The organism is Streptomyces sp. NPDC001980, assembly GCF_040296885.1.
Lineage (GTDB): Bacteria > Actinomycetota > Actinomycetes > Streptomycetales > Streptomycetaceae > Streptomyces.
This window is the reverse complement of the sequence record NZ_JBEOYD010000021.1, coordinates 56352-114022: the sequence shown is the minus strand read 5'-3', so window position 1 is coordinate 114022 and position 57671 is coordinate 56352. Positions and strand designations below refer to the sequence as shown.

At 71.8% G+C, this 57671-nt stretch carries 45 protein-coding genes and 1 riboswitch (2 of these 46 cut by a window edge); of the genes, 28 read left to right on the top strand and 17 right to left on the bottom strand.

Going from position 1 to position 57671, the window contains the following annotated elements; all coding sequences use genetic code 11:
• On the bottom strand, window positions 1-127 hold the start of the coding sequence (locus ABT137_RS29230) for a class I SAM-dependent methyltransferase (protein ID WP_351714088.1). Its footprint begins 1064 nt before the window's first position; only the first 127 of its 1191 coding nucleotides appear in the window; it begins with the start codon at window positions 125-127; the stop codon falls past the left edge of the window.
• A 90-nt stretch (window positions 128-217) separates the two neighbouring features.
• Here ABT137_RS29230 and ABT137_RS29225 point away from each other — a divergent pair, with 90 nt between their 5' ends.
• The 5 genes from ABT137_RS29225 (at window position 218) to groL (ending at window position 5077) form a co-directional block, all read left to right on the top strand.
• Window positions 218-1111, top strand: coding sequence for a polysaccharide deacetylase family protein (locus ABT137_RS29225; protein WP_351714087.1), 894 nt, complete (start codon window positions 218-220; stop codon window positions 1109-1111).
• Window positions 1108-1911 carry a polysaccharide deacetylase family protein gene (locus ABT137_RS29220; protein ID WP_351714085.1) on the top strand — a complete coding sequence of 268 codons (804 nt, stop codon included), beginning with the start codon at window positions 1108-1110 and terminating at the stop codon, window positions 1909-1911. The genes ABT137_RS29225 and ABT137_RS29220 overlap by 4 nt, the downstream gene beginning before the upstream one ends.
• A gap of 135 nt (window positions 1912-2046) precedes the next feature.
• Complete coding sequence (locus ABT137_RS29215; RefSeq protein ID WP_351714084.1) at window positions 2047-2814, top strand: pirin family protein; 768 nt, start codon at window positions 2047-2049, stop codon at window positions 2812-2814.
• Between the two features lie 201 nt (window positions 2815-3015).
• The gene (gene groES, locus ABT137_RS29210) at window positions 3016-3324 is read left to right on the top strand and encodes a co-chaperone GroES (protein WP_004955293.1); all 309 of its coding nucleotides are present in this window, start codon (window positions 3016-3018) and stop codon (window positions 3322-3324) included.
• Between the two features lie 127 nt (window positions 3325-3451).
• Window positions 3452-5077, top strand: coding sequence for a chaperonin GroEL (gene groL / locus ABT137_RS29205; protein ID WP_351714082.1), 1626 nt, complete (start codon window positions 3452-3454; stop codon window positions 5075-5077).
• Between the two features lie 85 nt (window positions 5078-5162).
• Here groL and ABT137_RS29200 read toward each other — a convergent pair whose 3' ends face one another.
• The 3 genes from ABT137_RS29200 to ABT137_RS29190 form a co-directional block, all read right to left on the bottom strand.
• On the bottom strand, window positions 5163-5870 hold the full coding sequence (locus tag ABT137_RS29200; protein WP_351714080.1) for an ester cyclase: 708 nt from the start codon (window positions 5868-5870) through the stop codon (window positions 5163-5165).
• A gap of 95 nt (window positions 5871-5965) precedes the next feature.
• Window positions 5966-6739: an SDR family NAD(P)-dependent oxidoreductase gene (locus ABT137_RS29195; RefSeq protein ID WP_351714078.1), complete on the bottom strand. Its 774-nt coding sequence runs from the start codon at window positions 6737-6739 to the stop codon at window positions 5966-5968.
• A 97-nt stretch (window positions 6740-6836) separates the two neighbouring features.
• The gene (locus tag ABT137_RS29190) at window positions 6837-7505 is read right to left on the bottom strand and encodes an MOSC domain-containing protein (RefSeq protein WP_351714076.1); all 669 of its coding nucleotides are present in this window, start codon (window positions 7503-7505) and stop codon (window positions 6837-6839) included.
• 79 nt (window positions 7506-7584) lie between these two features.
• Between ABT137_RS29190 and ABT137_RS29185 the strand changes: the two genes are divergently transcribed.
• Entirely contained in the window at window positions 7585-8484 is a 900-nt protein-coding gene (locus tag ABT137_RS29185) for a LysR family transcriptional regulator (protein WP_351714074.1), read from the top strand.
• Between the two features lie 111 nt (window positions 8485-8595).
• Here ABT137_RS29185 and ABT137_RS29180 read toward each other — a convergent pair whose 3' ends face one another.
• Complete coding sequence (locus ABT137_RS29180; protein WP_351714072.1) at window positions 8596-8925, bottom strand: WhiB family transcriptional regulator; 330 nt, start codon at window positions 8923-8925, stop codon at window positions 8596-8598.
• 381 nt (window positions 8926-9306) lie between these two features.
• Here ABT137_RS29180 and ABT137_RS29175 point away from each other — a divergent pair, with 381 nt between their 5' ends.
• The 4 genes from ABT137_RS29175 to ABT137_RS29160 all read left to right on the top strand — a co-directional run bounded on the left by ABT137_RS29175 (window position 9307) and on the right by ABT137_RS29160 (window position 13728).
• Complete coding sequence (locus tag ABT137_RS29175) at window positions 9307-9918, top strand: response regulator transcription factor (RefSeq protein ID WP_003948568.1); 612 nt, start codon at window positions 9307-9309, stop codon at window positions 9916-9918.
• Window positions 9919-10195: 277 nt separating this feature from the next.
• Complete coding sequence (locus tag ABT137_RS29170; protein ID WP_089099378.1) at window positions 10196-10783, top strand: sigma-70 family RNA polymerase sigma factor; 588 nt, start codon at window positions 10196-10198, stop codon at window positions 10781-10783.
• Between the two features lie 201 nt (window positions 10784-10984).
• Window positions 10985-12487, top strand: a complete 1503-nt coding sequence (guaB, locus tag ABT137_RS29165) for an IMP dehydrogenase (protein ID WP_351714070.1) — start codon at window positions 10985-10987, stop codon at window positions 12485-12487.
• 116 nt (window positions 12488-12603) lie between these two features.
• Window positions 12604-13728, top strand: coding sequence for a GuaB3 family IMP dehydrogenase-related protein (locus tag ABT137_RS29160; RefSeq protein WP_351714067.1), 1125 nt, complete (start codon window positions 12604-12606; stop codon window positions 13726-13728).
• A gap of 399 nt (window positions 13729-14127) precedes the next feature.
• Here the strand turns inward: ABT137_RS29160 and ABT137_RS29155 are convergent, their stop codons facing one another.
• Window positions 14128-15336: a nucleotide sugar dehydrogenase gene (locus ABT137_RS29155; protein ID WP_351714065.1), complete on the bottom strand. Its 1209-nt coding sequence runs from the start codon at window positions 15334-15336 to the stop codon at window positions 14128-14130.
• A gap of 574 nt (window positions 15337-15910) precedes the next feature.
• Between ABT137_RS29155 and ABT137_RS29150 the strand changes: the two genes are divergently transcribed.
• Window positions 15911-17617 (top strand): glycerol-3-phosphate dehydrogenase/oxidase, encoded by a 1707-nt coding sequence (locus ABT137_RS29150; protein WP_351714063.1) that lies wholly within the window; start codon window positions 15911-15913, stop codon window positions 17615-17617.
• Window positions 17618-17894: 277 nt separating this feature from the next.
• On the opposite strand, the gene ABT137_RS29145 is transcribed toward ABT137_RS29150, so the two are convergent.
• The gene (locus ABT137_RS29145; RefSeq protein WP_351714061.1) at window positions 17895-18938 is read right to left on the bottom strand and encodes a serine hydrolase domain-containing protein; all 1044 of its coding nucleotides are present in this window, start codon (window positions 18936-18938) and stop codon (window positions 17895-17897) included.
• A 169-nt stretch (window positions 18939-19107) separates the two neighbouring features.
• On the opposite strand from ABT137_RS29145, the gene ABT137_RS29140 reads away from it, so the two are divergent.
• The 8 genes from ABT137_RS29140 to ABT137_RS29105 all read left to right on the top strand — a co-directional run bounded on the left by ABT137_RS29140 (window position 19108) and on the right by ABT137_RS29105 (window position 34549).
• Window positions 19108-21177, top strand: coding sequence for a serine/threonine-protein kinase (locus ABT137_RS29140; protein ID WP_351714134.1), 2070 nt, complete (start codon window positions 19108-19110; stop codon window positions 21175-21177).
• Between the two features lie 137 nt (window positions 21178-21314).
• Window positions 21315-24203 (top strand): serine/threonine kinase C-terminal domain-containing protein, encoded by a 2889-nt coding sequence (locus ABT137_RS29135; protein WP_351714059.1) that lies wholly within the window; start codon window positions 21315-21317, stop codon window positions 24201-24203.
• A gap of 222 nt (window positions 24204-24425) precedes the next feature.
• Window positions 24426-26180 (top strand): serine/threonine-protein kinase, encoded by a 1755-nt coding sequence (locus ABT137_RS29130; protein WP_351714133.1) that lies wholly within the window; start codon window positions 24426-24428, stop codon window positions 26178-26180.
• Window positions 26181-26283: 103 nt separating this feature from the next.
• Complete coding sequence (locus tag ABT137_RS29125) at window positions 26284-27894, top strand: serine/threonine-protein kinase (RefSeq protein ID WP_351714057.1); 1611 nt, start codon at window positions 26284-26286, stop codon at window positions 27892-27894.
• Window positions 27895-28599: 705 nt separating this feature from the next.
• Window positions 28600-29469: a serine/threonine-protein kinase gene (locus tag ABT137_RS29120; RefSeq protein WP_351714055.1), complete on the top strand. Its 870-nt coding sequence runs from the start codon at window positions 28600-28602 to the stop codon at window positions 29467-29469.
• Between the two features lie 137 nt (window positions 29470-29606).
• On the top strand, window positions 29607-31232 hold the full coding sequence (locus ABT137_RS29115) for a succinic semialdehyde dehydrogenase (RefSeq protein ID WP_351714053.1): 1626 nt from the start codon (window positions 29607-29609) through the stop codon (window positions 31230-31232).
• 108 nt (window positions 31233-31340) lie between these two features.
• The gene (locus tag ABT137_RS29110; RefSeq protein WP_351714051.1) at window positions 31341-33116 is read left to right on the top strand and encodes a GMC family oxidoreductase N-terminal domain-containing protein; all 1776 of its coding nucleotides are present in this window, start codon (window positions 31341-31343) and stop codon (window positions 33114-33116) included.
• Between the two features lie 290 nt (window positions 33117-33406).
• Window positions 33407-34549 carry a hypothetical protein gene (locus ABT137_RS29105; protein WP_351714049.1) on the top strand — a complete coding sequence of 381 codons (1143 nt, stop codon included), beginning with the start codon at window positions 33407-33409 and terminating at the stop codon, window positions 34547-34549.
• Window positions 34550-35182: 633 nt separating this feature from the next.
• Here ABT137_RS29105 and ABT137_RS29100 read toward each other — a convergent pair.
• Entirely contained in the window at window positions 35183-35464 is a 282-nt protein-coding gene (locus ABT137_RS29100; RefSeq protein WP_351714048.1) for a chorismate mutase, read from the bottom strand.
• 294 nt (window positions 35465-35758) lie between these two features.
• On the opposite strand from ABT137_RS29100, the gene guaA reads away from it, so the two are divergent.
• A complete protein-coding gene (gene guaA / locus ABT137_RS29095) occupies window positions 35759-37339 on the top strand; it encodes a glutamine-hydrolyzing GMP synthase (protein ID WP_351714046.1) in 1581 nt (526 codons plus the stop codon).
• A gap of 194 nt (window positions 37340-37533) precedes the next feature.
• Window positions 37534-38328, top strand: a complete 795-nt coding sequence (locus ABT137_RS29090; protein WP_351714044.1) for a class II aldolase/adducin family protein — start codon at window positions 37534-37536, stop codon at window positions 38326-38328.
• Window positions 38329-38577: 249 nt separating this feature from the next.
• Here ABT137_RS29090 and ABT137_RS29085 read toward each other — a convergent pair whose 3' ends face one another.
• Window positions 38578-39465 carry a DUF4429 domain-containing protein gene (locus tag ABT137_RS29085; RefSeq protein ID WP_351714042.1) on the bottom strand — a complete coding sequence of 296 codons (888 nt, stop codon included), beginning with the start codon at window positions 39463-39465 and terminating at the stop codon, window positions 38578-38580.
• A 188-nt stretch (window positions 39466-39653) separates the two neighbouring features.
• Here ABT137_RS29085 and ABT137_RS29080 point away from each other — a divergent pair, with 188 nt between their 5' ends.
• Window positions 39654-40931 carry a hypothetical protein gene (locus ABT137_RS29080; RefSeq protein WP_351714040.1) on the top strand — a complete coding sequence of 426 codons (1278 nt, stop codon included), beginning with the start codon at window positions 39654-39656 and terminating at the stop codon, window positions 40929-40931.
• 176 nt (window positions 40932-41107) lie between these two features.
• A complete protein-coding gene (locus tag ABT137_RS29075; RefSeq protein WP_351714038.1) occupies window positions 41108-41647 on the top strand; it encodes a DoxX family protein in 540 nt (179 codons plus the stop codon).
• A gap of 13 nt (window positions 41648-41660) precedes the next feature.
• Here ABT137_RS29075 and ABT137_RS29070 read toward each other — a convergent pair whose 3' ends face one another.
• Both ABT137_RS29070 and ABT137_RS29065 read right to left on the bottom strand, forming a co-directional pair.
• Window positions 41661-41870, bottom strand: a complete 210-nt coding sequence (locus ABT137_RS29070) for a hypothetical protein (protein ID WP_351714036.1) — start codon at window positions 41868-41870, stop codon at window positions 41661-41663.
• Window positions 41857-43281, bottom strand: a complete 1425-nt coding sequence (locus tag ABT137_RS29065; protein WP_351714034.1) for a PspC domain-containing protein — start codon at window positions 43279-43281, stop codon at window positions 41857-41859. The genes ABT137_RS29070 and ABT137_RS29065 overlap by 14 nt, the downstream gene beginning before the upstream one ends.
• Window positions 43282-43546: 265 nt before the next feature.
• Between ABT137_RS29065 and ABT137_RS29060 the strand changes: the two genes are divergently transcribed.
• Together ABT137_RS29060 and ABT137_RS29055 are read left to right on the top strand one after the other, a co-directional pair.
• Window positions 43547-44839 carry an ATP-binding protein gene (locus ABT137_RS29060; RefSeq protein WP_351714032.1) on the top strand — a complete coding sequence of 431 codons (1293 nt, stop codon included), beginning with the start codon at window positions 43547-43549 and terminating at the stop codon, window positions 44837-44839.
• Window positions 44836-45549: a LuxR C-terminal-related transcriptional regulator gene (locus tag ABT137_RS29055; protein WP_351714030.1), complete on the top strand. Its 714-nt coding sequence runs from the start codon at window positions 44836-44838 to the stop codon at window positions 45547-45549. The genes ABT137_RS29060 and ABT137_RS29055 overlap by 4 nt, the downstream gene beginning before the upstream one ends.
• A 64-nt stretch (window positions 45550-45613) precedes the next feature.
• Here ABT137_RS29055 and ABT137_RS29050 read toward each other — a convergent pair whose 3' ends face one another.
• On the bottom strand, window positions 45614-46672 hold the full coding sequence (locus tag ABT137_RS29050) for a C40 family peptidase (RefSeq protein ID WP_351714028.1): 1059 nt from the start codon (window positions 46670-46672) through the stop codon (window positions 45614-45616).
• Between the two features lie 458 nt (window positions 46673-47130).
• Between ABT137_RS29050 and ABT137_RS29045 the strand changes: the two genes are divergently transcribed.
• Window positions 47131-47484 (top strand): hypothetical protein, encoded by a 354-nt coding sequence (locus ABT137_RS29045; protein ID WP_351714026.1) that lies wholly within the window; start codon window positions 47131-47133, stop codon window positions 47482-47484.
• A 21-nt stretch (window positions 47485-47505) separates the two neighbouring features.
• Here ABT137_RS29045 and ABT137_RS29040 read toward each other — a convergent pair whose 3' ends face one another.
• Window positions 47506-48474 (bottom strand): tellurite resistance/C4-dicarboxylate transporter family protein, encoded by a 969-nt coding sequence (locus ABT137_RS29040; RefSeq protein WP_351714024.1) that lies wholly within the window; start codon window positions 48472-48474, stop codon window positions 47506-47508.
• A 209-nt stretch (window positions 48475-48683) separates the two neighbouring features.
• Entirely contained in the window at window positions 48684-49838 is a 1155-nt protein-coding gene (locus ABT137_RS29035; RefSeq protein WP_351714022.1) for a C40 family peptidase, read from the bottom strand.
• An 8-nt stretch (window positions 49839-49846) separates the two neighbouring features.
• A riboswitch (cyclic di-AMP (ydaO/yuaA leader) is annotated at window positions 49847-50020 on the bottom strand.
• Window positions 50021-50332: 312 nt separating this feature from the next.
• Here ABT137_RS29035 and pcrA point away from each other — a divergent pair.
• Window positions 50333-52831: a DNA helicase PcrA gene (pcrA, locus tag ABT137_RS29030; RefSeq protein WP_351714020.1), complete on the top strand. Its 2499-nt coding sequence runs from the start codon at window positions 50333-50335 to the stop codon at window positions 52829-52831.
• A gap of 86 nt (window positions 52832-52917) precedes the next feature.
• On the opposite strand, the gene ABT137_RS29025 is transcribed toward pcrA, so the two are convergent.
• Together ABT137_RS29025 and ABT137_RS29020 are read right to left on the bottom strand one after the other, a co-directional pair.
• Window positions 52918-54399: a M23 family metallopeptidase gene (locus ABT137_RS29025; RefSeq protein ID WP_351714018.1), complete on the bottom strand. Its 1482-nt coding sequence runs from the start codon at window positions 54397-54399 to the stop codon at window positions 52918-52920.
• A gap of 253 nt (window positions 54400-54652) precedes the next feature.
• A complete protein-coding gene (locus ABT137_RS29020; RefSeq protein ID WP_351714017.1) occupies window positions 54653-55519 on the bottom strand; it encodes an esterase/lipase family protein in 867 nt (288 codons plus the stop codon).
• A gap of 326 nt (window positions 55520-55845) precedes the next feature.
• On the opposite strand from ABT137_RS29020, the gene icmB reads away from it, so the two are divergent.
• A complete protein-coding gene (gene icmB / locus ABT137_RS29015; protein WP_294008099.1) occupies window positions 55846-56262 on the top strand; it encodes a coenzyme B12-dependent isobutyryl CoA mutase small subunit in 417 nt (138 codons plus the stop codon).
• A gap of 140 nt (window positions 56263-56402) precedes the next feature.
• On the opposite strand, the gene ABT137_RS29010 is transcribed toward icmB, so the two are convergent.
• Window positions 56403-57671, bottom strand: the 3' portion of a protein-coding gene (locus ABT137_RS29010) for a DUF5691 domain-containing protein (RefSeq protein WP_351714015.1). The gene runs 324 nt beyond the window's last position; only the last 1269 of its 1593 coding nucleotides appear in the window; its start codon lies beyond the right edge, outside the window; it ends in the stop codon at window positions 56403-56405.

Below are 57671 nucleotides of genomic sequence, written 5' to 3'. Positions count from 1 at the left end.
GTTCGGCGGGGTGCTCGCGGCGCAGCCGGGTGGCCACGGCCAGCTCGTCGGCGGGCGCGGTGCCGCGCACCTCGTCGAGGAGGGCGTGGCCCTCGGGGGTGAGGAGGGGGGAGAGGAGGTCGTTCACCGGGTCATTGTCGGCCAGTCGGTGGATGGTTCGCCTCCGGCCGCGGTGTCTGCCGTGGTTCCGGGGAGAGGGCTGGAAAGATCCGAGGCCATGCGAGCAGTCGTACAAAATGACAAAAATAGGGTGGCATTGGCCATGGCTGCCCTCGCCGCCGTAGCGGCCGTCACCGTCGTCTCCGGCTGCGCCGGGCCGGCGGACGAGGCCGAGGTCCGGCCCGCCGCGGGCCAGCAGGCCCATCGGGCGGCCGCCGCCCCCGACGACCACGCCGCCCTGGTCGCCGCCGCCCGGCGCTGGGGGCTGGACGCGGTCCCGCTGCGGCCCCCGGCCCCGCCGAGGCACAGGCCGACGATCACCGCTCGCGACGGCTTCGAGGTGGACGGACAGGTGGAGGACGACCTGCCCCCGGTCTTCACCACCGTCCCGACCAGGAAGAAGGTCGTCTTCCTCACCATCGACGACGGCGCCGAGAAGGACCCGGACTTCCTGCGGATGATGAGCGAGCTGCGGATCCCCTACACCGCGTTCCTCAGCAACTACCTGGTCAAGGACGACTACGGCTACTTCCGCCGGATGCAGGCCGAGGGCCACACCCTCAACAACCACACCCTCACCCACCCCTACATGCCCGGTCTCACCTACGACGAGCAGAAACACGAGATCTGCGGCATGCAGGACATCATGAAGCGGCAGTTCGGCAAGGCGCCGACGGTCTTCCGGCCGCCCTACGGCAACTACAACGGCGACACCCTGCGCGCCGCCAAGGCCTGCGGCATCAAGTACGCGCCGATCTGGGACGAGGAGGTGTTCGTCGACCACTGGGAGTACCGCGAGTGGGACCGCGCACTGCACCCCGGTGACATCGTCCTCACGCACTTCCGGGGCCGGAACGACTGGGACGGCACCATGGTCGACGACATGCGCCGCTTCCTGAACAAGGTCACCCGCGACGGCTACGCGGTGGCGCGCCTGGAGGACTACCTGTGAGCCGACCGAGGGCGACGGCCGCTGTCCTGGCCGCCGCCCTCCTCCTGGCCGCGTGCGCGCCGTCCGTCGACCCCATCGAACGGCTCGGCAGGAAGGCGGCCGACCGGGTGCACCCGCACGGCCCGTCCGGCGAGCCGACGTACCGCCGGTGGGGCCTGACCGAGCCCCTCTCCCCGGCGCCCCGCCCGCCGCTCCACCCGCTGTCCTTCCGCACCGCCCTCCCCCCGGTCGTCGACCACATCCCCACCTCCGACCGGGTGGTCTTCCTGACCTACGACGACGGCGCCGAGAAGGACCCCCGCTTCGTCGACATGGTCCGCGAACTGCGGCTGCCCGTGAGCATGTTCCTCACGGACAGCGTGGTCGGCCCCGGCTACGGCCACTTCGCCCGCCTCCAGGCGGTCGGCGCGAGCGTCCAGAACCACACCCTCGACCACCCGGCCATGCCCGGCCTGCCGTACGCCGGGCAGCGCGCCGAGATCTGCGGCCAGCAGGAGAAGCTGAAGTCCCGCTTCGGCATCCGCCCCCGCCTCTTCCGCCCGCCCTACGGCACCTACGACACCACCACCCTGCGCGCCGCGGCCGACTGCGGAGTCGCCGCGGTGGTGCTGTGGCGGGCGGCGATGACCCCCGACGGCATCACCTACCGGACCGGCGACAAGCAGCTCCGCCCCGGCGACATCGTCCTGGTGGGCCCCGACGAGGCCCTCGGCCCGACCCTCAGGGAGCGCACCGCCCGGCTGCTGCGCCGGGTGCAGGCGAGCGGGCTGACGGTGGGCCGTCTTGAGGACTACCTCTAGCCCGATCGGACTTCAATCATCAAGTCAATCATGGCGCTCAAGCGGCGCTCACGATTGGCTCTTACCGGCACGACGGATCTGTGTTAGCTTGAATATTCAAGTCAATGGATGCTCGCGCGGAGCAGGAGGCACGGCATGGGCGCACTGCTGACACCCGGTGTGGAGGTGCGGCGCGGTGACGCGCGGCTCGCGAGCCGGTTGTCCTGGCTCGACTCGAAGCACTCGTTCTCCCTCGGCACGCACCGGCCCGACCCGGCCAACACGCACCACGGGGTGCTGCTGGTCCACAACGAGGACCTGGTGCAGCCGGGCACCGGCTTCGAGACCCACCCGCACCGGGACATGGAGATCGTCACCTGGGTGCTCCGGGGCTCGCTGGTCCACCAGGACTCCGGCGGCCACTCCGGCGTGATCTACCCGGGCCTGGCCCAGCGGATGAGCGCCGGCACCGGCATCCTGCACTCGGAGAAGAACGACACCTACGGGGCCGCGGACCGGCCGCCCGCCGACCCCGTGCACTTCGTCCAGATGTGGGTCGTCCCCGACGAGGCCGGCGTCACCCCGGGCTACGAACAGCTGGAGATCGACGCCGAGTTGCTGTCCGGCGGGCTGGTCACGGTGGCGTCCGGCATGGACCGGCACAAGGACGCGAGGGCCATCCGGATCCGGAACCGGCACGCCGCCCTGTACGCGGCCCGGCTGCGCCCCGGCGGGCGGGTGACCCTTCCCGAGGCGCCGTACCTGCACCTGTTCGTCGCCCGCGGCACGGTGGACCTGGAGGGCGTCGGAGCGCTCGGCGAGGGCGACGCCGTGCGCTTCACGGCCACTGGCGGGCACCGGGTGGCGGCCTCGGAGCCGGCCGAGATCCTGGTGTGGGAGATGCACGCCGCCGTCGCCCTGTGAGTCGGTTTCGGCGCCGCGACGCTCGCAATTGGCACTCCGCTTGACCGAGTGCTAATCGCGGTCATAGTCTCGGCTCTGGCACTCGGCAGATGAGAGTGCCAACAACGCGACGGGCAGGTCCGGCACCCGCGACGACGGATCCACCTGGTCGCCACCTCAGACAGTTAACCCCGTGAGATCTCCGAAGGGGGAGGTCGGATCGTGACGACCGCCAGCTCCAAGGTTGCCATCAAGCCGCTTGAGGACCGCATCGTGGTCCAGCCGCTCGACGCCGAGCAGACCACGGCCTCCGGCCTGGTCATCCCGGACACCGCGAAGGAGAAGCCCCAGGAGGGCGCTGTCCTCGCCGTGGGCCCGGGCCGTTTCGAGAACGGCGAGCGCCTGCCGCTCGACGTCAAGGTCGGCGACGTCGTGCTCTACAGCAAGTACGGCGGCACCGAGGTGAAGTACAACGGCGACGAGTACCTCGTCCTCTCGGCTCGCGACGTGCTCGCGATCATCGAGAAGTAAGCCTGCGACTTACACCTCAAGCACTCCGCTTGAAAGCTGCGCCCCTGGCCCCCGCGATCCTCCAAGAAGCCGGGCGCCAGGGGCGCAGTCTTGTTCACCCCAGATTTCCGAGAGGGCATCCGCTGCCATGGCGAAGATCCTGAAGTTCGACGAGGACGCCCGTCGCGCCCTTGAGCGCGGCGTCAACAAGCTTGCCGACACGGTGAAGGTGACGATCGGCCCCAAGGGCCGCAACGTCGTCATCGACAAGAAGTTCGGCGCCCCCACCATCACCAACGACGGCGTCACGATCGCCCGCGAGGTCGAGATCGACGACCCGTACGAGAACCTCGGCGCGCAGCTGGTGAAGGAGGTGGCGACCAAGACCAACGACATCGCGGGTGACGGTACGACCACCGCCACCGTGCTGGCCCAGGCGCTCGTCCGCGAGGGCCTGAAGAACGTCGCCGCCGGCGCCTCCCCGGCCGCCCTGAAGAAGGGCATCGACGCCGCGGTCGCCGCCATCTCCGAGGAACTGCTCGCGTCGGCCCGCCCGATCGAGGAGAAGTCCGACATCGCCGCCGTCGCCGCGCTGTCCGCCCAGGACACGCAGGTCGGCGAGCTCATCGCCGAGGCGATGGACAAGGTCGGCAAGGACGGTGTCATCACCGTCGAGGAGTCCAACACCTTCGGTCTGGAGCTGGACTTCACCGAGGGCATGGCCTTCGACAAGGGCTACCTGTCGCCGTACTTCGTGACGGACCAGGAGCGCATGGAAGCCGTCCTGGAGGACCCCTACATCCTCATCAACCAGGGCAAGGTCTCCTCCATCGCGGACCTGCTGCCGCTGCTCGAGAAGATCATCCAGTCCAACGCCTCGAAGCCGCTGCTGATCATCGCCGAGGACGTCGACGGCGAGGCCCTGTCGACCCTGGTCGTCAACAAGATCCGCGGCACCTTCAACGCGGTCGCGGTCAAGGCCCCCGGCTTCGGCGACCGCCGCAAGGCGATGCTGGAGGACCTGGCGACCCTCACCGGCGCCACGGTCATCTCCGAGGAGGTCGGCCTCAAGCTCGACCAGGTCGGCCTGGACGTGCTGGGCTCCGCCCGCCGCGTCACCGTCACCAAGGACGACACCACGGTCGTCGACGGCGCCGGTGACTCCGGTGCGGTCACCGGCCGCGTCGCCCAGATCAAGGCCGAGATCGAGAACACCGACTCCGACTGGGACCGCGAGAAGCTCCAGGAGCGCCTCGCGAAGCTGGCCGGCGGCGTGTGCGTGATCAAGGTCGGCGCCGCCACCGAGGTGGAGCTGAAGGAGAAGAAGCACCGTCTGGAGGACGCCATCTCCGCGACCCGCGCCGCGGTCGAGGAGGGCATCGTCTCCGGTGGTGGCTCCGCGCTCGTCCACGCCGCCAAGGTGCTGGAGGACGGCCTGGGCAAGACCGGCGACGAGGCCACCGGTGTCGCCGTGGTCCGCCGCGCGGTCGTCGAGCCGCTGCGCTGGATCGCCGAGAACGCCGGCCTGGAGGGCTACGTCATCACCTCCAAGGTCGCCGAGCTCGAGAAGGGCCAGGGCTTCAACGCCGCCACCGGCGAGTACGGCGACCTGGTCAAGGCCGGCGTCATCGACCCGGTCAAGGTCACCCGCTCCGCCCTGGAGAACGCCGCCTCCATCGCCTCCCTGCTGCTGACGACCGAGACCCTGGTCGTCGAGAAGAAGGAAGAGGAAGAGGCCGCCGCCGCGGGCCACTCCCACGGCCACTCGCACTGAGGCAACAGTCTCTGAGGAAGCCCCCGCTCCCGGTCGTCCGCCGGGAACGGGGGCTTCGCCCCTCGCGGGTACTTCGATGGTCGGCCTAGTTCTCCAGCGCGTCCAGCGCACCCAGCTGTGCCAGCAGTCCCATCCGGTCGTACTGCAGCCAGCCCTCGGCCATCTTCCCGCCGGCGTCGAAGCGGTGGACCGTCGTGCCGGCCATGGTGACCTGCCGGCCGGTGTTCGGCACTCCCATGAACGCCGCCTTCTGCACGCCCGTCCAGAGCCACCTGGTGCACACCCGGTCGCCCTGGGCGATCTGGTCCTCGACGAGGAACGTGAAGTCGAAGGCCCCCCGCCACATCTCCAGCTTGCGCCGCATCGCGTCCATGCCGATGGTGTCCTGTCCCTCGACCGGATCGTGGTCGTGGTAGTCCTCGGCGAGCAGGCCGTCCAGCGGAACCAGCGGGCCGGGCGCGGCGATCGTCTCGAAGAACCGCCGCGCGGTGCCGGCGTACAGCCCCTCGTCGCGCACCACGTCCAGATCGGTGAACGTCGGCGTCCCCTCGCACAGCGCCAGCAGCTCGTGGAAGGTCTTGTCGGTCTCCGGGAGACGCGAGTTCCGCATCGCCTCCTCGTACGACGGGAACTCCACGATCTCCACGACGTGCTCCGCGTCGGTGCGGTCCTTGCCGACCAGCGTGTGCGTCGCCGTCCGCTTCCCCTTGGTCTGCTCGACCCACCTGTCCATCAGCCGGTCCATCTCGTCGAACCGCCTGGTCCTGCACTCGATGAGCTGCACGAACGTCATGACACCGCCTCCGGCCCCCCTGCGGGCGCGACCGAACGACACCATCGTCTCACCGGCCCCGTTCCGGTGTGCCCCGGTGTGTCCCGGCCGGGTCCCTACTGCGGCCCGTACTTGCGGCCCGTCTTCGAGCTGATGCCGCCCACCAGCCCGCGCGGCGCCATCTTCGCCAGGCCCGTCAGCACCTTGTAGCGGGGATCCGGGACCGACAGCGTCTTCCCGCGCGCGAGGTCGGCCAGCGCCGCCGCGACCAGCTTGTCGGCGTCCAGCCACATCCAGCCCGGGATGTTGTCCGTGCCCATCCCGGCCCGCTGATGGAACTCCGTACGGACGAACCCCGGCGCCAGCGCCATCAGCCGCACCCCGCTGCCCGCGAGATCGCGCGCCGCGCCCTGGGTGAACTGCACGACCCACGCCTTGGACGCGCCGTACGTCCCGCGCGGCACGAACGCCGCCACCGACGCCACGTTGACCACACCGCCGCGGCCGCGCTCGCGCATCGCCTCGGCCGCCGCCGAGGTCAGCCGCAGCACCGCCTCGCAGTGCACCTTGAGCATGCGCAGCTCGTCGGCCATCGAGACGTCCAGATAACGGCCCTTGTTGCCGAAGCCGGCGTTGTTGACCAGCAGGTCGACCGGGTTCTTGCGGTCGCCGAGCCGGGCGGCGACCGACTCGATGCCGGCGTCCTCGGCGAGGTCGGCGGTGAGCACCTCCGCCTCGATGCCGTGCCGGTCGTGCAGCTCGGTCGCCTGCTCGCGCAGCCGCTTGGTGTCCCGCGCCACCAGGACGAGGTTGTGCCCGTCAGCCGCCAGCCGCCGCGCGAACGCGGCACCGATCCCCGCGGTCGATCCCGTAATCAGAGCCGTTGTCATGGACCAAGGGTAGTTACCCGGAGGGACGGCGTCCGCTGTGCGCACCGGCTCTCCCTAAGGGTGAAGCGCCGGTGAACGGCCTGCGCGTGACGGCCGTTCAGCCGTTCTGCGCCGCCACGTACTTCCGGGCCTGCGCCAGCGCCTCCGGGTGCAGCGCCGCGCCCGCCGCGAGCAGCCGGGGCAGCAGCTCCCGCTCGGTGGTGGTCGCGCGGAACTCCATCGCCGCCGTCACCCCGTGCTCCGGCAGGTGGATGATCTCGATGGGGTCGCCGGTCCGGATCTCACCCGGTTCGATCACCCGGAGGTAGGCACCGGTGGCACCCTTCCGCGTGAATCTCTTCACCCATCCCCGCTCGCCCAGATGGCCCTGGAAAGTACGGCACGGGATGCGCCCGGAGGTGACCTCCAGTACGACCTCGGAACCGATCCGCCAGCGCTCGCCGATCAGTGCCTCCGACACGTTCAGCCCGTTTGTCGTGAGGTTCTCACCGAAACAGCCGTTCGGCAGCGGGCGGCCGAGCTCCTTCTCCCAGTCGTCGAGGTCCTCGCGCGCGAAGGCGTACACCGCCTGGTCGTCGCCGCCGTGATGGCGCAGCTCGCAGACCGCGTCCCCGGCCAGCCCGCTGCCCGCGGTCCCCTTCGGCCCGGGCGCCGCCACCCGCACCGGCCCGTCCACCGGCCGCTTGTCGATACCGGTCACGCCGTCGGCCTGGTCCGTGTGCGGCGACGGCGTCGGACGGCCGAGGTTCACCGAGAGAAGCTCCATGCTCCGACGGTACGGGACCATCCTCAAAGCGTCGACGCGTTTTCGGGCGCTGTGTCCAAGTCCGCCTTATGCTCAAGAGATGATCGAGGCACGTCATCTCCGCGTCCTGCGCGCCGTCGCCACCACCGGGTCGTTCTCGGCGGCGGGACGCGAACTGGGCTGCACCCAGCCCGCCGTCAGCCAGCAGATGAAGGCCCTGGAGACCTCCGTCGGCACCCCGCTGCTGGTCCGCAACGGCCGCGAGATGCGCCTGACCCAGGCCGGCGAGGCCCTGGTCCGGCACGCCTCCGGGATCCTCGCCGGGCTGACCGCAGCAGAGGAAGAGGTCGCCGCGATCGCCGGGCTGCGCGCGGGCCGGGTCCGCCTGGTCTCCTTCCCGAGCGGCAGCTCCACGCTGGTCCCGACGGCCCTCGCCGCCCTGCGCGCCGCCCACCCCGGCACCCGCGTCTCCCTGGAGGAGGCCGAGCCGCCGAAGTCCGTGGAGCTGCTGCGCGCGGGCGACTGCGACCTCGCGCTCGCCTTCCGCTACGAAGGCGCCGCGGACGCCGAGGAGTGGGACGACCTGGTGGTACGGCCGTTGCTGACCGACCGGCTCGTCGGCCTGGTGCCGGAGCGGCACCGGCTGGCCCGCGCGGAGTCGGTCGCCATCGGGGAACTCGCCGACGAGCCCTGGATCGCGGGCTGCCCGCGCTGCCGGGGACAGCTCGTCCAGGCGTGCGAGAGTGCGGGCTTCACGCCCCGCATCGACTTCGCCACCGACGACTACCCGGCCGTGGTCGGCCTGGTCGGCGCGGGTCTGGGCGTCGCCGTGCTGCCCCGGCTGGCGGTCGAGTCGGTACGGCCGAGAGGCGTGCGCACGGTGATCCTCGAACCCGCGGTACGGCGGGAGATCGTCGCCCTCACCCTGCCCGACCTGGCACAGGTACCGGCGGTGGCGGCGACGCTGGAACAGCTGGGCCGGGCGGCCCGGCGGGCCTAGCGGCTTACGGGCCGGCGGGGGCACAGGCGCGGCCCGGCGAGGGCACACGCGCGCGTGCCCGGTCGTCGGCAGATTCTCAACGCATTGTCAACAGATTGAAGAAACGTTCTTTCATGTGTCGGAGGCGGGGCTGCCGCTGGTCGTCGACGCCGACACCAGCCTGTTGCGCGCCCGCCCCATGAGCTCTTCGCGCTCGTCCTCGGTCAGGCCGCCCCACACGCCGTACGGCTCGCGGACCGCCAGCGCGTGCGCCGCGCACTCCGCGCGGACCGGGCACCTCATGCAGACCTCCTTGGCCGAGTTCTCACGGGCACTCCGAGCCGCCCCGCGCTCGCCCTCGGGATGGAAGAAGAGCGAGCTGTCGACCCCACGGCAGGCAGCCAGGAGCTGCCAGTCCCACAGGTCCGCGTTCGGTCCGGGAAGGCGGGAGAAATCTGCCATTACGTGACCCCTTGTAGCCGTTCTGGGCGGATACGGTGCCAACGACCGTACATCTCCGGTCTAGAGAGATGAAAATATGACTCATTGGCAATCTAGCCCCAGACACCGTGAAACGGGAACAAAAAGGTCTAAATGGGGCATTGGTTGTGATGAAAAGTTGAGGGTCTGACGTCCATGTCTGCACCGTGTCCGCACCCTCACGTAGAGTGCCGAAGGCGGCATGCAGCCCCGTAACTCTTTCGAGTGACCGTCGTTGAGAGTGCGGTGGCGGTTGAAGCAACAAGCCCTCGGGCAGGCGTCCGAGACGTTCGACCGCACAGGTGACGATTCCGTACCAGCCTGGAGGCTCAAGGTGACGCGCATCAGCTGCGGAGGACGGTCATGACATCCGTCCTCGTCTGCGACGACTCCCCGCTTGCCCGAGAGGCGCTGCGCCGCGCGGTGGCGACCGTGCCCGGCGTCGAGCGCGTGACGACGGCGGCCAACGGCGAGGAAGTCCTCCGCCGCTGGGGCGCCGACCGATCCGACCTGATCCTGATGGACGTGCGCATGCCCGGACTGGGCGGCGTCGAGACCGTGCGCCGGCTGCTGTCCGCCGACCCCGGCGCGCGCATCATCATGCTCACGGTCGCCGAGGACCTGGACGGCGTGGCCCTGGCCGTCGCCGCCGGCGCCCGCGGCTACCTGCACAAGGACGCCTCGCGCGCCGAACTGCGGGCCACCGTGACCCAGGCCCTCGCCGACCCGACCTGGCGACTGGCCCCGCGCCGCCTCCGCTCGGCCGAGATGGGCGCCGCGCCCACCCTCACCGCGCGCGAGATCCAGGTCCTGGAGGGCATGAGCCACGGCCGTTCCAACGCCGAGATCGGCCGCGAGCTGTTCCTCTCCGAGGACACCGTGAAGACCCACGCCCGGCGGCTGTTCAAGAAGCTCGGAGCCTCCGACCGCGCCCACGCGGTGGCCCTCGGCTTCCGCTGGGGACTGGTCCGTTAGCACGGCGGTGAGCTGCGCCGCAGCGGGGAAGCGGACCGACCGGACGCCCCCGCCTACCCCATGGTGGGCGGGGTCCACAAGACGGAGCGCCGAAGGCGCGCTGCTCGTTTCGGCGCGGATGCCGCATCCTTGAGGTGTGGAGTCTCTCGGGGACGAGTCGTTCGAGCGGAAGGGGAGGGCGCAGGAGATGAGTTCCGGCGCACCTGCTCATAACGCTTCGGTGCACAACGACGGACGCGATGCCACGCCGCCGACGGCAGCAGGGCACCATGGACCGATGCGCGACGACGAGGCGGTCACTGCCGTGGGAACGATCGGCGCTCTCGTGCATCGCGCCGTAGACGGGGACGAGCAGGCCACGCACGACCTGCTCGCCCATGTTCACCCCCTCGCGCTGCGCTACTGCCGTACCCGCCTGTCCCGCCTCCCGGGCGACGCCCGCCACTTCGTCGAGGACCTCGCCCAGGAAGTCTGCGTGGCGGTCCTGCTGGCCCTGCCCCGGTACCGCGACACCGGCCGCCCCTTCGAGGCCTTCGTCTTCGCGATCGCCTCCCACAAGGTCGCCGACCTGCAGCGCGCCGCGATGCGACACCCGGGCTCCACGGCCGTCCCCTCGGACGAGATGCCGGAACGCCCCGACGACTCCCTCGGCCCCGAGGAGCGCGCGCTGCTCAGCAGCGACGCCGAATGGGCCAAGAAACTCCTGGCCAACCTCCCGGAGAACCAGCGCGAGCTGCTGCTGCTCCGCATCGCCGTGGGCCTCACGGCCGAGGAGACCGGCCAGATGTTGGGAATGTCACCGGGGGCGGTGCGAGTCGCCCAGCACCGCGCGCTGAGCCGGTTGCGGGCGCTGGCGGAGCAGTAGGCGACGGGGTCCCGCCCCTGCGTGGCCGATGGGGTCCGCCCTTGTGGCCGACGGGGCCCGCCCCTCCCCGATGAACAGGCGGGTGCCCGTTCCCGTACGAACATACGAAGCCCGGAGCTGAGTCGTACCGTGGAATTTGGGAGCCGTGCTTCCCGTTAGCATGGACATCCGCACCGATCAAGGCCATTTGGGGAAGGTGTCATGACCACCAACGTCGACGGAGTGCCCGACAAATTCGCCACCCTCGGGCTGACCTACGACGACGTGCTGCTGCTGCCGGGAGCCTCCGAGGTCCTCCCGAACGCGGTCGACACCTCGTCCCGCATCTCTCGCAACGTCCGGGTCAACATCCCGCTGCTGTCCGCGGCGATGGACAAGGTGACCGAGTCCCGCATGGCGATCGCGATGGCCCGGCTGGGCGGTGTCGGCGTGCTGCACCGCAACCTCTCCGTCGAGGACCAGGTCAACCAGGTCGACCTGGTGAAGCGGTCCGAGTCCGGCATGGTCACCGACCCGATCACGGTGCACCCGGACGCGACCCTCGCCGAGGCCGACGCGCTGTGCGCGAAGTTCCGGATCAGCGGTGTCCCGGTCACCGACCCCGACCGGAAGCTGCTCGGCATCGTCACCAACCGCGACATGGCCTTCGAGAGCGACCGCTCCCGCCGCGTCCACGAGGTCATGACGCCGATGCCGCTGGTCACCGGCAGGGTCGGCATCTCCGGCACCGAGGCCATGCAGCTGCTGCGCAAGCACAAGATCGAGAAGCTGCCGCTCGTCGACGACGAGGGCGTCCTCAAGGGCCTGATCACGGTCAAGGACTTCGTCAAGGCCGAGAAGTACCCGAACGCCGCCAAGGACTCCGAGGGCCGCCTCCTCGTCGGTGCCGCCGTCGGCGCCAGCCCCGAGGCCCTGGAGCGGGCCCAGGCGCTGGCCGGAGCCGGCGTGGACTTCCTGGTCGTCGACACCTCGCACGGCCACAACAGCAACGCCCTCAGCTGGATGGCGAAGATCAAGTCGAGCGTGGACGTCGACGTGATCGGCGGCAACGTCGCCACCCGCGACGGCGCGCAGGCACTGATCGACGCCGGTGTCGACGGCATCAAGGTCGGCGTGGGCCCCGGCTCGATCTGCACCACGCGCGTGGTCGCCGGCATCGGCGTCCCGCAGGTCACCGCCATCTACGAGGCCTCCCTCGCCGCACGCCCGGCGGGTATCCCGCTGATCGGCGACGGCGGCCTGCAGTACTCCGGCGACATCGGCAAGGCGCTGGCGGCCGGCGCCGACACGGTGATGCTGGGCTCCCTCCTCGCGGGCTGTGAGGAGTCCCCGGGCGAGCTGCTCTTCATCAACGGCAAGCAGTTCAAGTCGTACCGCGGCATGGGCTCGCTCGGCGCCATGCAGTCGCGCGGTCAGGGCCGGTCGTACTCGAAGGACCGCTACTTCCAGGCCGAGGTCTCCTCCGACGACAAGCTCGTCCCCGAGGGCGTCGAGGGCCAGGTGCCCTACCGCGGCCCGCTGGCCAACGTGCTGCACCAGCTCGTCGGCGGTCTGCGCCAGACCATGGGCTACGTGGGCGCGGCCACCGTCGACGAGATGGAGTCCAAGGGCCGCTTCGTGCGGATCACCGCCGCGGGCCTCAAGGAGAGCCACCCGCACGACATCCAGATGACGGTCGAGGCACCGAACTACAGCCGCAAGTAGTCGTCAGAGCCTTTCGAGAGCCTTTCCAGGGCGGTCCCGGGCGCACCGGGGCCGCCCTTGCCGTGCCCGTCGGCGATACTGGAAGACGCTGAAACGCAGAAGGAAAGGCCACAGACGTGACTGAGATCGAGATCGGGCGCGGCAAGCGCGGCCGCCGGGCGTACGCCTTCGACGACATCGCGGTCGTCCCCAGCCGCCGTACGCGGGACCCGAAGGAGGTCTCGATCGCCTGGCAGATCGACGCCTACCGCTTCGAGCTGCCGTTCCTGGCCGCCCCCATGGACTCGGTCGTCTCCCCGGCCACCGCGATCCGCATCGGAGAGCTCGGCGGCCTTGGCGTCCTCAACCTCGAAGGCCTCTGGACGCGGCACGAGGACCCGCAGCCGCTGCTCGACGAGATCATCGGGCTGGACGCCGACACCGCCACCCGCCGGCTCCAGGAGATCTACGCGGCTCCCATCAAGGAGGAGCTGATCGGCGCGCGCATCAAGGAGGTGCGCGACTCCGGCGTGGTCACGGCGGCCGCGCTCTCCCCGCAGCGCACCGCGCAGTTCTCCAAGGCGGTCGTGGACGCGGGCGTCGACATCTTCGTCATCCGCGGTACGACGGTCTCCGCGGAGCACGTCTCGTCCTCGCACGAGCCGCTGAACCTGAAGCAGTTCATCTACGAGCTGGACGTCCCGGTGATCGTCGGCGGCTGCGCCACGTACACGGCGGCCCTGCACCTGATGCGCACGGGCGCGGCCGGTGTCCTGGTCGGCTTCGGCGGCGGCGCCGCCCACACCACGCGCAACGTGCTCGGCATCCAGGTCCCGATGGCCACGGCCGTCGCCGACGTGGCCGCCGCCCGCCGCGACTACATGGACGAGTCCGGCGGCCGCTACGTCCACGTCATCGCCGACGGCGGTGTCGGCTGGTCCGGCGACCTCCCCAAGGCGATCGCCTGCGGCGCCGACTCGGTGATGATGGGCTCCCCGCTGGCCCGCGCGACCGACGGTCCCGGCAAGGGCCACCACTGGGGCATGGAGGCCGTCAACGAGGAGCTCCCGCGCGGCAAGAAGGTCGACCTCGGCACGGTCGGCACCCTTGAGGAGATCCTCACCGGCCCGTCCCACACCCCCGACGGCTCGATGAACCTCTTCGGCGCCCTGCGCCGCGCCATGGCCACCACCGGCTACAGCGAGCTGAAGGAGTTCCAGCGCGTCGAGGTGACGGTGGCGGACTCGCAGCACAAGCGGTAAGCGGCAGCCGCCGTACGGCGGACGGAGGGCCGGTCACCCGGGGTGGGTGACCGGCCCTTTCGCATGCCCAAGTGTGCTGGTGGGGGCGCGTGTTGAGGGGGAGGGGCGTGCGGACCGTCCACCGGGCAACTGGGCGGCATCGTGGAAGGGGGCGTCCGTGGGACGCCACCGCAAGCCCACCCGCTGGGACCGGATCCGTCTGTGGATCGTGAAGTGCCGGTGGAGGTGGATCTTGCGGATTTACGGGCGATGAGCGGCCACCCCCAAGGAGACTAGGGGTGGACACTCAGCCGCGCCCCGCCCCATCCGCCACCAGCTCACGAGCCCCAGCCACCCACGCGCCCCCCTTCACCCCCGTGCGCCGGTCGGTGAGCCGCCTGCTGCGGGCACCGGGCCCGCTCAGAGCCGGTGCGCCGCCCCCGTCGGGGTCGCCCCGCGCGTGTCCAGCAGCAACTGGGCCTTCACCGACAGGCCCTGCAGGTCGTACGTGCGGTGCTGCTGGACCAGGATCGTCAGGTCGGCGTCGGCGGCGGCCTCGTAGAGGGAGTCCGCGCGCGGCACCGGGCGGTCCAGGACGCTCCAGGACGCGATGTGCGGGTCGTGGTAGCTGACCGAGGCGCCCAGCTCCATGAAGCGCGTCGCGATCTCCTGGGCGGGGCTGTTCTGCTGGTCGGCGAGGTCGGCCTTGTAGGTGACCCCGAGCAGCAGCACGCGCGCGCCGCGCGCCGACTTCCCGTGCTCGTTGAGGAGGGCGGCGGCGCGCTGCACGACGTACCCCGGCATCCGGCTGTTGACCTGCTGGGCCAGTTCCACCATGCGCAGGCCGCGGCTCGCGCGTGCGGACAGGTCCTGGGCGACGCCGTGGCCGCCGACACCGGGGCCGGGGCGGAAGGCCTGGAAGCCGAACGGCTTGGTCTCCGCGCAGCGGATGACGTCCCACAGGTCGACGCCCAGGTCGTGGCAGAGGACGGCCATCTCGTTGACGAGGGCGATGTTGACGTGCCGGAAGTTGGTCTCCAGGAGCTGCACGGTCTCGGCCTCGCGCGGGCCACGCGCGCGTACCACCTTGTCGGTGAGCCGGCCGTAGAACGTGGCGGCCGACTCCGTGCACGCGGGCGTGAGGCCGCCGATGACCTTCGGGGTGTTGGCCGGCGTGAAGTCCCGGTTGCCGGGATTCACCCGGCTGGGCGAATAGGCGAGGTGGAAGTCGCGGCCCGCGCGCAGACCCGAGCCCTTCTCCAGCAGGGGCCGCAGGAAGTCCTCCGTCGTCCCCGGATGGACCGGGGACTCCAGGATCACCGTCGTGTGCGCACGCAGCCGCTCGGCCAGCGTGCCCGCGGCGGCCTCCACCTGGCTCAGATCGAGCCCGCCGTCGGCGCCGCGCGGGGTCGGCGCGCAGATCACGGCGGTACGCACCCGCCCCAGCTGCGCCGGGTCCTCGGCCACCCGGAAGCCCTTCGCGAGCATCCGGCGCAGCTCGGCGGGGCTCAGCGAGCCCGCCTCGGGGCCGGTGACGTAGCCGATCGTGGAGACGCCGGCGGCCACGGCGGCCTGGGCGAGGGGCAGGCCGTAGGGACCGAGTCCGATGACGGCGAGGTCTGCGGGCATGGCGTGGGCCGTCCTTCCCAGTAACCGAAGCGGGACAGGTGCGCAAGCCCTGTGGACAGGATGAGCGAGGCGCACGGTCAGACTAGGAGTAAATATGACCGTTATGCGGGATTGTGTTCATGTGTCTTCCGTGGGTTCGGTGACCGTTGTCCACAGGCTGGGGGTGAGTGGTGGCTGAAGTCGGGCAAGCCGGTCAGAATTTGGGCAGGGGCCACGCCCGCCGGGGGTGCGGCCGACGCGACCGATGACCGACGACGTGTTCGACGGCGGACGACGCGATCGACGAGGCAATCGACGACTCAGTCAGTGACGCAGTCGATGACGCGATCGACGACCGACGGCCGACGACGACCAGTGACCGACATCGACCTACGACCGACGGGTATCAGTGACCGACGGGTATCAGTGACCGGCGGGTGCCGGTGACCGACGGCGATGGATGGCTGCGGCTGTCCGACGGCCCACCGCGATCGACGACCGATGGCGACCGGTGACCCGCGGCCGGCGAAGGCCGATGGCGAGCGATGGACCGATGGCGAGCGATGGCCGCATGGCGGCAGAGCGGGAGGCAGCGGTGAGGACAGCGACACTGGGGCCGGAGCAGCGTGCGGAGTCCCTGGCGGCCATGGCCGAGCGCGAGCTGGACGTGCTGGTGGTGGGCGGTGGAGTGGTCGGCGCGGGTACCGCGCTGGACGCGGTCACCCGGGGCCTGAACACCGCCATCGTCGAGGCCCGCGACTGGGCCTCCGGCACCTCCAGCAGGTCCAGCAAGCTGATCCACGGCGGTCTGCGCTATCTGGAGATGCTCGACTTCGCCCTGGTCCGCGAGGCCCTCAAGGAGCGCGGTCTCCTCCTGGAGCGCCTCGCCCCGCACCTGGTCAAGCCGGTGCCCTTCCTCTACCCGCTCCAGCACCAGGGCTGGGAACGCCTGTACGCCGGCTCGGGCGTCGCGCTCTACGACGCGATGTCCATGGCCAGCGGACACGGCCGGGGCCTGCCCATCCACCGTCACCTGACCCGCCGTCACGCCCTGCGGATCGCGCCCGCCCTGCGCAAGGACGCCCTGGTCGGCGCCATCCAGTACTACGACGCCCAGATGGACGACGCCCGCTATGTGGCGACCCTGGTGCGCACGGCGGTGTCGTACGGCGCGAAAGCGGCCAACCGTGCGCGCGTGACCGGGTTCCTGCGCGAGGGCGAGCGGGTCGTCGGGGCCCGGGTGCAGGACGTGGAGGGCGGCGGGGAGTACGAGATCCACGCCCAGCAGGTCGTCAACGCGACCGGTGTGTGGACCGACGACACGCAGGCGATGGTCGGCGAGCGCGGCCAGTTCCACGTCCGCGCCTCCAAGGGCATCCACCTGGTCGTCCCCAAGGACCGCATCCACTCCACGACCGGCCTGATCCTGCGCACCGAGAAGTCGGTCCTGTTCGTCATCCCCTGGGGCCGGCACTGGATCATCGGTACGACCGACACCGACTGGGATCTGGACAAGGCCCACCCGGCCGCCTCCAGCGCCGACATCGACTACCTCCTCAACCACGTCAACTCGGTGCTCGCGGTGCCACTGTCGCGCGACGACGTGCAGGGCGTCTACGCCGGCCTGCGTCCGCTGCTGGCCGGCGAGTCCGACGCCACCAGCAAGCTGTCGCGCGAGCACACGGTCGCCCATCCGGTGCCGGGGCTCGTGGTCGTCGCGGGCGGCAAGTACACGACGTACCGGGTGATGGCCAAGGACGCCGTCGACGAGGCGGTGCACGGGCTCGACATGCGGGTCGCGGAGTGCGTCACCGAGGACATCCCGCTGCTCGGCGCAGAGGGCTACCGGGCGATGTGGAACGCCCGGGCCAGGATCGCCGCCCGCACCGGCCTGCACGTGGTCCGTGTCGAGCACTTGCTCAACCGGTACGGCTCGATGGCGGAGGAGGTCCTCGACCTCATCGCCGCCGACCCCGGCCTGGCCGAGCCCCTGTCGGCCGCCGACGACTACCTGCGCGCCGAGGTCGTCTATGCCGCCTCCCACGAGGGCGCCCGCCACCTCGACGACGTCCTGACCCGCCGCACCCGCATCTCCATCGAGACCTTCGACCGCGGTACCCGTAGTGCCCGCGAGGCCGCCGAACTGATGGCACCCGTCCTCGGCTGGGACAAGGACCGGATCGAGCGCGAGGTCGAGCACTACGAGAAGCGCGTGGAGGCGGAACGCGAATCCCAACTCCAGCCGGACGACCAGACAGCGGACGCGGCAAGGCTGGGAGCCCCGGACATCGTGCCGCGGTAATTTTTCGCCGGGCGGGGGGCTTTGGTGCGAGCCGGGGCCGGCCTGTGTGGGGTGTGGTGCCGAGTGGGTGGTGCCGGGTGGGTGGTACCGGGTGCCGGGAAATCCTTCTCCGCCGCGACGACGCCGAGCCACGATGGCGGGCGGTCTCCGGCGGTCTCCGCGGTGCCGGACCACCCGCGCCACCCGTGCCACCCCGTGTCACCCGCGCCACCGGACCGTCCAACATCACCCGATCGAGCGACCGGGCGTCGGGATCTCTCCTCGGCACCCGCCCGTTCTACCCATTGCGAGGGCAGAACTCGGCCGCGAGCAGTGCGGATTCGAGGTCCGGGTCTGCGATCGCCGTCGTGTTCACACGGAAGGTGAGGACATGCCGGCCGCCGATCGAGGCAGCGCTCCGCACATAGCTGCCCGCGATCCGGCCGTTGTGCCCCCACACCGTGGTCCCGCACGGCAGCTTCACAGGAAAGATCCCCAGGCCGTACGCGCCATGTGCGGCACGGGTGTCGAGCATCTCGCGCAGCCGGCGCGGGGGCAGCAGCTCGCCGTCCAGCAGCGCCGCGTAGAAGCGGTCCAGGTCGTCGAGCGTGGTCACCAGCTCACCCGCCGCGCCGGCCACGCGCGGGTCGAGCTCGGTGACGTCGGAGCCGTCGGTCGCGTAGGCGCGGCCGTGCGGGGAGGGCAGTGTGGTGCGGGCACCGGGGAAGGACGTGCCCGTGAGACGGAGAGGGGTGATGATGCGGCGCCGGACCTCGGTGGCGTACGAGTGACCGGTGACCTGACGGATGACCATGCCGAGCACGACGTAGTCGGTGCTGGAGTACGCGTAGTGACCCAGCCGGGTCGACGGGAGGGCGAGTGAGATGCGTACGGCCTGAAGCGGGGTCAGGGGGACGGCCCCCCGGGTGACCGTGGTGAAGTCGGCGAGCCCGCTGGTGTGGCTGAGCAGGGCCCGCAGGGTGATCCTCCGCCCGTTGACGCCGTGTCCGCGCAGCAGTCCCGGCAGATACCGCTCCACGCTGTCGGACAGGGAGAGACGGTGTTCCGCGGCCAGTTGCAGGACGACGGTGGCGATGAAGGTCTTCGTGATGCTGCCGGCGCGGAAGTGGTCGGCACGGGCGATGCCCCGGCCGGCGGCCGCATAGTGGACGTCGTCGCCGTCGCGGTCCAGGAGCGCGGCGGCGGGTGCTCCGCCTTTGGCGACGAACTGTGACAGGAGGGGGTCCGTGGTCTCCGCCGAGGAGGCGGAACCGGCCATCAACGGGGCGAAAAGCAGGGCAAGAGAGACCGGTATGGCCACCAGTGTCCGAAGCGACGGCATCCGGGTTCCTCCCTTCTCGGGGCCCATCATCCCGCCCGTGTGACGCCCTCGTCACGGGGGGTTCCGATCGGCCGGCCCCGATGTGCGGTCAGGGGGCCCCTGGGCGTTGGGCACTTGTCGGGTGAGGGACAATGGAGGCTCTGTCAGGGCGGGTTGCATGAGGGGACGCATGTCGGAGGCGGAGCGGGCGGGGACTTCTCGTCAGGAGACTCGTCAGGACAACAGTGAGCGTCTTCTCGCCGGGCGGTACCGGCTGGGAGGAGTGCTCGGCCGCGGCGGCATGGGCACGGTGTGGCGCGCCGAGGACGAGACCCTCGGCCGGACGGTGGCCGTCAAGGAGCTGCGGTTCCCGTCGAACATCGACGAGGAGGAGAAGCGGCGCCTGATCACGCGCACCCTGCGCGAGGCCAAGGCGATCGCCCGGATCCGCAACAACAGCGCGGTGACGGTCTTCGACGTGGTCGAGGAGGACGACCGGCCCTGGATCGTGATGGAGCTGGTCGAGGGCAAGTCGCTGGCCGAGGTCATCCGGGAGGACGGCCTGCTGGAGCCGAAGCGGGCGGCCGAGGTCGGGCTGGCGATCCTGGACGTGCTGCGGTCGGCGCACCGCGAGGGCATCCTGCACCGGGACGTGAAGCCGTCCAACGTGCTGATCTCCGAGAGCGACGGCCGGGTCGTGCTCACCGACTTCGGCATCGCCCAGGTCGAGGGCGACCCGTCCATCACCTCCACGGGAATGCTCGTCGGCGCCCCCTCCTACATCTCCCCGGAGCGGGCCCGTGGCCACAAGCCCGGCCCGGCGGCCGACCTGTGGTCGCTCGGCGGCCTGCTGTACGCGGCGGTCGAGGGCGCACCGCCGTACGACAAGGGGTCGGCGATCGCCACCCTGACGGCGGTGATGACCGAGCAGCTGGAGGAGCCCAAGAACGCGGGACCGCTGAAGGACGTCATCTACGGGCTGCTCACGAAGGATCCGGCCAAGCGGCTGGACGACGCGGGCGCGCGGGCGATGCTCAACGCGGTCATCAACGCGCCGGAGGAGGTCCCCGCGGACGCCACCCGGGTCGTACAGCTGCCTCCGCAGCCCGACGCGCCGCAGGAGGAGAAGGGCGCCGGGACCAAGCGGGGCGAGGAGGCCGGGGAGAAGCTGCGCGGAGCGCTGCGGTCGGTGCGGAAGGCCGCGGGGGCGGCGGGTGCCGCGGCCGCGACCCGGACGAAGACCACCGGCACGGGTGCCGAGGCGGGCAAGGCCGCGGCACCCGCCGCTCCGGTCGTGACCGGTTCGCCCTCGGGGCCGGTCGGGGGTGCGCGTCCGGCCGCCGGTGGTGGGTCAGGCGCCGCCACCGCCCCGGCGGGGAGCAAGCCCGCAGCGGGCAAGGCGAGTTCGGGGTGGCCCGTCATGCCGCCGCCGGATCTGGACCTGGCGCCCCGGCCCGTGCCCAAGGCACCGCTCACCGACGTGGTGCCGAAGCGCACCCTGGTGGTCATCGCCGTGGTGGTGGTGCTCGCGGTGCTCGGTACCGTGCTCGCCATCGTGCTGAACGGCGACGACGGGGACAGCAAGGGGAACGGCAAGAGCGGCGGTTCCAAGGCGGTGGCCAGCGCGGGGGCGAGCGCGAGCACCGGTTCCGGTTCCGGTTCGAAGTCCGGTTCCGGGGACTCCACCAAGCAGGACACGAGCGGCGGCACGCGGACGGACGGGGACACGTCGGCGGCCGATGCCTCCGGGAGCGACGACTCGGACACGTCCGGCGACGACGCGTCCTCGGGGTCGAACTCCAGTGGCAGCGGGAGCGACAGTGGCAGCGCGCCGGTGGTGCGGACGTACAAGGGCGACCAGGGGTACTCGATCGGGCTGCCCAAGGGCTGGAAGTTCCAGACCAGCAGTTCCGCCGGGGACCGGTTCACCGGGCCCGACGGGCAGAAGCTGCTGATCGCCTGGACCAGCACGCCCAAGGACGACCCGGTGGCGGACTGGGAGAACCAGGAGCGTTACATGGTGCGCTCCCAGTACCAGAAGATCCGCATAGCCGAGGTGGACTACCGCGACTGGAACACGGCCGACTGGGAGTTCACCTACGTGGACGGTGGCACCGAGTACCGGACCATCGACCGGGGGTTCGTGGTCAGCTCCCAGCAGGGGTACGCGCTGATGTACACCGCGAAGGCCGACGACTGGAGCAGTGAGCTGCGCAAGGACACCTGGAAGACGCTGACGGCGTCCTTCGAGCCCAAGTGACAAATTCGCATCCCCACAATGAGACTTGCCTCCGGCACGTATCGTGAGTGGTTGCGGACCGTACGCATCCAGGTATGCATACAGAACGGGCCGCGAAACGAACGGATTTGACCAACCGGGCGGCCGGGGGAGGCAACGTGGACGACTACGCGGGTCGGGTGCTCGCCGACCGCTACCGCCTGCCGCTGCCCCCCTCCGACGAGTACGAACACACCGAGACCCGGGCCTTCGACACCTACAGCGGGCAGGAAGTGTTCGTCCGCCAGGTGCCGTTGCCGGAGGTCGTCGAGGCGGAGGTGCTGGACGCCGAGGGGTTGCCGGCGGGTTTCACTGCGCGTGACCGTGGCGCGCGCCGGCCGACGGCGGCGCGCACCGCGACACGCCGGCCCAGCGACCCGGTGGTGCGGCGCGCCGTCGAGGCCGCGCAGGCCGCCGCCCGGATCCCCGACCATCCCCGGCTCGACCAGGTCTTCGACGTGTTCGCCGAGGGCGGTTCGCTGTGGATCGTCAGCGAGTCGGTCGCCGCGCGGTCGCTGGCCGCGGTGCTCGCGGAGCAGCCGCTGAGCCCGTACCGGGCGGCCGAGGTCGCCTCCGACGTGCTGATGGCGCTGCGGGTGCTGCATGCCCACGGCTGGGTGCACCGCAACATCACCGCCCGCACGGTCCTCGTCTGCGACGACGGCCGGGTGATGCTGACCGGCCTCGCGGTCGGGGCGGCGGAGGAGGCGCTGTGCGGGTACGACCCGGTGCCGGCGCAGGACGGTGAGGGCGGCGAGGGCGGCGCGGAGACCGGCGGCCGTCGGCGGGTCGGGGAGGCGGAAGGTTCCGCCACACCCGGCGGCCCGCCCGGCTCGCCGGGTCCGAACGTTTCGGGCGGTTCAGGCGTTTCGGGCGGTTCCGTCGGCTCGGGTGTCGTCGCCGTCGGGGGCATCGGGAGCGTCGGTGGTGCGTCCGGTGGTACAGGCGGTGGTACGGGCGGTGCGCAGCAGGCGCCCGCCGCGCCGGAGACCGATCCCGAGGCCGCTCGGCGTGCCGCGATCCAGGCGCGGGCCGCCGGCGGGCTGCCGGGGGCCGGTCCTGACGACGGCCCGGGCGGTGCCGGTCCGGGCGGTGCCGGTACGGGTGCCGTGGAGCGGCGGGCGCTGGAGACCGGTTCGGACGTCCGGGCCGCCCGGGCCGGGGCGATCGCCGCGTACCGGGCGGGAGCCAGGGCCGCCGCCCGGGTCCAGGAGGCCCAGCAGAACGGGCGGGCCGCGCTGCCCGGCGCCCGGCCGCCGGCCGAGGGGGACACCGCGGCGCCCGCGCCGCAGCCGCCGTACGGCCCCGGACCCGCCAGCGGGGCGGCCCAGCAGCCGTATGCCAACGGCATGGCGCAACCGCCGTACCCCGCGGGGCAGGCCAACGGCGTGGCGCAACCGCCGTACGCGAACGGGCAGGCGCAGGTGCCGGGCGGGGAGCAGCGGGCCGCCGGTGGCATGCCGCCCGGCCGGATCGCGGACCCGTACGGGGTGCGCGGCGCGCCGTCGGCCTGGCACGGCGCCGCACCCCGCCCCGGCACGCCCCCGGCGGTGGTCCCGGGCCAGGACCGCACCGCGCTCCCGCCCGCCGGACCCGGCGCGAGCACACCCCCGACCGGTCCCGGCGCGGGCATGCCCAGGGCCGGCGCCGAACTCCCCGGTGTCCAGGGGCAGCCGCACGCCGTCGTGCCCGCGCAGGGCGCCGGACCCGCCGCCGCCCGCTGGGGCGAGCCCGGCGCCGCCGTCCCCGGGCGGCGGGGGCCCGCCACCGCGCTGGCCGCCGAGCGGGCGCGGCAGGTGCGGATGACCGTCGTGGGGCCGGTGACCGAGCGCTGGGCGCCGGAGCAGGCCGTTCCCGTGCACGAGAACTGGCAGCTGGCGGCGCCCATCGGCCCGGCCACCGACCTGTGGGCGCTCGGGGCGCTGCTGTTCCGGTCGGTGCAGGGGCACGCGCCGTATCCGGAGGAGTCGACGGCCGAGCTGGTGCAGCTGGTGTGCTCGGAGCCGCCCGCCTTCGCGGAGGAGTGCGGGTCGCTCAGGCCGGTCGTGGAGTCGTTGCTGCGTCAGGACCCCACCGAGCGGCTGGACTTCGAGGAGCTGCGCGGCTGGCTGCGCTCGCTGGTGCGGTCCGCGCCCGAGCCGGACGCCGGTACGCATGTCGTCGCCGCCCCGCCCGCCGACCCCAGGCGGCTGCCGATCGTCCGGCGCCGCGGTGAGCTGGTGCGCAGGCGCAAGGCAGGGCTCCCGGCACCGCACGGCCGGCACAAGCGGGCCCGGCAGGAGGCCGGGTCCCCGCGCAAGCTGGGCCGTACGCTGCTCCTGCTGGTCCTGCTCCTGCTGGCCGCGGCGGTCGCCTACGCCATGCTGTTCCTGCCGAAGAAGGACACCGGGGACGAGGGCGGCGCGGCGACCGGCGACCGGACGGGCGCGGCGGGCGAGGCGAGTCCCGCACCGAGCCGGAACCAGACGCCCACTCCGACACCGACGCCGACTCCCACGTCGACCCCGTCCACCGAGACGCAGACCACCGCCGGTTCGACCGGCGGCTCCACCGTCGCCGACGGGTTCACCCTGCGCGACGACCCGAACGGCTTCCGGGTCGCCGTCGCCGAGGGCTGGAGCCGTTCCCCGAAGAACAGCAGCGGCCAGGTGATCTACTCGCACGGGAAGTTCGAGCTGATCGTCGTGGCCGGGCGGGACAGCGCGGCGACCTACGGCAGCGACCCGATGACGTACCAGCGGGACAAGGAACCGGAGCTGCAGCCGTACCGGGACTCCAGCTGGGCCACCGCCGGCGGGCTGCGGACCATCACGGTGGGTCAGCAGGTGTCGGCCGAGGGGCAGTTCACCTGGACGGACAGCCAGGAGGGCGACCTGTTCGTGCGCAACATGGTCTTCCTGATCAACGGGAGATATCACATCGTGCAGGTGCGCGGCCCCGAGGCCGACCGGGACGAGGTGACCACGCTGTACGAGCAGGCGTCGGCGACGTACAAGTACACGGGCTGAGACGCAGACGTAGCCGCAGACGTACAAGTAGGCGGGCCGGGTGGAAGTCAACGCGCCCCCGGGGCGGTTGGTTCCCGTCCCGGTGCGGGGATTTCGTTCACATCCGGTGACGAAAGCGAGAACCGTCACAGTGCTGTCTCCGTGGGACCCCACTTGTTCCCTGACCGAGGGGCGGTCCTTAGTCTGACCCTGACAAGAGCATTGCGGGGCAACGTGAATCAGATGCAGGGCCTGCTCATCGCGGGCCGCTACCGGCTGGCCGACATCATCGGCAGCGGCGGCATGGGCCGGGTGTGGCGCGCCCATGACGAAGTGCTGCACCGGGCGGTCGCCATCAAGGAGTTGACGGCCGCGCTCTACGTCTCCGAGGGTGACCAGGCCATCCTGTTGGCCCGCACCCGGGCGGAGGCCCGGGCCGCGGCGCGCATCAACCACTCCGCCGTCGTCACCGTCCACGACGTACTCGAGCACGACGGCCGCCCGTGGATCGTCATGGAGCTGGTCGAGGGCCACTCCCTGGCCGACGCGGTCAAGGAGCAGGGGCGCATCGAGTCGCGGGAGGCCGCGCGGATCGGGCTGTGGGTGCTGCGCGCGCTGCGCGCCGCGCACAGCGCCGGGGTGCTGCACCGGGACGTCAAGCCGGGCAACGTGCTGATCGGCCGGGACGGCCGGGTTCTCCTCACCGACTTCGGCATCGCCCAGATCGAGGGCGACACGACGATCACCCGTACCGGGGAAGTGGTCGGATCCGTCGACTACCTCGCGCCGGAGCGCGTGCGCGGGCACGACCCGGGGCCGTCCTCCGACCTGTGGGCGCTGGGCGCGACCCTGTACACGGCGGTGGAGGGGCGCTCGCCGTTCCGCCGCACCTCGCCGCTGACCACCATGCAGGCGGTCGTCGAGGACGAGGCCGGCGAGCCGCCCAGCGCGGGCCCGCTGGGGCCGGTCATCACGGCCCTGCTGCGCAAGGAGCCGGCCGAGCGGCCGAGCCCCGAAGAGGTCGAGCAGATGCTCGCCGAGGCGGCGGAGGGACGGCGGCCGAGCGGGGCACAGGCGTATGTGCCGACGCAGTCGCAGATCAGCGGCGGCAGCGGCGGGAGGACGCGGCTGAACTCCGGCGGCGCGTACGAGGGTTTCCAGGAGGGCGCGGCGCACGAAGGCCCGCACGGCGGCAACGCGTACGGCAGCAACTCCTACGGGAGTTCTTACGGCGGTTCCGCCGGCGGTTCTTACGAGGGGCAGCGCCCCTCCGGTGGTTCCCTGAGCGCGACAACCGTCGGTCCGCAGTCCGCGCCCGTCTCCGTCCGGCCCGGGCGGCGCCGGCTGCGGACGCTCGCGTTCGTCGTCGCCGTGGCCGCGCTGCTCGGCGGTGGTGCGGCCGTGGCCCTGCAGAAGTGGGACTCCGGGCAGCAGGACGGCAGCGGCAGCGTGGCCTCGCCGGCCACCTCCGGCCCGTCCTCCTCGGACGGCGCGACCACGGCCCCGGACGGCGCCGTCCCCACCGACTGGCAGGCCGTGCACGACCCGCTCGGCTTCGGTCTCTCCCTGCCCAAGAGCTGGAAGCGCAAGGTCTTCGGCATCGACGGCGACCTCAAGCAGGTCGACTACACGCCCGACGGCGGCAAGCACTTCGTGCGCATCGCCATCGACAGCTCGCCGGACTTCTCCAACGCACTCGCGCACCAGCAGGACCTGGAGCAGCAGTTGCAGAAGCTGGTCGACTACAAGCGTGTGACCATGAAGCAGAACCTGTACCGGGACCGGGACGGGGCGCTGTGGGAGTACACCTGGACGGCGCTGGCGAAGGACGGCGCGAACGTGGCCGGGCCGCGGCGGGCGATCGAGGAGACGTACTACTCACGGGCGGGCGTCGAGTACGCGATCTACATGTCGTCGCCGGCGAAGGACTGGGCGACGGCCGCCCAGCAGTTCAAGTGGGTGCTGCAGAGCTGGCAGGAGCCGGGGTCGTCCGGGTGACGCGGCTGCGCGCCCCGGCGAGCCCCGGGGCGCGGCGCTGCGCTCAGGCGTCTTGGCTTGTCACCGTCCGGAAGGTTCGGGTCCGGTGCGGCATCATGGGGCCATGGGGACCGACGGGGACGCCGTCCGTCTGATCGCGGGGCGTTATCGCCTTCAGGCGCGGCTCGGGCGGGGCGGAATGGGTGTCGTGTGGCGCGCGGCCGACCAGTTACTGGGGCGGCAGGTCGCCGTCAAGGAGCTCACCGTCGACGACTCCCTCTCGGACGACGACGCCCGGCTGCGCCGCGAACGCACCCTGCGTGAGGCGCAGGCCGTCGCCCAGTTGCACCACCCGCACATCATCGTCGTGCACGACGTGGTGGAGGACGGCGGACGGCCGTACATCGTCATGGAGTTGATCGAGGGCGGTTCGCTCGCCGACCGGATCTCGCGGAGCGGGCCGGTGGACGTCGGCGAGGCCGCGCGGATCGGGATCGCCCTGCTGAGCGCGGTGCGGGCGGCGCACGGGGCCGGGGTGCTGCACCGGGACATCAAGCCGGCGAACGTGCTCGTCGAGGCCGCCACCGGGCGTGTCGTGCTCACCGACTTCGGCATCGCCCAGGTCGCGGGCGCCACCACGCTCACCGAGACCGGTTCCTTCGTCGGCTCGCCCGAGTACACCGCGCCCGAGCGGATGTCCGGCGGCCGCTCCGGCCCGGCGGCCGACCTGTGGTCGCTGGGGGCGCTGCTGTGCGCGGCGCTCAGCGGCGAGTCGCCGTTCCGGCGCGACTCGCTCGGCGGGATCCTGCACGCCGTGGTCTCCGACGAGATCCGGCCACCGGCCCAGGCCGAGCCGCTGCTGCCGGTCGTACGGGGGCTGCTGGAGCGGGATCCCGAGCGGCGGCTGGGCGCGGCGGAGGCCGAGCTGATGCTGCGCGGGTTCCTGGAGACGGGGGCCGTGACGGGCGCCGACGGTGCCGTGCAGGGCGCGGGTGCCGCGTCGTACACGCCGACCCAGCGGGACGTTCCGTGGCCGCCGCCTCCGGAGCCCGCCGTGCCGCCCCGGCCCTCCACCCGCGGGGTGCTGGTCGCCGCGCTGCTGGTCGCCGCGATGGCCGGGGCGGGCGTGTCGGCGGCCACGCTGCTGTTCCACGGGGACGGACGCGGCACCACCCCGGCCCCCGGGGGCACGACGGCCGTCTCCGCGTCGCACCAGGCGACCCCCTCGGCCACGGCCACCACCCCGCCCCCCTCCTCGACCGCTTCGCCGCCCCCCACCTCCCACTCCCGCACCGCACCCTCCGGCTACCGCCTCGCGCAGGACCCGGCCGGCTTCTCCCTCGCCGTACCGGAGGGCTTCACCCGCGACCCGCAGGGCGAGCGCGTCTTCTACCTGTCGCCGGGGCAGACCTTCCGGCTCGGCATCAAGGTCTCCGAGACGCAGACCGGCGGACCGGGAGGGGTGATGCGGCGTGCGGCGGCCGAGGGGCCGAGCACGAACCCCGGCTACCACGACGGCCGGGTCACCGACACCACCCATTCCGGACACCCCGCCGCGTTCTGGGAGTTCACCTGGAAGGGCTTCAGCGCGACGGAGGGCCCGCGGCACACCTACGACCTCTGCTGGGAGGAGGGCGGACGGCTGTACGACGTGTGGGTGTCGGCGCCGGTCGGGAAGGTGCAGGAGGCGCGCGAGTACTTCGATGTCGCCGTCGACACGTTCACCGCGGGCTGACGGACGGGGGCCGAGCCGCGCGGGCAGACCCGTCGTCGGCATGCGTCGGCCCGGTGTTCCGGACGGGGCGAAGACGCCGGTCCTGATTTCCGGCATTCCCCGAATGCTACCGGCCTTGCCGATATTCCATAACCGGGAAGGGGTGGGTTCGGCTATTACCGCCGACCCTGCCGGGGTCGGTGAATTCAATTGGCTCGGCGGGCCGTGGCGGGGGTTTTCGGTAAAGGGAGTCCCGATGATTTGCGGACACGAAACCCCCTCTGGTAATGAACGTATCGCGACCATCGCGGAGTTGTCATGTGGATGTTCGGTGAAGTGCCAGTCGGTGGGCCCGGCTTGAGGTGTGCGGGGCGCTCCTTTTGCCCCTGTTCGGCACCTGGAGGTCTCTTCTCGTTCGTTGCAGTGCATAAGGCAAAGATGGTCACGCTCTGCGTAGTTGCCGTGTGCAGCCGGTTTCTCTGCACAACTGCCTGAAGTACTGCCTCCGCGAGCTGCGTACGTGCCCGGGCGACTGGGAATGGCTGGAGCTGTATTCGTAGGCACGCGAGCCGAGTGCGGCGTGGCACTCCCCAGGAAACCGAAGCCCCCGTGTCGCACGGGGGCTTCGGCCGTCTCCCGCTCCCTGCACAGGGGAGGGGCAGGACGCCACGGCCCGCTGACCGTGCCGCTTCGACAACGGCATGGTGCGCAAGGTACTCATGTGGCATGAGCGAAGACGGCGAACAGCCGGTCGAGGGACGGCTGATCGGTGGGCGTTACCGGCTTGCCGAGCGCATCGGCTCCGGGCCGGCCGGGACCGTGTGGCGGGCCCGGGACGAGCAGGACGGACGGGACGTCGCCGTCAAGGAGCCGCGCCTGGCCGGTGAGCCGGACGACGAGGAACGGCAGCGCACCGCCCACCGCCTGCTGCACGAGGCCCGGGCCGCCGCCCGCGTCGTCCACCCCGCCGCCGTCGCCATTCACGACGTACTCCTGGATGACGAACTCCCGTGGGTCGTCATGGAGTTGGTGGACGGGGAGGCGCTGCACTCCGCCCTCGCCGCCCGGGGGCCGCTGCCGACCGCCGAGGCCGCCCGGATCGGGCTCGCCGTTCTCGGTGCCCTGCACGCCGCGCACTGCGTCGGCATCGTCCACCGTGACCTGAAGCCGTCCAACGTCCTCCTCGCGGCGGACGGCGACCGTGTCGTCGTCACCGACTTCGGTATCGGCGGGGGACAGGGGTGCGGCCCCTTCGACGCCCCGGAGTGCGGTGCGGGGCGCGGGGCGGGTCCCGCCTCCGATCTGTGGTCCCTGGGTGCGTTGCTCCGCGCCGCCACCGACGGCGCACAGGGCCCCCTCGGACCGCTTCTCGACCAGCTCCTCGCCCCGGAACCGGAAGCGCGGCCGACGGCTCAGGAGGCCGCCGAGGCACTCGCCGAGGCCGCCGGAGCGCCCCTTCCGCCGTGGGTGGCCGAACCCGCCGCCGCACCGCCCCCGGCCCTGGCCCCCGCGCCACCCCAGGCCCCCGAACCCCGCCGCCTCACCCCGCTCGCCGCCCTCGGCCTGCTCCTCGCCAAGAAACCGGAACGCGGCTGATCGTCCGCACCCGAGGGCACCCGAGGGCGCTGATCAGCACATTCTCTGCCAGTGATCACTGGCGGTGTGTGTGCGGTCGGTGAAACCGGGTTACCCACGGGTACCCAAAGGCCTCGCTCCCGAATACCCTGCGGCTCATGACGGACTCGCAGGCCCCGGCCAACGCACCGGCCCCCACCGGCACGAACCCGCTCGCCCCCGCCCCCGCAGGGGCCCGAACCGCCGCCGACGTGGTCACGCCCGAGCTGGTCGCCCAGCTCACCAAGGGTGTCGTCGGCTCCGGACGTACGGCCAACCACACGCCCTTCACCGGCGAGAAGCTGGCCGACCTGCCCGAGTCCACCCCCGAGGACGTGGCCAAGGCCTTCGACACGGCCCGCGCCGCGCAGGCCGTGTGGGCGAAGGTGCCGGTACGGCAGCGTGCCGCCGTCCTGCTCCGCTTCCACGACCTGGTCCTGGCCCGCCAGGCCGAGGTCCTCGACCTCATCCAGCTGGAGACCGGCAAGGCCCGCCTGCACGCCCACGAGGAGGTGCAGGCCGTCGCCGTCGCGGCCCGGCACTACGGCCGCAAGGCCCCCGCCTACCTCCGCCCCAAGCGGCACGCGGGCGCCATGCCCACCCTCACCAAGGTGACCGAGCTCCGGCACCCGCGGGGCGTGGTGGGCCAGATCGCCCCCTGGAACTACCCTCTCGAACTCTCCGTCGGCGACGCGCTCCCCGCCTTCGCCGCGGGCAACGCGGTCGTCATGAAGCCGGACACCGAGACCTGCCTGACCGCCCTGTGGGCCCGCGACATCCTCATCGAGGCGGGGCTGCCCGCCGACGTCTTCCAGGTCGTGCTCGGCGAGGGCCCGGTCGTCGGCCCCGAGGTCGTCCGGCACGCCGACTACGTCTCCTTCACCGGCTCCACCCGCACCGGCCGCGAGGTCGCCCAGGGCGCGGCCGCCCGCCTGGTCGGCGTCTCCCTCGAACTCGGCGGCAAGAACGCCATGCTGGTCCTCGACGACGCCGACATCGAGAAGGCGGCCGCCGGCGCGGTCCGCGCCTGCTTCTCCTCCGCCGGCCAGCTCTGCATCTCCATAGAGCGGCTGTACGTCCACGAGTCGATCGCCGACGCCTTCGTCGAGCGCTTCGCCGCCCGCACCAAGGCCATGCGCCTCGGCAGGTCCCTCGCCTACGGCGCCGACATGGGGTCCCTGGTCGGGGAACGGCAGCTGGAGACCGTCACCCGGCATGTCGACGAGGCCGTCGAGAAGGGCGCGACCGTCGTCGCCGGCGGCACCGCCCGCCCGGACATCGGCCCCTACTTCTACGAGCCCACCATCCTCGACGGCGTCGAGGAGGCGATGGCCGTCTGCACGGAGGAGACCTTCGGCCCGGTCGTCTCGATCTACCGCTTCAAGACGGAGGACGAGGCCGTCGAGCACGCCAACGGCACGCCGTACGGCCTCAACTCCTCCGTCTGGACGAAGAACGGCGCCCGGGGGCGGGAGGTCGCCGCCCGCCTGCGCACCGGCACCGTGAACGTCAACGAGGGCTACGCCCCCGCCTACGGCAGCGTCCAGTCCCCGATGGGCGGCATGAAGGACTCGGGCCTGGGCCGCCGGCACGGCTCGGAGGGCATCCTCAAGTACACCGAGGCCCAGACGGTCGCCCAGCAGCGCCTGCTCCCGATGGCCCCCTCGCTCGGCATGGACGACGAGAAGTACGCCGCCTTCATGAGCACCAGCCTCCGGGTGATGAAGGCACTGAGGCTCCGATAAGCGCCCCGTCTTTCGGGGGGCGCTGGGGGTACCCCCGGCCGAAGGCTGGGGGAGGAACTGCGCGAGCAACCACGAACTACCTGCACGTAGGCTCAAAGAGGAGAAATCGTGCCCCAGGACACCTACGACTACGACGTCATAGTCGTCGGATCAGGATTCGGCGGATCGGTAACCGCCCTGCGCCTGACAGAAAAGGGCTACACCGTAGGCGTCCTGGAAGCCGGCCGCCGCTTCACCCGCGAAACCCTTCCCAAGAACTCCTGGGACATCAAGAACTACCTCTGGGCCCCGCAGCTCGGCTGCTACGGCATCCAGCGCATCCACCTCCTCGGCAACGTCATGGTCCTGGCCGGTGCGGGCGTCGGCGGCGGCTCGCTCAACTACGCCAACACCCTCTACGTCCCGCCGAAGCCCTTCTTCGACGACCCCCAGTGGCGTGACATCACGGACTGGCAGGAGGAGCTGAAGCCGTACTACGACCAGGCGCAGCGCATGCTCGGCGTCCGGCTCAACCCGACGATGACCCCGTCCGACGTCCACCTGAAGGCGGCGGCGGAGCGGATGGGCGTCGGCGACACCTTCCACCTCGCCCCGGTCGGCGTCTTCTTCGGCGACGGCAAGGACGCCGACGGCGAGGCGAAGGCCGCGCCCGGCGACCAGGTCGCGGACCCCTACTTCGGCGGCGCGGGCCCCGCCCGCAACGCCTGCACCGAGTGCGGCGAGTGCATGACGGGCTGCCGGCACGGCGCGAAGAACACCCTCAACGAGAACTACCTCCACCTCGCCGAGCAGGCCGGCGCGGTCGTCCACCCCATGACCACCGTCGTCTCCGTCACCGACGACTCCCGGGGCGGCTACGCGATCGCCACCCTCCCCACCGACGACCGGAAGGCGGAGGGCCGGACCTTCAAGGCCCGCCGGGTCGTGATCGCCGCCGGCACCTACGGCACCCAGACCCTCCTGCACCGCATGAAGGCCGGCGGCCGGCTGCCGTACCTCTCCGACCGCCTCGGCGACCTCACCCGCACCAACTCCGAGGCCCTGGTCGGCGCCCAGACCGACGACCGGCGCTACCGCAAGGCCCACGGCACCCCGAAGGCCGACTTCACCCAGGGCGTCGCGATCACCTCGTCCATCCACCCGGACGAGAACACGCACATCGAGCCGGTCCGCTACGGCAAGGGCTCCAACGCGATGGGCGGCCTGTCGATCCTCCAGGTGCCGTACGCGGAAGGCTCCTCCCGCGTTCTCGGCTGGCTGGCGAACGCGGCCCGCCACCCCCTCCTGGTGCTGCGCTCGCTCTCCAACCGGCGCTGGTCGGAGCGGACCATCATCGGCCTGGTGATGCAGTCGCTGGACAACTCCCTGACGACGTACCTGAAACCGGACGGCGTCGGCAAGGGCCTGCTCACCGCCCGGCAGGGCCACGGCGCCCCCAACCCCAAGCAGATCAGGGCCGCTTCGGAGGCGGCCACCGTGCTCGCCGAGGAGATCAACGGCTTCGCCGGCAGCAACGTCGGCGAGCTGATGGGCACCCCGCTCACCGCGCACTTCCTCGGCGGCTGCCCCATCGGCGACTCGCGCGAGACCGGGGTCATCGACCCGTACCACCGGCTCTACGGCCACCCGGGCATCTCGGTCGTGGACGGCGCCGCCGTCTCCGCGAACCTGGGCGTGAACCCGTCCCTCACCATCACGGCGCAGGCCGAGCGCGCGATGTCGTACTGGCCCAACAAGGGCGAGGCGGACCCGCGGCCGCGGCAGGGCGAGCCGTACCAGCGCCTCCGGGCGGTCGAGCCGCACCACCCGGCGGTCCCGGCCGAGGCCTTCGGCGCGCTGCGGCTGCCGTTCCTCGGGATTCCGGCCGTACCGCCGAAGAAGTAGCCGGACACCGAAGAGGGACCTGTGCCCCCCTCCGAGCCCAGGTCCCTCTTCGATCGGCGCGCGGCCGCCGCCGTACGACGGTCCGCGCGACCTTGTCCATGAGTACGCGACATGGATGTCACCGCTGGTTCCGCAGATGTGACCGGTGAGTCCTGTGAATGGTTGCCTCCGCATTCACGGAACCCCCATGTGATGTGAGTCACTCGCCCCGTTGGGGTGCGGGGTGGCATGAACACAGCCGATTCCGAGGTTATTCTCGCCCCCGTCGAACGGCCGAGCGAGAGAGTGTCATGTCTGACAGACGGTCCGAAGAATCGTCGGGGGACGAGCCGTCGTCCTCCTCCATATCCGACGAGGTGTGGGAGCAGTTCCTCCAGGACACCGAACGGGACATCCGCAAGTCCGCACCCAAGGAGCCCTCCGCCCGGGCCCGTGAGGTGACCGAGCGGCTCAAGGGGCAGAAGGGGGAGCCCGAGGGATGGCGGACCGGGCCCGCCTGGCAGGAGACGCACCGGCGGGCCGCCCGGCGCCGCAGGACCTGGGCGGTCATCGGCGTTCCGCTGGCGATCGCCGTGGCCGTCGTGGCGATGCGGCCGTCCCTGATCCCCGGCGATCCCTTCGGCTCGTCCGCCGGCACGGACACCGCGACCGCGCCGCTGCCCGACGAGACCACCACCCCGACCGCCCCGCCCTCCGCGGTCGACCCCGACACCCCCACGCTCGCCCACCCGTTCGCCGGTTCCCCGGCGCTGCGCTGGGCCGACGGCGCGGCCGGCATCGTGCTGCCGAAGGCCACCGCGCTCGGCGCGATCCCGAAGGACCGCGTCGAACTGGCCCTCCAGCAGACCAGGAAGCTGCTGGTCGACGCCAACCTGAACCCCGATGTGGTGGCCGGCGGCGACCCCGATGCGGCCCTCTCGGTGCTCGACCCCAAGCAGCCCGACGTGCTCGACGACCTCAGGACCTCGCTGCGCAGCCCCAGCAAGACCCACGACCCGCTCTTCCTCTTCAGCCGCTTCGACCCGAAGGACGTGAAGCAGGCCGGGAAGGTCGTCAAGGTGCGCGGCCGGATCACCTTCGCGAAGGGCAAGTACCAGGGCGTGGCCGTGCACGCCGACTACACCTTCGTCTACCCGGTCGTGCGCGCCGACGGCTCCACCGAGGTCACCCGCACGATCGTGCGCCGCATCATCGACGCCGAACTCCCCGACCCCACGCGGTACCAGGTCACCTCCGGCCGCCTGACCCTCCTCCGCTACGACGAGGACGCCGGCAACTCGGCCTGCGACATCAACGACGGCTATCTGCACCCGCAGTTCCCGTCCCGGGCCCCGACCGCGAGCGCCGCCCCGACCGGCCCGTCCGTCGACCCGTACGACCGCAGCCGCGACATCGGCAAGGAGGAGGCCTGCGGCACGGTCAGCCGGACCTAGTTTTCTGCGTTTTCCGCGTTTTCTGCACGCAGGTTTGTGGGGGCAGGCGAAGGGCCCCGCGGGACGGAGCCGCGGGGCCCTTCTTTCGTCAGCACCGACGTCAGGGCAGCGTCGGTGCCTGGGAGCGGCGCCGGGGGGTTGCGCCGCTGGTCTCTGCGCCCTGTACCACCGTCCGTGCCCCGGGTCGGCGCCCCGGCGGACTCGGGGCGTACGACAGGTCTCGACCTTTGGCGGACGGTCGGCACACAGCAATTCCGTTGCCTGAACTGGGACTTGGGGGCTCCGAAAGCCTTGGGAGCCTTCTACGCATCGTGCTGGATGTACGCGGCCTCCGCAACCGTTTGACCCAGCCCTTGTGCATTTTTGCAATTTTCCGCCGGTCGGCCCCGGGCGTCCCCGGAGCCGGCCGTCTCTTGGGTGACCGGGCTGCTGTCCCCTGCCGTCCGGTCACTTGACTGGAGCGAGGTCCCACGGCGCACGGCACGTTCCGTACGCCTCATCGCCCCAGCGAAGCCACGCGTGGTTCTTTCGGGCCCGCCCCTGGCTGACACGGACACCCCACCAACGAAGCGGTTCGCGGGCCGGTCACGCGCCGTACGGGTGAGAAGGGCCCCGAACTCAGATCCGCCCGACTCAGATGCGACCCCGGCACAGTTCCAGGAGCGTCATGGCGAGGGTCGTGCCGGGCCTGCCGAGTGCCGCGCTGTAGTGGCCGAGGATCTCCATCTCCCGGGAGAGGTTCACCCGGCGGCCGCCGGACGCGATCCGGGCCTCCTGGACGACGGCGGAGACGGCCATCCGTTCCTGGATCAGACCGATGATCCGGTCGTCGAGCGCGTCGATGCGCTCCCGCGCACCGGTGATCACCGCGGCGGCCTCGTGGGTACGGGCACCGGTCACGTCGATCGCGTTCATGGGGGCTCCTCGTCTGTCCTTGCCGGAAGGGGTTCGGTGCCCCGGAGCGACCGGATCCGGAGAAACACCAGGCGCCCCGGACCTTGTCGGCCCGGGGCGCCTGGGGAAGTCGCTTGTCAGTTGCTCAAGCAGCACGACCATGGCAGCCGGTGGGCCGGTTGCCATAGGTAAAGAGGAAGGTCGTCTGCGTGAGCATGGGGGCGAGTATGCCACAGGAGTACGGCGAGGTGTCCCACGCCCACCCCGTTAGAATCGGTAATCACAGACCCCCGCCCGACCGCCGGAAGGCACCCCGTGTCATCAGCGACTCCCGCTGCCGCCGCTCCCGACACCGTCCTGGTCGTCGACTTCGGCGCGCAGTACGCCCAGCTCATCGCCCGCCGCGTCCGCGAGGCCCGGGTCTACAGCGAGATCGTGCCCAGCACCATGCCGGTCGCCGAGATGCTCGCCAAGAACCCGGCGGCGATCATCCTCTCCGGCGGCCCCTCGTCCGTGTACGAGGAGGGCGCCCCCCGCCTGGACCGCGAGCTCTTCGAGGCCGGCGTCCCGGTCTTCGGCATGTGCTACGGCTTCCAGCTGATGGCACAGGTTCTCGGCGGCACCGTCGACAACACCGGCGCCCGCGAGTACGGCCGTACCGACCTGCACGTCTCCAAGACGGCCTCCACCCTGTTCGAGGGCACTCCCGCCGAGCAGCACGTGTGGATGTCGCACGGCGACGCCTGCTCCGCCGCCCCCGAGGGCTTCACCGTCAGCGCGTCCACGGACGTCGTCCCGGTCGCCGCCTTCGAGAACGACGAGAAGAAGCTCTACGGCGTCCAGTACCACCCCGAGGTCATGCACTCCACGCACGGCCAGCAGGTCCTGGAGCACTTCCTGTACCGGGGCGCGGGCCTGAAGCCCACCTGGACCACCGGCAACGTCATCGACGAGCAGGTCGCCGTCATCCGCGAGCTGGTCGGCGACAAGCGTGCCATCTGCGGCCTGTCCGGCGGCGTCGACTCGGCGGTGGCAGCGGCCCTCGTCCAGAAGGCCATCGGCGCCCAGCTGACCTGCGTGTACGTCGACCACGGCCTGATGCGCAAGGGCGAGACCGAGCAGGTCGAGAAGGACTTCGTCGCCGCGACCGGCGTCCAGCTGAAGGTCGTCGACGCGGAGGCCCGCTTCCTCGACGCCCTCGCCGGCGTCTCCGACCCGGAGCAGAAGCGGAAGATCATCGGCCGCGAGTTCATCCGGGTCTTCGAGCAGGCCCAGGCCGAGATCATCGCCGACGCCGGCCCGGCCGTGGAGTTCCTGGTCCAGGGCACCCTCTACCCGGACGTCGTGGAGTCCGGCGGCGGCACCGGCACCGCGAACATCAAGTCGCACCACAACGTCGGCGGCCTCCCCGAGGACCTGGAGTTCAAGCTCGTCGAGCCGCTCCGCAAGCTCTTCAAGGACGAGGTCCGGATGGTCGGCCAGGAGCTCGGCCTGCCGGACGAGATCGTCCAGCGCCAGCCGTTCCCGGGTCCGGGCCTCGGCATCCGGATCGTCGGCGAGGTCACCAAGGAGCGCCTGGACCTGCTCCGCGAGGCCGACGCGATCGCCCGCGAGGAGCTGACCGCGGCCGGCCTCGACCGCGACATCTGGCAGTGCCCGGTGGTCCTGCTCGCGGACGTCCGCAGCGTCGGCGTCCAGGGCGACGGCCGCACCTACGGCCACCCGATCGTCCTGCGTCCGGTCTCCTCCGAGGACGCCATGACGGCCGACTGGTCCCGCCTGCCGTACGAGGTCCTCGGGAAGATCTCCACCCGGATCACCAACGAGGTCCGTGACGTCAACCGGGTCGTGCTCGACGTCACCTCCAAGCCGCCGGGCACCATCGAGTGGGAGTAGGCCCGGAGAAGAGGTGGTACGGCTCCGGCGGTGCCACCTCTTCGACGTGTGTCGTACGCGCCACCCGCCTGTCGATTCCCGACATCTTCTGTCGCGATCTGTTCGCGCGCGTCATCTTTACAGAACAGCTCTGTTTTCCTGCGCTGACCGGCGGTAACTTCCGGCCGTAACACAAACCCAGTGCTGGAGGACCTATGCACGGGCCGACCCCGCCCCTTCCGCTGCCCACCGACCAGCTCCAGTTCGCGATGCCGCCGATGTACGACTCGCTCGACGACGAGCGCCGGCATCGCAAGGAGCGGCTCGCCGGAGCGCTGCGGATCTTCGGCCGGGCCGGACTGGAGGACGGGGTGTCCGGGCACATCACCGCCCGCGACCCCGAGTACTCGAACTGCTTCTGGGTCAACCCGTTCGGCATGCCGTTCAAGCACGTCACCGTCGGCGACCTGGTCCTCGCCAACCAGGACGGCCAGGTGATCGAGGGCCGCTACCACGTCAACCAGGCCGCCTTCACCGTGCACGCCCAGGTGCACGCGGCCCGCCCGGACGTCGTCGCCGTCGCCCACTGCCACTCCGTGCACGGCCGCGCCCTGTCCGCCCTCGGCGACCTGCTCGACCCGATCAGCCAGGAGAGCTGCGCCTTCTACGAGGACCACGCCCTCTACGACGCCTACACCGGCGTCGCCGTCGACGCCGAGGAGGGCCGCCGGATCGCCGCCGCCCTCGGCTCCCGCAAGGCGCTGGTGCTGCGCAACCACGGGCTGCTGACCGTCGGCGACTCGGTGGACGCGGCCTCCTGGTGGTTCCTGTCGATGGAGAAGTCCGCGCAGGTCCAGCTGACCGCCAAGGCGGCCGGCCGCCCACTGCTCATCGACCACAAACTCGCGGTCGCCACCCGGGAACAGCTCGGCGGCGACCTGGTGGCCTGGATCAACTACCAGCCCCTGTGGCAGGACATCAGCCGCAGCGAACCGGACCTGCTCAGCTAGGCGCTCCGCTGGAAGCGCCGCGATGTGCCGTCTGCTGTCTGCTGTCTGCCGTCTGCCGTCTGCCGTCTGCCGTCTGTCGTCTGTCGTCTGTCGTCTGCTGTCTGCCGACTGCGGCGCCGTCGTGGCTGGTCGCGTAGTTCCTCCCGCAGCCTTCGGCCGGGGGCACCCCCGGCGCCCCTTCGGGGGCGCTGCCGCAGGGGCGGGTTGCCGAACCGCAGCGGACTTCGGCGGACCCGCTCAGCCCCCGACTCAGAAACTCCGCAGCACGGCCGCCTTCGTCAGCGCGAACTCCTCGTCCGTGAGTACCCCGTCCCGGTGCAGCTCGCCCAGCTCCCGCAGCCTGCGCAGCAGGACGTCGTGGTGGTCGGCGGACTGGCGCGGCACGGCCGCCGGGGGCCGGTCCCGGTCGACGTACTCCGCGCCTGGCCGGGTCGACGGATGCGGCAGCCGGGCCGTGACCGCCGCCGCCACCAGCACCGTCAGCAGGTCGCGGCGGACACTGCCCCACAGGTCGAGGGCGTACGGGTCGCGCTCGGCCGGCAGCTTCGAGAACACCGTCTCCCGGGTCGCGAACCGCAGGAAGCCGTCCTCGTAGCCGGAGTTGGGCAGCCACTCCACCTGCACGAGATCGCCGACGCCGATGATCCGGGGTCCGGTGGCCCGCTTGACCCGGTCGGAGGTGTCGGCCCAGTCGATGCGCACCTGCGTACCGTCGAACGACACCGTGCCGTCCGAGGACCGCACCGACACCGGCACCGGCGGCCCCGGCAGCAGATACGTCCTCGCCGGCTCCTTCGGGACCTGGTCCAGCAGCAGCGACTGCCGGATCTCCGCCACGACGTACTCGGCCACCCCCGACCGGTCCCCGTCCACCGCCAGCCGATACGGATCCGCGGCCTCCGGCAACCGCCCTCCCGTCGCCTGCAACAACGGGTCCGCGCCCTCGCGCAGCCGCATCCGCAGCCGCCCCCGCTTGCGCTCCGGCTCGTACACCACCCCCGCCACCGCCTCCAGAGGTACGGCGATCTCCCCGTAGGTCTGCCGGAACAGCGGCACGGACCGGTGGCGTCCCGGCGTGATCCGGACCGTGCTGCCGTCGAAGGCCCAGGTCCCGTCCCGCTGGATGATCTCGGCCATGGGGAAATTCTCGCAGCCGGGTCAACACGTCTGCCGTATCTTCACTCGTCGTGACCAGCCCCCTGAACGCGAACGGCGTGGCGTAGGGCACAATTCGCTCTCGACACAAGGGAGTTGCACGACGCCGTCCGGCCCCGGGGAGGGCCTTGCGCGTCGTGCCCCGGGCGTGGGGAAGGCGGGCGTCGGGCGTGGCGGTGCAGGAGGCGAGGCAGGGCGCCCGTTCGGGTGTCCACGGTGGCGGCTGCGCGTGCGGGGACTGTCCGCACGGGGCACGTGAGGGACACCGGCGGGCGGTCGCCGAATTCCTCCTCAAGCGGGAGGAGTTCGCGGCCGGGCAGGGGCTGCCCGCGGCGGTGGCCCACTCGGCCTCGGCCTCCCGCCAGTGGGTCTCCGAGGAACTCACCCAGTCCGCCGAGGTGGTCGCCGAACGCGGCCGCGCCGAGGGCGAGGCCTGGCTCGCCCGCCTGTGGCTGCGCACCGCGTGCACCGTCTGGGCAGCGGTCGTGATCATGCTGCTCACCCAGGCCCTCACCGCCATCGGCGCGGGCTGGACCAGCGCCCGCACCGCCGGACTGCTCGCCGCCCTGATCGTGGCCCTCGCCCTCACCGCCGCCTCCTGGTTCCACCGCTCGCGCGGCGGGGTGCTCGCCCCCGTCATCGGCGAGGACAACCGGATGTCCACCTCCCGCACCGTCGCCGCCTCCTGGGTCCTCTTCGTCGCCTACGCCGTCCTCGTCCTGGCCGGCCGCCTGGCCGCCGCCTCCTCTCCCGCCGACCGCGACGCCCTCATCGCCGGTCTCGACCTCGCCCGCGGCGCCGGCGCGGTGACCGTCCTCGCCGTGGTCTGCGGCATCGCCGTCCTGGTGCGCCGGGTGGTCGGCCTGCGCATCGCCGGCCAGCGCCTGCAGAAGGTGCGCGCCCACCGCCCCCGCGCCGCCGACCTGCTCACCGACGACTCCGGCCGCGGCACCTTCGCCGACATCCAGTACGTCGTCATCAGCGCCGTCGCCCTGCTCTTCGCCGCCGTACGGCTCGCCCGCCGCCCCGACCAGCTCCCCGACCTGCCCTGGGGTCTCGCGACGGTGGTCCTGATCTCCGCCGCGACCTACCTGGCCGGCAAGTACGCCGAGGGCGGCCGCCCGGTGATCCTCTCCGTCGTCCGCGCCCGCGAGGCCGGCGACCTGGACGCCCCGATCCGCACGGGCGACGACATCGAGATCCGCGGCACCGGCTTCGTCCCGCCCGGCGCCCAGACCGCCGACCGCCTCTCCCGCATGGTGGTCCGCATCGGCGCCGTCAACGTCCACGTCCCCCTGGTCCCCGTGACCGGCGGCTTCAGCAACCCCACGGACCACGTCCTCACCGTCCCCGTCCCGGCCGACGTGGAACCCGGCTCCGTCGAGGTCCAGGTGGTGACGGCGGCCGGCGTGGCGACCAACCGGTGCGTGGTCGAGGTGACGGAGTGAACGGGCCTGCCGAGTCCGCATGCGCCCCTTCTTGCCCACCTTTCTCCACCCTCCCGGGGGTCTGAGCCCGGCCGAAATTCGGAAAAAGATCTGGGAGAGGGTTGAGCGGGCCGGGGTTGTCGTACGTATGGTCTGTTGAGGGGACTGGGTACTGCGGCGAGAGGCGGCTACTGGCGATGACTCACGGCATTCGTTCGGACACGCACACTCCGTATCTCGACGGCGACCGCGGCCTGCGGGACACCGCCACCCGGTACGCCCTCCTTCCCTTGCGGATCTTCCTGGGCGTCACCTTCATCTACGCCGGCCTGGACAAACTGACCGACAGCGCCTTCCTGAAATCCGGCGGCTCCGGGTCCATCGGCGACACCATGCGCGCTGTCCGTGACTCCGCCGCGATCCCGGCCCTGGTCGACCTGGCCCTGAAGAACCCCGTCGGCTTCGGCACCGCGATCGCCATCGGCGAGCTCGCCGTCGGCCTCGGCACCCTCTTCGGCCTGCTGGCCCGGCTGGCCGCGCTCGGCGGCGCACTGATCTCGCTGAGCCTCTGGCTGACCATCAGCTGGGCGAACTCCCCGTACTACTACGGCAACGACCTCGCCTACCTGATGGCCTGGCTGCCCCTGGTGCTGGCCGGCGCCCCCTACCTCTCCCTGGACGCGGTGCTCCGCGCCCGACGCCGACACCGCTCGGCACGGGCTTCGCTGGGCCTCTAGCCGGCTCCTGCTCCTAGCTCTCCGGTGTGCCGCGGCGCCTGCGTATCGCCCGGGCAAGCGCCGCGGTCACCCCTGCGAGGACGAGGCCGGCCACCGTCACGGGGATGACCGCGAACCACTCGGTGTCCCACCAGCCGCCCGCGTCACCGGCGTAGGCGATCCCCGCCGCCGTCAGGAAGACACCGATGACCAGCCGTCCGGGCTGGAACTCATGCCGCAGCACGGGTCACCTCCACCTGTCCCGCGCCGACCTGGAGATCCAGGTCGAGCGTCCCCGCGTTCTTCGCGCCGCTCGCCGGCGGCAGCGTCACGTCCTTGTGCTTGCCCGGCTCCACGTCCACGTCCTTCTTGTCGTCACCGGGCAACTGGATGTCGCCCACCCCCACGTCGATGCTCATCCGCACGGTCACGTCCGCCGGTACGACGATCTTCAGCTGCCCCGCGCCCACCTCGGCGGAGGTCGACACCGTCCGCCCCTGGGCGACGCGTATGTGCGTCAGGTCCAGCGTGGCCACGCCCGTCCCGAGGTCGTACGCCGGCGACACCTCCGCCGCCGTGGCCGGGGTCCAGTTCGCCCGTGTCCAGTGGGTGCTGATGTCGGACGGGAGGGCCGTCGCGACCGCCAGCAGGGCCGCCGTGAGCAGGGCCAGGAACAACGAGCCGGCTCCCGTGCGTCCGAGGAACGAGCTGAGCGCCGTCCCCAGCCCGAACACGATCAGCGCGCAGGCCAGACCGGTCTGGAGGCTGGTGCCCAGCGGGTGCGTGTCCCACGTCAGCCCCGTGCCCAGGCTGCCCGCCACGAGAGCCGACAGGAAGATCCAGCCGCCGATCCAGCGCGGTCCGCGCGGCTTCGGGGGCGGGCTCTGCCGGGCGCGGACGTCCTGGCCGTGGACCCACGGGGTGCTCAGCCGGAAGTCGAGCCCCGGGGCCTCCCGGCCGCGGACGTCGGCCGGGCCCCACAGGTAGCCGGTGCCCCCGACGTGCGTGCCGTCCTTGACGATCGGGTCCCGCCACCACGAGGGGTAGGAGATCGGGACCGGCGGTGCCTGGGCCTCCGGCGGGGCGTCGGCGACGGCCTGGGCGGACAGCGGATCGGGGTCGGGGGCGCCGCGCCGCCGCGACCAGTACCCGGCGCCGGCCAGCAGCAGGGAGAGGACGACGGCGAACGCCAGCACCTGGCCGTTCCTGATCATCGTCAGCAGCACTCCGCAGCCGACCAGCGCGAACAGCACGGCCGCCAGGGCCTGCCCGTCGACCCGGCCGGTCAGCAGCTTGCGGACCTCGTTCTCCTCGTCGTCCTCGTACGGCACGAAGAGCCACGCGAAGCCGTAGAAGAGGAGACCGATGCCGCCGGTCGCGGCCAGCACGGCCAAGGTGATGCGGAAGATCACCGGGTCCAGGTCGGTGTGACGCCCGAGCCCCGCGCACACGCCCGCGATCATCTTGTGCCGGCGGTCGCGCCGGAACCGGGGGGAGGCCGCGTCGACGGCTTCCGCACCGGCACCGGCGGCGTCGGCCCCCGTCGCGGCCGTCTCCGCCGCGGCGGGCGCGGCATCCGACGGCCCGGTGCCCGCTGCGGGCCGCGGGCCGGGGCCGGGTCCCGGACCCGTCGCGGCGTGCTCGTGATCAGTCATGAGTCAATGGTGACGGCCGTGTCGCCGCAGCGGCAGTCGGGACGACCCTGGCCGAACCCTGAAATCTGCCCCGAGGCCGGGCCGGGAAGCGTTCGAACGGCGCCGCGGCGACGGAGGTCCGGGGCCAGGCCCCGGGAAACCGGCGGCGGAGGTCCCGGCACTCGCCACCGGGCACGGGCGGTGTCCGCGGGAAATCCGAAGATCAGGGGAGTCTCGGGGGCCGACCCTGATGCTCCGCACCTCCCGGCGTGTGAACATCGATGGCATGCCGGAAGCCGCAGCAGTGCCCCTCGACGACCCGCGGCCGCCGCGCAAGCTCTACCGCAGCAGCGACGGCCGCTGGCTCGGCGGAGTGGCGCGGGGCCTCGCCGGGCATCTCGGGCTGCCCGTCGTCTGGGTGCGGCTCGTCTTCGTCGGCCTGTTCATGGCCAACGGCCTCGGCGCGCTGCTGTACGCCGCGTTCTGGTTCTTCGTGCCCCTCGGCGTCGGCGGGGTCGGCGGACAGAAGCCGCCGTCCCTGGTCGCCACCGAGACCTCGGCGGACGGCCGCCGCAGACTCGTCGCCCGCAAACCGGACCGGGGCCAGATCGTCGCCCTGCTCCTCATGGTCGTCGTGTCCATGGTGTTCGTGGGCAGTGTCAACCTGACCAGCGGTGCCAAGGCCTATCTCGTTCCCGCGGTCCTGGTCGCGGCCGGTGTCGCCCTGGTCTGGCGCCAGGCGGACAACGCCCGCCGGGCCCGCTGGGTCGAGGTCGGCAGCCGGCGCCGTACGCTCAGCCTGCTGCGCGCGGGCGTCGGCGTCCTGCTCGTCACCGCGGGCGTCTCGGGCGTCTTCGTCATGCAGGGCTCCGCCGCGCACATCGGCGCGGTGCTCCAGGCGGCTCTCGCCGTGCTCGTCGGCATCACGCTGCTCGCCGGTCCGTATCTCGTCCGGATGACCCAGGACCTCTCCGAGGAGCGCCTGATGCGCATCCGCGCCCAGGAGCGCGCCGAGGTCGCCGCGCACGTCCACGACTCCGTGCTGCACACCCTCACCCTGATCCAGCGCAACGCGGAGAACGCGGGCGAGGTGCGCCGCCTCGCCCGCGCCCAGGAGCGCGACCTGCGCACCTGGCTCTACAAGCCCGAGGGCACCGGCAAGGACGAGGCCGACGAACCCGCCACCCTCGCCGACGCGGTCCGGCGCAACGCGGCGGAGGTGGAGGACAAGCACGGCGTGCCCATAGAGGTCGTCGTGGTCGGGGACTGCCCGCTCGACGAGCGGACGGGCGCGCAGATGCAGGCCGCGCGCGAGGCGATGGTCAACGCGGCCAAGTACGGTGGCGAGGGCGGCGCCGTCCAGGTCTACGCCGAAGTCGAGGGCAGGACCGTCTTCGTGTCCGTCCGCGACCGCGGTCCCGGTTTCGACCTCGACTCGATACCCGCCGACCGCATGGGTGTCAGAGAATCGGTCATCGGCCGCATGGAGCGTCATGGCGGCACCGCACGGCTGCGGTCCGTGCCGGGCGGCGGCACGGAGGTCGAGTTGGAGATGGAGAGGGCGGAGAAGACGTCATGAGCGACGCGACCGAGGCGAACGGCCCGGCGGAAGGCGCGGAGAAGTCCGGGCGCCGGGTGCGGGTGGTCCTCGTCGACGACCACCGGATGTTCCGGACGGGCGTCCAGGCGGAGATCGGCCAGACCGAGCAGACCGGCGTCGAGGTGGTCGGCGAGGCCGCCGACGTCGACCAGGCGGTCTCGGTGATCACCGCGACCCGGCCCGAGGTGGTCCTCCTGGACGTGCACCTGCCGGGCGGCGGCGGGGTCGAAGTGCTGCGCCGGTGCGCCCCGTTGACGGCGGACGCCGAGCGGCCGGTGCGCTTCCTCGCGCTGTCCGTGTCGGACGCGGCCGAGGACGTGATCGGCGTGATCCGGGGCGGCGCCCGCGGCTACGTCACCAAGACGATCACCGGCACCGACCTGGTCGACTCGATCTTCCGGGTCCAGGAGGGCGACGCCGTCTTCTCGCCGCGGCTCGCCGGGTTCGTCCTGGACGCCTTCGCCTCCACCGACGCCCCGCCGGTCGACGAGGACCTCGACCGCCTCACCCAGCGCGAGCGCGAGGTCCTGCGCCTCATCGCCCGCGGCTACGCCTACAAGGAGATCGCCAAGCAGCTGTTCATCTCCGTGAAGACGGTCGAGTCCCATGTGTCGGCGGTGCTGCGGAAGCTGCAGCTGTCGAACCGGCACGAGCTGACCCGCTGGGCGACGGCACGCCGCCTGGTCTGAGGCCTGCGTCGCCCGGTCCGAGGCTGCCCGGTCCGAGGTCGCCCGGCCGGCCGGGCGAGGCCGCTCAGACGACCCGCGTCGCCCCCGCGAACGGCATCTCGTCGATCGGCGCGATCCGTACCGGGGCCGACGGGTTGGGCGCGTGGATCATCTGGCCGTTGCCGATGTAGATGCCGACGTGGCTGATGCCCGAGTAGAAGAACACCAGGTCGCCCGGCTGGAGCTCGGAGCGGGAGACACGTTGGCCGGCGTTGATCTGGGCATAGGTGGTGCGGGGGATGGCGACGCCGGCGGAGCGGTAGGCGGCCTGGGCCAGGCCCGAGCAGTCGAAGGCGTCGGGGCCGGTCGCGCCCCAGACATAGGGGCTGCCGAGCTTCGAGTAGGCGTAGGCGACGGCGGCCGCGGCGCGGGAGTCGGTGGCGGCGACGCTGCCGGCGGCCAGGGGGGCACGGGCGTCCGACGCGGAGCGTGAGGCACGTCCGGTGCCGTCGCCCGCCGCGACCGCGGACCGCTGCTGCGGTGACAGCCGGTCCAGCAGCTGCCGCGCCTCGCCCAGTTTGCCGTTGATGGCGGTCTTCTCGCGCTTCAGCTCGGCCTGCCGGGACCGCAGCGACGTCAGCTCGACATGTGCCGCACCCCGCAACTGCTCGATCTCCCGCAGCTGTTGTCGTACCCGCGCCACCGCACCGGCCTGCCGGTCACCGGCCCGCTCGGCGAAGGCCGCGTCGTCCAGGTACCGGTCGGGATCGCTGGACAGCGCCAGCTGCCAGGCCGGATCGATGCCGCCGTCGCGGTACTGCGCGGCCGCCACGGAACCGAGTGCGTCCCGGGCGGAGTTGAACTTCTCCTGCGCGCGGGCGGTCTCGTCCTGCAGCGACTTCAGCCGCCGCTGGGCCGTGTCGGCCTTGTCCTTCGCTCCGTCGTACTTCTGGGTGGCCTCCTCGGCCTCCTGGTACAGCTGGTCCACCGTGGCCTTCACCTGCGCCGGTGTCAGTTGCGGCTCGGCGTTTCCGGTCCCTTCGAAGGCCGTCGCGGTGGCCGCGCCCGCCAGGGCGAGGGTGGCGGCCGTGCGGGCCGTGTTGCCGCTGAGCGAGCGCTGTCGGGGCTTGCGGTGCGCTGCCACCTGGACTGTCCCGTCCTTTCGTACGACCGCCGTCTCGTCCGTGAGGCACGCCAGGGGGAGCGTCCGTACGGCCGCGGGGGAGTGCGGATTGCGCGTCCGGCGGCGGCCCGCACAGGGGAGCGGGCCGCCGCCGGACCTTCTCGGCGGTGGTGCCCGACTGCCGCCCCTGGCCCGGGCGGCGGTGGGGAGTCGGTCACCTGGGGGAGGACGCTAGGCCCGGGTGTGTCGGCTCGGTAACGCGATGCGCGGAATTGGCGTGACCGGATCGTTACCCGACGGTATGTGAACGGGATTCCGGTCCGGAGTCGTCGGCTTCTCGGGGCGGGATGACCGAAGCGGCGGTTCCGGGGCTGATGGGGGACGCGGGGTGCTATGGGGCGCATATATGCGGGGCGGCGGGCGCTGGGGGAGGGGCCGGTGGCCGGTGCCCCGGGCGGCCCTGATTAGGCTCCGGGGCCATGGACGTACTCATCCATCTCTTCGTCGGCCTGCACATCATCGGCATCGCCGCGCTCCTCGGCGGCTTCCTCGCCCAGATGAAGGCGATGGGCCAGGGCACGGCCCGGTTCGTCCCCGGGATGCTGCACGGCGCGTTCACCATGCTCGCGACCGGCGTGATCCTGGTCGGCCTCAACGAGGCCGGTGACCACCACGTCAACACCGTCAAGATCGGCGTGAAGCTCGCCCTGCTGATCGTGATCCTGGGGCTCGTCTACGTGAAACGGGACGACGAGAAGGTCGAGAAGGGCGCCTTCGGCCTGGTGGGTCTGCTCACGGTGGTGAACATCTTCATCGCCGTGCTGTGGACGTGACCCTCGGCATCCCCGGCATCCTCAGCGGGCCTTCCTGAGAGCGGCCCGGGCGCCCGCCGCCGCACCGGCCGCCACCGTCAGCCAGGCCGCCACCGTGACCCACACCAGCACCCGCCCCGGCCACTTCAGCCATGCACCGCCGACGGCGGCCGCGACCGACAGCGTCGCCGTCGCCGTCATCCCCATCGGGAACACCGTCGCCCAGCGGCGCACGTCGTAACGGAGCCGGGGCCATGCCACCTCCGCGGCCAGCAGGACGACGTACCAGGCCAGGTCCAGGACCAGCAGCGCCACCGTCACCACCCGCAGGACACCCCGGTCGTCGTCGTTCCACAGGTACAGCCGCGCACTGTCGGCGGACAGCAGCCGCGCCCCGGCCAGCGCCGAGATCGCGAGCGCGCCTCCCGCCACCCACTGGTCGCCGGGCCCCTGGGCGATCTGTCGCCACTCGAACCGGGGCACGGCGAGCCCGTACATCGCCAGCCCCAGCCAGAACAGGACCAGCGAGAGGTGCGCGAGCCACGCCGTGGTCACGGCCGCCGCCAGCGTCGCTCCCAGTACGGCCAGGCCCTGCGTGGCCACACAGGCCAGGAACACCGCGCCGGGCATCCTCGGCTTCCAGTGCCGCACGACGAGGACCAGCAACGGCGGCCACAGCACCACCGACAGCGCCAGCAGGGCCTCGGCCAGGGTCTGCCACCCGAGCGCCGAGAACCGTGTCCCCAGCATCGTGGTCGCGGCCACGGCGGTGAGCGCGCCCGGCGTCCGCGCCTCCTGCGCCCACCGCCGGCGATCGCGCGCCAGGCGTACGACGAAGTCCGCCGCCAGCGCCACCCACAGCACGCAGGTCAGCACCAGCGCCACCCGGGACACGGTCTCCGCGCCCGCCAGGTGCAACCCCACCGACATGATGCCGGTGGCCATCACGGCGGCCCCGGCCGCCGGCGGACGCTGCGCCCACCAGGCGCGGAGGGGGGAAATGCCGGACATGCCCCTGATGTTAGGGAGAGTCGGCCGCAGCACGAACGGGGCACGCGCGCGTGCGGCCCGAGAACCGCGCGACGGCGAGCCGGGGGCGTGCGGGGGAGCGGCCGGGTGCCATAGGGGAGAGGTGCGCCGTGGCGCTCGGAGTGGCGGGTTGCGAGCGGGAGCGGAGAAGCGGGCGGGGGCGCCCGAGGGATGGCGGGCGCCCCGTGGGGTCAGGCCGGGCGTACCACGCTGTGGATGATCGACTCGCCGCCGTAGTAGATCGACTCCTCCCGGACGTACGCGCCGGGCTTCGGGGCGTGGATCATCATGCCGTTGCCGATGTAGATGCCGACGTGACTGACGTCGTCGTAGAAGAAGACCAGGTCGCCGGGCTGGGCGTCGGCGAGGGAGACGGTGGTGCCGGCGTTCACCTGGTCGTAGGTGGTGCGCGGCAGGGAGACGCCCGCGGCCTTCCAGGCGGCCTGGGAGAGCCCGGAGCAGTCGTAGGAGCCGGGGCCGGTGGCGCCCCAGACGTACGGCTTGCCGATCTGCGCGCGGGCGAAGGCGATCGCCTTGGCGGCCTTCGTGGCATAGGCGGAGTCCGAGCCGGAGCCGGAACCCGAGTCGGAAGAGGAGCCGCCCGACGTCGAGGACGACGACGCCTTCTGGTCGGCCGCCGCGGCCTGCTGCTTCGCCAGCTCCGCCGCCTTGCGGTCCGCCGCTTCCTGCTGCCGCTTCTCGATCGCCGCCAGCCGGGCCTTCTCCGCGGCCGTCAGCTGCGACAGCAGTTCCCGCGCGGAGGCCAGCTTCGTCTGCACGGTGGTCTTGGCCGTCTTGAGGTCGCCCTGCGTCTCGGTGAGCGACTCGAGGCTCTGGGAGGCCTCCTGCCGCTTCTTCATGGTCGCGGACTGCTCGGTGACGTAGTCGTCGACCGCGCCCTTCTGGCGCGAGGTCAGACGGCTCATCAGCTGGTCCTGGTCGAAGTAGTCCTGGGGGCTGTCCGCGAGCAGGAAGGTCGCCGTGTCGGGGACGTCGGCCCCGGTCCGGTACTGGGCCGCCGCGAACGAACCCAGTTCCTCACGTGCCTTGTTGAGCCGGTCGGTGCGCCGGGCGACGTCGTCGAGCAGGGTGTCGACCTGCTTGCGCTGCCTGCCCGTCTGCTCCTTGGCCGTGTTGTACTTCTCGGTCGCCGACTCGGCCTGCCGGTAGAGGGCGTCGACCTTCTTCTCGACCTCCTCCAGGCTCGGCTTGCCGTCGTCGGAGGGCGCGGCCTCGGCCGTCTGGGAGAACAGGGCCATGGAGGTGAGGGCGGCGGTGGCCAGCGCGGGGGTGCGTATGCCTGCCGCGCGCGTTCCTGAGGGCCGGGACTTGCGGTGCGACGCCAACGGGGGCGACTCCTTCCAGTGTTCCGCCTACCGAGTTAGCTGTCGGGTTCGGGCGGGTGGTTCGGAAGGGTTGCCCTACGGTCCGTTCCCCGGAGGGGAGTCGGGACCGATTCACCCCGGGATCGGTGTGGGTCCCCGGCTCCGGATGCGCGGTGGCGCCCCGGACTCGGCGGAGGCCGTGCGGCCCGGCGATGTTCGCCGGTGGGGGTCGTACGGCCTGCCCGGCACGCTAGCCAACTCGTGTGGTCCCTGTGAAGTTTGATGTGCGATATGCCCGATACATTTTCGTGACCTCGGCGTTGCGATGTGTTCAGGCGGGGCGATCCGGGGTGTTATGGGCGACTTGCCCGGGAGGGTCGAACGGTTCGGGGTGAGCGTTCGCGGCTGCGTGACGCGCGTTGACCGGCCGTGACCGAGTGGATCTGTTCGGTCACCCGGGCGAGTTTTCGGGGCGGCGGCCGGTTGTCGGTGGGGCGCCCTAGACTCGGAGAGCGATGAGCAGCCTCTTTGACGACAGCTTCCTGGCGAGCCTCCAGGCCCCCCGCGGCCATGACGAGGAACCCCCGCCGCCGCCCGAGGACGAGCACGCTCCGGAGTCGATTCCGGACGATCTGTTCGGCGGGAAGTTCGACGCGCCCCCGGACCGGGACGCCTACTACCGCGACGGCGCCGCCCGCCCGGCCCTGGACCCGGCCGCGCTCCTGGAGGGGTTGAACGACAACCAGCGGGCGGCCGTCGTGCACGCCGGCTCCCCGCTGCTCATCGTGGCCGGCGCCGGTTCCGGCAAGACGCGCGTGCTCACCCACCGCATCGCGCACCTGCTCGGCGCGCGCAACGTGCACCCGGGCCAGATCCTCGCGATCACCTTCACCAACAAGGCCGCGGGCGAGATGAAGGAGCGCGTCGAGCACCTCGTCGGCCCGCGCGCGAACGCGATGTGGGTGATGACCTTCCACAGCGCCTGCGTGCGGATCCTGCGCCGGGAGAGCAAGAAGCTCGGCTTCACCTCCTCCTTCTCGATCTACGACGCGGCCGACTCCAAGCGCCTGATGGCCCTGGTCTGCCGCGACCTGGACCTCGACCCCAAGCGGTTCCCGCCGAAGTCGTTCAGCGCCCAGGTCAGCAACCTCAAGAACGAGCTGGTCGACGAGGAGGACTTCGCCGCCCGGGCGAGCGACGGCTTCGAGAAGACCCTCGCCCAGGCCTACGTCCTCTACCAGTCGCGGCTGCGCGAGGCGAACGCCCTCGACTTCGACGACCTGATCATGACGACGGTCAACCTGCTGCGTGCCTTCCCGGACGTCGCCGAGCACTACCGCCGGCGCTTCCGGCATGTCCTGGTCGACGAGTACCAGGACACCAACCACGCCCAGTACGCGCTCGTCCGCGAGCTGGTCGGCACCGGCACCGTCGCCCGCGCCGACGACGCCGACACCCCGCCCGGCGAGCACGACCTGCCCCCCGCCGAGCTCTGCGTCGTCGGTGACGCCGACCAGTCGATCTACGCCTTCCGGGGCGCGACGATCCGCAACATCCTCCAGTTCGAGGAGGACTACCCGAATGCGACGACGATCCTGCTGGAGCAGAACTACCGCTCCACGCAGACGATCCTGAGCGCCGCCAACGCGGTCATCGAGCGCAACGAGTCCCGCCGCCCGAAGAACCTGTGGACCAACGCGGGCGCGGGCGCGCAGATCACCGGCTACGTGGCCGACACCGAGCACGACGAGGCACAGTTCGTCGCCGAGGAGATAGACCGCCTGACGGACGCGGGCGAGGCGAAGGCGGGCGATGTCGCCGTCTTCTACCGCACCAACGCGCAGTCCCGTGTCTTCGAGGAGATCTTCATCCGGGTCGGCCTGCCCTACAAGGTCGTCGGCGGCGTCCGCTTCTACGAGCGCAAGGAGGTCCGGGACGTCCTGGCCTACCTGCGGGTGCTGGCCAACCCGGAGGACTCCGTCCCGCTCCGGCGCATCCTCAACGTCCCCAAGCGCGGCATCGGCGACCGCGCGGAGGCGATGATCGACGCCCTTGCCCAGCGCGAGAAGATCAGCTTCCCGCAGGCGCTCAGGCGCGTCGACGAGGCGTACGGCATGGCCGCACGGTCGACGAACGCGGTCAAGCGGTTCAACACGCTGATGGAGGACCTCCGTACGGTCGTGGAGTCCGGCGTCGGACCCGCCACGGTCCTGGAGGCGATCTACGAACGCACCGGATACCTGGCCGAGTTGCAGAACTCGACGGACCCGCAGGACGAGACCCGCATCGAGAACCTCCAGGAACTCGCCTCCGTGGCACTGGAGTTCGAGCAGGAGTCCGGTGAGGGTGAGCAGCCGGCCGGGCTCTCCGACTTCCTGGAGCGGGTGGCCCTGGTCGCCGACTCCGACCAGATCCCCGACGAGGACGAGAACGGCGACGGCGTCATCACCCTGATGACCCTGCACACCGCCAAGGGCCTCGAATTCCCGGTGGTGTTCCTGACCGGCATGGAGGACGGCGTCTTCCCGCACATGCGCGCCCTCGGCCAGACCAAGGAGCTGGAGGAGGAACGGCGGCTCGCCTACGTCGGCATCACGCGCGCGCGGGAGCGGCTGTACCTCACGCGGTCGGCGATGCGCAGCGCCTGGGGCCAGCCGTCGTACAACCCGCCCTCGCGCTTCCTGGAGGAGATCCCGGGCGCGTATCTGGAGTGGAAGCGGACCGGGGCGATGGCGCCGGTCTCCTCCGGGCCCGCCGCGGGTGTGGCGGCCTCGCTCTCCTCGACCCGCTCGCGCTCCTCGGCGTCGGGCGCGTCCGGCTTCGCCACCCGGCGGACCTCGGAGAAGCCGGTGGTCTCGCTGGCCGTCGGCGACCGTGTCACCCACGACCAGTTCGGCCTCGGCACGGTCGTCGCGGTGAAGGGCACGGGCGGCAACGCGGAGGCGACGATCGACTTCGGCGACACCAAGCCGAAGCGGCTGCTGCTGCGGTACGCGCCGGTGGAGAAGCTGTAGTCAGGGAGAAGACGTAGGGGTAAGGCGCAGGGAAGAAGGCGCGGTACCGGGCCGCGCTGCGGCGGGGCGCGCCGGTGTCGGCCGGGTCAGGTCGGGTCGAGCCCGTGGCTGCGCAGCCACGGCAGCGGGTCTATGGCGGCACCGCCGGCCGGCCTGACCTCGAAGTGCAGGTGCGGGCCGGTCGAGTTGCCGGAGTTCCCGGAGTACGCGATCGGGTCGCCGGCCTTCACCGTCGTACCGGCGGCGACGCGGTACGACGAGAGGTGGCAGTACCACGTCTCCGTGCCGTCCTTCGCCGTCACGATCATCATGTTGCCGTAGGCGCTGTTCCACTTGGTGGAGACGACGCCGTCGGTCGCGGCCATCACCGTCGTGCCGTAGGAGACGGGGAAGTCGATGCCCGTGTGGACGGACATCCAGTTGACGCCGGCCTGGCCGAAATAGGCGCTGAGCCCTCTTTGCGTGACCGGAAGCACGTACTTCGGGCGCAGCCGCTCCTTGCGGGCCGCCTCCGCCGCCGCCTTCTTCTTCTCGGTCTCCTGCTGGGTCTTGAGGTCGATGCGTTCCTGCGTCCGGCTGGCCCGGTCGGCGAAGTCGTCGGCGCCCGCCGAGAGCGTCCTCAGCTGGGCGTCCAGCTTGCTGTTGGCGGCGGACGGTTTCACCGACTGCGCGGCGGAGGCGGAGGCGGTGGTGTCCTTCCCGTCGTCGGTCAGGCTGCCGACCGAGGCGGCCGCGATCCCGGCGACCCCCATCACACACACGGAGGGCACCGCGACCGTCAGCAGCGCGGACCGCTTGGGAGGCGTACGGCGACGGGAACGCGCCCCCGCGCGGGAGCCGGCGCGAGTCGCCGCCGGCGGGGCCGGGGCGACCTCCTCCTGGTCCTCCAGCAGTGGCGTTACTGCAGGCAGTTCACCGGTCGCGGCCAACTCCGCGTCGTCTGTGGAGTCCGTCGTGGACTCCGCGAACCCGTCGTGCCCGCCGTACTCCGTGTACTGCCCGTGCTCGCCCTGCTCCTCGAAGTCCCGGTAGGGCTCGTGCTGTTGCGCGTGCGCGTGCTCGGTCTCGTGTTCGGGGACCTGCGTCGGGGTGCCGTCGGAGTTCCACTGCGTGGCGTCGTACACGCCGGTGTCGAACGCCTGGGTGCCCCACTCCCACTGCTGGGTGGCACCGGCCATGCCCGACTGGTCGGGCTGGAGCCAGGCGCTCGAGTCCCAGTGGCCGCTGGTGTCGACGGCCGTCCCCTGCGCCGGGACGGTCCACGCGGTGCTGTCGTAGGCGCCGGAGTCGTAGGCGGCGTGGTGCTGGGCCGCGTACGGGTCGTAGTTCAGCGTCTGGCCGCCGGCGGTCTGCCACTGCGTGGTGTCGTACGCCCCGGAGGCCTGGCCCTCGCCCGGGAGGCTGCCGAAGAGCGGGTCGCTGTGGAACGCGGTGGCGGTGTGGTCGCCGTACGTGGTGAAGTCGCCGTACTGGGCTTCCTGGGTGCCGTACGGCGCGTAGTGCGCCGGATCGGCGTCGGAAGCCGGGGCCGGGGTGGTCATGGTCCCCGACGGGTGACGGTCGTTCACCAACTTCTCTTTCGCCTCGACAACAGGGGCTGCCAGAGCAGTGCGGCGACTGTACCCGGCGGTATGCGGGCGCGACAATCTTCAACAGGTTTCGCTGTTTCGGGAAACGGGCATTCGGCCGTGTTTCGGGGGACGACGGGCGCGGGTTTGGCCTTGTGTTCGAGGAATGTTCGAGGCGAGTGGTGGTCCCCGGAGGTCCTCGGCGGGCCTCTGGAGGTCCCAGACGGTCCTGCACGGGCTCTCCGGCGCCCCCTCAGGCCACCGTCAGACCGCCCGCGGTCCGCTCCTCCGGATGTGTTTCGTCGAGGGCCTGTCGTATACCGGTCGCGATCGCCGGGTGGACGGGCAGGGCGAGGTGGCCGATCCCGGTCACCCGCACGTTCGTCGCCATGAGGTCCGGGTGGTCGATGCGGGCCGTCTCCACCGGCTCCATCAGCGAGTCGAGGTCGCTCCAGAAGCTCACGAACCGGGTACGGCAGCCGGGCGCGGGCCGGGTCAGCTCCTCGATGACCTCCGAGCCGGGGCGCATCTGCCGCACGATCGGGTGCGCGTCCGCCAGCGGCGCCACCCGGGTGCCGGAGTGCGGGGTGCCGAGCGTCACCAGCGTGCGGACACGCAGGTCACCGGCAAGGCGCTGGACGTAGTAGCGCGCGATCAGCCCGCCGAGGCTGTGCCCGACGATGTCGACCCGGCCGCTGCCGGTGCGCTCGCAGATCTCCTCTATGTGCCGGCCGAGCAACTCGGCCGCGGTGCGGATGTCGCAGGTCAGCGGCGAGTAGTTGAGCGACTCGACGCGCTGGCCGCCGTGCTGGGCGAGGGCGCGGCGCAGCAGGACGAAGACCGAGCGGTTGTCGATGAAGCCGTGCAGCAGCACGACCGGCGGGGCCGCCCGGACCGGCAGCCGGGCCGTGCCGTCGAGCTCCGCGGACGGTGCGGGGGGTACGGGAGAGCGGCGCTCCGGGGTGAGGCCGGTCGGGTAGAGCAGCAGATGCCCGGCCAGGATCGCGGCCTCCAGTGCGGTCGACTTCAGGAGGGCCAGCGACAGGCCGGCGACTCTGCTGGGCAGGAAGCGGCGGCAGAACGGGAGAAAGGGCTCCAGTAGTACCTCGGTGACCTTCATCGGCCGACCTCCTGTCGGCACGCCGAGGACAGCTCCGTCCCCCGTGTGCCCTCATGGGGAGGCCGGGGCGGAGGCGGCGGGGGTGGCAGGGTGCGACGACGTGCCGCGTCGCGTGCCCGTACCGTCCCCGCGGACCACGCTGCGGCTCCCTGACGTGTCCCGCTCTGTGTGATTTCCCCCTCGGTAACCTCCGCGAAACTGCCGGTTGCGGGATGCTGGAGATAACGTTCGTTCACTTGAGGCGGGTGGCGGAACGCGCCGAATGTGCGGTACTTCTCGGTACGCATGGATGTTGGCGTGTTCGTTTCGTGGTCATGGAGGCAGTGATGGGTGTGGCAGCCGGTCCGATCCGTGTGGTGGTGGCCAAACCGGGGCTCGACGGCCACGATCGCGGGGCCAAGGTCATCGCGCGGGCGCTGCGCGACGGGGGCATGGAGGTCATCTACACCGGGCTCCACCAGACGCCGGAGCAGATCGTCGACACGGCCATCCAGGAGGACGCCGACGCCATCGGCCTCTCCATCCTCTCCGGCGCCCACAACACCCTCTTCGCCGCGGTCATCGACCTCCTCAAGGAGCGTGACGCCGAGGACATCCTCGTCTTCGGCGGCGGCATCATCCCCGAGGACGACATCGCCCCCCTCAAGGAGAAGGGCGTCGCCGCGATCTTCACGCCGGGGGCGACGACGGCGTCGATCGTGGAGTGGGTCCGGGAGAATGTGCGGCAGCCGACCCAGGCGTAGGCCGCGTTCGCGGGGGCCGGCTTCGGGGTGCGCGGCCGTGTGTCGGCTGCGGCGCCGTCGTGGCTGGTCGCGCCCACGCGGCGGAGCCGCATATCGGCACAGCCCCGCGCCCCTTGCGGGGGCGTAGTCGCCCGCGCTTCCTACGGGGTGCGGTCGTCCAGTTCCGTGAGCATCGCCGCCCGTAGTCTCAGTGTCGTCACCAGGCGCTGGAACGCCTCTGCCCAGTAGCCGCCGGCTCCCGGTGACGCGTCTTCCCGTTCGTCCGGTATCGCGAGGAGCGCGTCCAGTCGGCCGGCTTCCGCGGGATCCAGGCAGCGCTCGGCGAGACCCATCACCCCGCTGAAGCTCCACGGGTAACTTCCCGCGTCCCGCGCGATGTTGAGGGCGTCCACCACGGACCGGCCGAGCGGTGCGGACCAGGGTACGGCGCACACGCCGAGCAGCTGGAACGCCTCCGACAGACCGTGTGCCGCGATGAAACCGGCCACCCAGTCGGCCCGCTCCCCGTCCTCCAGCGTGCCCAGCAGCTTGGCCCGCTCGGCCAGGGACACCGCGCCCGGACCGCCCGCCTCCGGTGCCGCCGGCGCCCCGAGCAGCGCTCTCGCCCACTCCGTGTCCCGCTGCCGCACGGCGGCCCGGCACCAGGCCGCGTGCAGCTCGCCCTGCCAGCCGTCCGCCACGGCCAGCGCCACGATCTCCTGGGGCGTACGGCCGCCGAGCCGGGCCGGCCAGACGGGGAGCGGGGCCGCCTCCACCAACTGCCCCAGCCACCACGACCGTTCGCCGCGTCCGGTCGGCGGTTTGGCCACGACGCCGTCACGTTCCATCCCCGGGTCGCACTCCGGCGGGGCCTCGACCGCGATCACGGGCCCGTTCCCGGTGTGATCGACCGCCACGCACGCTCCGGCCCGTACCGCCATCCGCCCGGCGAGCGCCGAGCCGGGCAGCGCGGACAGCAGCTCGGCCGCCGTCGTCCGCACGTTTCGGCTGCGGTCCGACAGCGCCTGCTCCAGGAACGGCTCGTCCCCGGCGGCCAGTCCCGTGCGCAGCGAGTCGAGGAACATCAGCCGGTCCTCGGCCCGCTCCGTCGCCCAGGTCCCGGACAGCAACTCGCGCGCTGCCTCGGGCGAACGGGCCCGCAGTGCGGCCAGCAGCGCGACCCGTTCGGCGAACAGCCCCTCCTGCCACAGCTGCCGTATCGCGTCGGTGTCCTCGGGGCCGGGCAGGGCTGCGCCGCCGCCCGGGGCCGCGCGCAGGGCGAACCGCCAGTCCTGGTTGAGCCGGGCCAGCCACAGGGCGCGCGGGCCGGCGAAGGCCAGCGCGGCGGGCCGCAGGTCGGTACGGCCCCGGGCCGCGTCCAGCAGCGCGGGCAGCGCCTGCGGGGGCGCGGCGAAACCGCGTGCGTTGGC

Coding starts and splice junctions, on each gene's coding strand:
- ABT137_RS29020 (WP_351714017.1), bottom strand. CDS start 55,519: ATGAAGGTCACCGAGGTACTACTGGAGCCCTTTCTCCCGTTCTGCCGC.
- ABT137_RS29105 (WP_351714049.1), top strand. CDS start 33,407: ATGTCTGACAGACGGTCCGAAGAATCGTCGGGGGACGAGCCGTCGTCC.
- pcrA (WP_351714020.1), top strand. CDS start 50,333: ATGAGCAGCCTCTTTGACGACAGCTTCCTGGCGAGCCTCCAGGCCCCC.
- ABT137_RS29075 (WP_351714038.1), top strand. CDS start 41,108: ATGACTCACGGCATTCGTTCGGACACGCACACTCCGTATCTCGACGGC.
- ABT137_RS29195 (WP_351714078.1), bottom strand. CDS start 6,739: ATGACAACGGCTCTGATTACGGGATCGACCGCGGGGATCGGTGCCGCG.
- groL (WP_351714082.1), top strand. CDS start 3,452: ATGGCGAAGATCCTGAAGTTCGACGAGGACGCCCGTCGCGCCCTTGAG.
- ABT137_RS29140 (WP_351714134.1), top strand. CDS start 19,108: ATGTCGGAGGCGGAGCGGGCGGGGACTTCTCGTCAGGAGACTCGTCAG.
- ABT137_RS29190 (WP_351714076.1), bottom strand. CDS start 7,505: ATGGAGCTTCTCTCGGTGAACCTCGGCCGTCCGACGCCGTCGCCGCAC.
- ABT137_RS29120 (WP_351714055.1), top strand. CDS start 28,600: ATGAGCGAAGACGGCGAACAGCCGGTCGAGGGACGGCTGATCGGTGGG.
- ABT137_RS29085 (WP_351714042.1), bottom strand. CDS start 39,465: ATGGCCGAGATCATCCAGCGGGACGGGACCTGGGCCTTCGACGGCAGC.
- ABT137_RS29130 (WP_351714133.1), top strand. CDS start 24,426: ATGCAGGGCCTGCTCATCGCGGGCCGCTACCGGCTGGCCGACATCATC.
- ABT137_RS29155 (WP_351714065.1), bottom strand. CDS start 15,336: ATGCCCGCAGACCTCGCCGTCATCGGACTCGGTCCCTACGGCCTGCCC.
- ABT137_RS29145 (WP_351714061.1), bottom strand. CDS start 18,938: ATGCCGTCGCTTCGGACACTGGTGGCCATACCGGTCTCTCTTGCCCTG.
- ABT137_RS29040 (WP_351714024.1), bottom strand. CDS start 48,474: ATGTCCGGCATTTCCCCCCTCCGCGCCTGGTGGGCGCAGCGTCCGCCG.
- ABT137_RS29045 (WP_351714026.1), top strand. CDS start 47,131: ATGGACGTACTCATCCATCTCTTCGTCGGCCTGCACATCATCGGCATC.
- ABT137_RS29125 (WP_351714057.1), top strand. CDS start 26,284: ATGGGGACCGACGGGGACGCCGTCCGTCTGATCGCGGGGCGTTATCGC.
- ABT137_RS29090 (WP_351714044.1), top strand. CDS start 37,534: ATGCACGGGCCGACCCCGCCCCTTCCGCTGCCCACCGACCAGCTCCAG.
- ABT137_RS29170 (WP_089099378.1), top strand. CDS start 10,196: ATGCGCGACGACGAGGCGGTCACTGCCGTGGGAACGATCGGCGCTCTC.
- ABT137_RS29215 (WP_351714084.1), top strand. CDS start 2,047: ATGGGCGCACTGCTGACACCCGGTGTGGAGGTGCGGCGCGGTGACGCG.
- ABT137_RS29055 (WP_351714030.1), top strand. CDS start 44,836: ATGAGCGACGCGACCGAGGCGAACGGCCCGGCGGAAGGCGCGGAGAAG.
- ABT137_RS29065 (WP_351714034.1), bottom strand. CDS start 43,281: ATGACTGATCACGAGCACGCCGCGACGGGTCCGGGACCCGGCCCCGGC.
- ABT137_RS29115 (WP_351714053.1), top strand. CDS start 29,607: ATGACGGACTCGCAGGCCCCGGCCAACGCACCGGCCCCCACCGGCACG.
- ABT137_RS29180 (WP_351714072.1), bottom strand. CDS start 8,925: ATGGCAGATTTCTCCCGCCTTCCCGGACCGAACGCGGACCTGTGGGAC.
- ABT137_RS29225 (WP_351714087.1), top strand. CDS start 218: ATGCGAGCAGTCGTACAAAATGACAAAAATAGGGTGGCATTGGCCATG.
- ABT137_RS29175 (WP_003948568.1), top strand. CDS start 9,307: ATGACATCCGTCCTCGTCTGCGACGACTCCCCGCTTGCCCGAGAGGCG.
- icmB (WP_294008099.1), top strand. CDS start 55,846: ATGGGTGTGGCAGCCGGTCCGATCCGTGTGGTGGTGGCCAAACCGGGG.
- ABT137_RS29100 (WP_351714048.1), bottom strand. CDS start 35,464: ATGAACGCGATCGACGTGACCGGTGCCCGTACCCACGAGGCCGCCGCG.
- guaB (WP_351714070.1), top strand. CDS start 10,985: ATGACCACCAACGTCGACGGAGTGCCCGACAAATTCGCCACCCTCGGG.
- ABT137_RS29060 (WP_351714032.1), top strand. CDS start 43,547: ATGCCGGAAGCCGCAGCAGTGCCCCTCGACGACCCGCGGCCGCCGCGC.
- ABT137_RS29185 (WP_351714074.1), top strand. CDS start 7,585: ATGATCGAGGCACGTCATCTCCGCGTCCTGCGCGCCGTCGCCACCACC.
- ABT137_RS29200 (WP_351714080.1), bottom strand. CDS start 5,870: ATGACGTTCGTGCAGCTCATCGAGTGCAGGACCAGGCGGTTCGACGAG.